The following is a 57,671-nucleotide window of genomic DNA, read 5'->3' on the forward strand; positions in this document are numbered from 1 at the left end:
GGTGCTCTGGGATGGTCGCCCCAACTACCGCAACCCGGAGACCGAGTTGCTGTCCCACATGGTGACCGCCAGCCGGCCCGCGCCGTGCGTTGTCGCTCGAAGGTGGGCAAACGCATCACCGTCCGAAGCGGGGACTGACGTGGCGCATGGGACCACAGCTATGACGGGCCCGCGTCGCCGGCTCAAGTAAGCTGGCACATCGTGCAAAAGCAGCTTCGCAGGTTGGGAGTGATGGGTGGGACGTTCGACCCCATCCATTACGGCCACCTGGTTGCCGCCAGCGAGGTCGCCGACCTGTTCGACCTCGACCAAGTCGTGTTCGTGCCCAGCGGGCAGCCCTGGCAGAAGGATCGGCACGTCTCCGCCGCCGAGGACCGGTATCTGATGACGGTGATCGCCACGGCGTCCAATCCCCGTTTCTCGGTCAGCCGGGTCGACATCGACCGCGCCGGCCCCACGTACACCATGGACACGCTGCGCGACCTGCACGCCCTCAATCCGGACTCCGAGCTGTACTTCATCACCGGCGCCGACGCGCTGGCCTCCATCCTGTCCTGGCAGGGCTGGGACACGCTGTTCGAGCTGGCGCACTTTATCGGGGTCAGCCGGCCCGGCTACGAGCTGCGCCGCGAACACATCACCGGTGTGCTGGGTGAGCTGCCCGACGACGCGCTGACCCTGGTCGAGATACCGGCGCTGGCGATCTCGTCGACCGATTGCCGTCGGCGCGCGGCACAGCGCCGGCCGCTGTGGTACCTGATGCCCGACGGTGTCGTGCAGTACGTCTCCAAGCGCCGGCTCTACCGCACCGACGCGGGACCGGCCGTGACCGTGAACGAAACAAGCCTGACCCCAGGGGATCACCCGTGAGCGCCACGCAGGAAGCCATCGACATGGCGACGGTGGCCGCCGGCGCCGCCGCGTCCAAGCTCGCCGACGATGTCCTCGTCATCGACGTCTCCGCCCAGCTCGCCATCACCGACTGCTTCGTGATCGCTTCGGCGTCCAATGAGCGACAGGTCAACGCCATCGTCGACGAGGTCGAGGAGAAAATGCGCAAGGCCGGCTACAAACCCGCGCGCCGCGAGGGCACCCGCGAAGGCCGCTGGACGCTGCTGGACTATCGCGACATCGTCGTTCACATTCAGCACCAGGACGACCGCGACTTCTATGCGCTGGACCGGCTGTGGAGTGACTGCCCGGTGGTGCCGGTGATCCTGGACGAGGACGGCGGGGGCTCCGAAGACTCGAGCGCGCAATGAAGATTCGTCGCCTGATCATGTTGCGGCACGGGCAAACTGAGTTCAACGCCGGCAGCCGGATGCAGGGGCAGCTTGATTCCGAACTCAGCGAACTCGGGCGGGCGCAGGCCATCGCGGCCGCCGAGGTGCTGGGCAAGTTGCAGCCGTTGCTGATCGTGTCGTCGGATCTGCACCGCGCCTACGACACCGCGGTCAGGTTGGGGGAGCGCACCGGCTCGGCGATCCGGGTGGATCAACGGCTGCGAGAAACCCATCTCGGCGACTGGCAGGGCATGACCCATAGCGAGGTCGATGCGCAGGCGCCGGGCGCGCGGCTGGCCTGGCGCGAAGACGCCACCTGGGCCCCGCATGGCGGTGAGAGCCGCGTGGACGTCGCGGCCCGCAGTGTGCCGCTGGTTGCCGAACTGGTGTCCGGCGAGCCGGAATGGGGTGACCCACACGGGCCGGATCGCCCGGTGGTGCTGGTCGCCCACGGAGGCCTGATTGCCGCACTCTCGGCCGCGCTGCTGAAGCTTCCCGTCGGCAGCTGGCCGATTTTGGGCGGCATGGGCAACGCCAGCTGGGTGCAGCTGTCCGGACATTCCGGCGATGACAGCGACGAGTTCGACAGCATCCGGTGGCGTCTGGATGTGTGGAATGCTTCGGCACAGGTGTCCAACGATGTCCTCTGAGCATCCCAGGCCCACGCTGCTGATTTTCGCGGACTCGCTGGCTTATTACGGGCCGACGGGCGGTCTACCCGCCGACGATCCCAGAATTTGGCCGAACATCGTTGCCGCCCAACTGGGTTGGGATGTGGAGCTGATCGGCCGCATCGGCTGGACGTGCCGGGACGTCTGGTGGGCGGCGACCCAGGATCCACGGGCCTGGGCGGCGCTACCGCGGGCGGGCGCCGTCATCTTCGCCACCGGCGGCATGGATTCGCTGCCGTCGGTGTTGCCCACTGCGTTGCGTGAGCTGATCCGCTACGTGCGGCCGCCCTGGCTGCGGCGCTGGGTCCGGGACGGTTACGGGTGGCTGCAGCCCAGGCTCTCCCCGGTGGCCAGGCCCGCCTTGCCGCCGCGCCTGAGCGCCGACTACCTCGAACAGACCCGTGGCGCAATCGATTTCAACCGCCCCGGGATCCCGATCGTGGCGTCGCTGCCGTCGGTGCACATCGCCGACACCTATGGCAGGGCCCACCACGGTCGCGCGGGGACCGTGGCCGCGATCACCGAATGGGCGCAAAGCCACGATGTGCCCCTGGTGGATCTCAAAGCCGCTGTCGCAGAACATGTGATGGACGGCGGGGGAAACCCCGACGGCATCCACTGGAATTTCGAGGCTCACCAGGCGGTGGCGGAGCTGATGCTCAAGGCGCTCGCCGAGGCCGGCGTGGCGACGATGCAGAGCGCGCAGCGCGATGAGGAGGAGCCGCGCAATCAGGCCGGCGTGGCGACGATGCAGAGCGCGCAGCGCGATGAGGAGGAGCCGCGCAATCAGGCCGGCGTGGCAAACGATAAGCCCCACTCGTGACCGTCGTGGTGGTGACCGACTCGTCGGCCCGGCTGCCGGCCGACCTACTCGAAAAGTGGGGGATACGCGTCGTTCCGCTGCACATCTTGCTCGACGGCACCGATCTGCGCGACGGTGTGGACGACGTCCCGGAGGACATCCACAAGCTTGCGGCGACCACCGCGGCCGCCACGCCGGCCGAACTCGCCGACGCTTACCAGCAGGCGTTGGCCGACAGCGGCGCCGATGGTGTGGTGGCGGTGCACATTTCGTCGGCACTGTCGGGAACCTGCCGGGCCGCCGAACGCACCGCGGCCGACCTCGATCCCAGCGTGCGCGTGATCGATTCCAAATCGGCGGCGATGGGCACCGGCTTCGTAGCCATGGCCGCCGCGCGGGCGGCGGCGGCGGGCGCTGACCTGGACGCCGTCGCGGACGCTGCGCGCTCGGCCGTGGCACGCGGACATGCGTTCATCGTCGTACACCGACTAGACAACCTGCGTCGCAGCGGACGCATCGGCGGTGCGGCGGCGTGGCTGGGCACCGCCCTGGCGCTCAAACCGTTGTTGCGGATTGACGACGGGAAACTCGTTCTGGCCCAACGAGTGCGCACCGTCACCCACGCCACGGAGGCGATGATCGACCGGGTCTGCCAGGTCGTCGGCGACGGCACCGCCGCCTTGGCGGTCCACCACGTCAACAACCCCGACGGTGCCGCCGAGGTGGCCACGGCGCTGGGCAAGCGGCTGCCGACCTGCGAGCCGGCGATCGTCACCGAGCTGGGGCCGGTGCTGGCGCTCCACGTCGGCGCGGGCGCGGTCGCGGTGAGTGTGGAACTCGCGCAGACCTAGCTGGGCGATGGCGCCGGAGCGCTGACCGGCCGTCGCGCATTGTCACCGCGCGGGTGTACAACCTGCGGCCACCAGAACCACCGTCCGAGCAACGTCGCGATCGACGGCATCAAAAGCGTGCGCACGATCAGCGTGTCGAGCAGCAGACCGATGCACACGGTCGACCCGAACTGTCCGAGCACCCGCAGATCGCTACCCAACATGGACGCCATGGTGAAGGCGAACACCAGACCCGCCGCCGTCACCACACCACCGGTGCCGGCCATCGATCGAATGATCCCCGTCTTGAGCCCGCGGTGGATCTCTTCGCGGAACCGGGACACCAGCAGCAGGTTGTAGTCGGATCCGACCGCCAACAAGATGATGACCGACAGCGCCATCACGATCCAGTGGATTCTGATGCCGAACAAATCCTGCCAAATCAGCACGGACAGACCGAAAGACGCCGCGATCGAGCTGGCCGCGGTGCCGACGATCACCAGCGCGGCCACCACACTTCGGGTCAGCAGCAGCATGATCATGAAGATCAGCGTCAGGGCCGACACCACGGCGATCATCAGGTCGTACTTCTCGCCGTCGGCCATGTCCTTGAACGTCGCGGCGGTCCCGCCGAGATACACCCTGGCATCCGACAGCGACGACTGCTTCAACGCCTCCTGCGCGGCGGTGCGCTCGGCATCGACCTGCGCAATGCCCTCCGGCGACATCGGATCGCCCTGGTGGGTGATGAAGAACCGCGCCGACTTACCGTCCGGCGACAAAAACATCCGAAGGCCCGTCTGGAAATCGGGGTTATCAAAGGCTTCCGGCGGGAGATAGAAGAAGTCGTCGTTCTTCGACGCGTCGAAGCTTTGGCCCATGACGATGCCGGTGTTGCTCATCGCCTCCATCTGGTCGATCATTGCCTTGAACGTCTGGTAGAGCGTCAGCGTGATGCCCCTGGTCGTCTTCAGCGTGGTGATCAGCGTGGGAAACAGCGCAGTCAGGTCGCGTGACGCTTTGGCGGTGTGCGCGATGTCGGTCGTCAAATAGTGGAACTGCTCGGCCAGTTGGTCGAACCCGTCGAACGTGTCGAACAGCGACCGTAGCCCGATGCACACGGGAATGTCGTAGCAGTGCTTCTCCCAGTAGAAGTACGTGCGGACCGGGCGGAAGGTGTCGTCGAAGTCCGCGATGTGGTCGCGCAGGGTGTCGGTGATTTGCGACGTGACCGCCGTGGTCTTTGCGCTGTCCTCGGCGGCGTTGGCCAAATCGAGCGACACCTCGTACTGGCGCTGCGTGGTGTCGATCTGGGTCTGCAGGTCATCGGCCAGTCTCAGGATGTCGGCCATGCGCTCCCTGAGGAACCCCATATTCTGCATCGTCGTCTGGCTTTGGACGCTGTTCTGGAACGGAATCGAGCTGTGCTGAATCGGAATGCCCAACGGCCTCGTGATGTCCTGGACCATCGCGATGCCGAGCGTGCGCATCTCGTTTTTGGCCACCCGGTCCAGCACCAGCATGTCGGCCGGGTTCCGCATGTCGTGGTTGGACTCGATCATCAACAGGTCGGGGTTCATGCGTGCCTCGGAGAAATGCCGATTCGCGGCCTCTTGCCCTTGATTGGACGGAGCCGACAACGGCAGGTAGTGGCGGTCGTTGTAGCTCGTGTGGAAGCTCGGCAGGGCAATCATGCCGACTAACACGACCGCGGCGCTGACGACCAAAACTGGTGCGGGCCAACGCACTACAGTGGTGCCCACGCGCCGCCACAGCCGCCCACCCTTGGCCGCCCGCTTGGTTTCGAACAGGTGGAAGCGACTGCCGACAAAAACAACCGCCGGGCCCAGCGTCAGACCGGCCGCCACCACCACCAGCATGCCGATCGCCACCGGCGCGCCCATGGTGTTGAACCAGGGTAGCCGCGCAAAACTCAGGCAGTAGGTCGCCCCGGCGATAGTCAGCCCGGACCCCAGGACGACGGGGGCCACCCCTTTAAAGGTGGTGTAGTACGCGGTTTCTCGATCCTCACCTTCGCGCAGCGCCTCTTGATAGCGGCCGACGAGGAAAATGCCGTAGTCCGTACCCGCGGCGATCGCCAGCATGGTGAGGATGTTGGCGGCAAACGTGGTGAGCCCAAATGCGTTGTGGTACGCGAGAACCGCGACGACGCCCCGCGAACAGGCCAGCGCGACAAAGGTCATGAACAGCTGGATCAACGTCGTGACGATGGACCGGTAAACCAGCAGCAGCATGATCGCGATGGCGCCCAGGGTGAACAGCGTGATCTTGGCCAGGCTGGCGTTACCGATGATGTGCATGTCGTCGGACAGCGCCGCCGGGCCGGTGACGTAGGCCTTCACACCGGGTGGCGCCTTGTTCTCCTCGATCACCTTGCGCACGGCGTCCACGGACTCGTTCGCCTGCGTCGTGCCCTGGTTACCGGCGAGGTTCACCTGCACATAGGCGGCCTTGGCGTCGGCGCTCTGAGCGCCCGCGGCCGTCAGCCGGTCGCCCCAGAAGTCCTGGATGTGCTGGATGTGCTTGGGGTCCTGGCGGAGTTGGCGAATCAGCTTGTCGTAGTACTGGTGCGCGTCCGGGCCAAGGGGGTGCTGACCCTCGAGCACGATCATCACAGTGCTGTTCGAGTCGAATTCGTGGAAGTTATGGCCGAGGCGCAGCATCGCCTTCATCGACGGCGCGTCCAGCGGCGCCATCGGCGCCGAATGCGCCTCACCGACGACTTCCAACGAGGGAACGATGACGTTCACCAGCACCGTGATGGCCAGCCAGCCCAAAATGATCGGTATCGCGAAGATGCGGATCGCATGGGGAAGGTAAGGCCGGTGGCCGCGGTCGGCCATGGACAGGCCTCGGGTTTTGATCGGGCCGGTGTCTGCCGCGCTCAGCTCGCGTTCGGTCTCGTTGTTCACATCGCTCATGCGGACTTCACCAGGCAGAAGGTCTGGGCGTTATGGCCGTCGGAATTCTGATTGTCGCGGACGACGCCGTCCACGGTGATCTTGCAACTGATCGTGCTGCCGTCGCTCTGCGCCATGATGTTGGCGCTCACCGAGGGCAGCGTGGTCGAGATCGTGGTCGACCAGGGCAGCGGCGCATTGTTCACCTGATGCGTGTCGGCGTTCTCGTCCCAGTAATTGATGTTCGCCGTCGTGCCCGGGGAGCCGGAGATTTCGTAGACGACGACCTTCGGGTTGAACTGCACGATTTCGATCCCCTTGCCGGCGTTTGCGTTGAGATCTTCCGAGCCGAAGATTTTGTGCAGCCGCGACACGATCAGCGCCGAGACCGCCAGAACGACCACCAGCAGCAGCGGTATCCACGCGTGCTTCACGACGCGGGTCAAGACGCCGTGGCGAGAACCTGAGTTTGGACTAGCCATCACCTGACCGCCTTTCGCCCACCGCTTCGGGCCCTGCCGCAAAGCTCACCAACCATCGCCGACGACACCACTGTCACGGAACGTTTACTCGGTTAGGCATCCTAACCTTAGTGCACGCAAGCGTTCCTCCGGGGGCCGCCGGGTGGGCGGGCGGCATCGCCGCTAGCGCGCCAGGCGGCCGGTGACCGGCGGCAAATCGGCCAGCGTCACGATTCCCGGCCTGGCCGCCACCACCGCCGGGACGGCATTGGTGACCGGCATCGCGGTGTAGATCATTCCCAACCCCATGAACCCGGGCTCCGTCCAGTCCTTGGGCGGCAGGCAGTGCAGGACGGTGCGCATGTTGGGCAGCCCGAACACCTGAATGACGTGCCCGTGCTCGAGCGGTTTGGGCGGTACGACGTGACTGCCCATGGTCCAGTTGAACCCGACGCTGACGACGTTGCGATCGCCGACCCAGCCGCGGTGGTAGCCGTAGACGCTGCCGACGGTTCCGGCGGGAATTTTCATGAAACCCAGATCGGAGTCACCGGTGGCCGCGGTGAACGTGACATCGAAGGTCATCTTGTCCAGCTTCGCCCCGATCGCGTCGGCCATCATGGCCGCCGACTCGGCGAAGACCTCGCTTTCCCGTCGCACGTTTTCGGCCAGGCCGGGGGTGTCGGGGTCTTGCGAGAACCCCATGGCGGTTTGCGTTTCCGCCGATTCGTAGGTCGAGCAGTCCACCGACTCGGTGATCCGGATCTCGTCGACGCGCTCGCACGAGGCGGACAGCACCATGCCGACCATGTTGGTCATGCCCGGATGCGCGCCGCTGCCGAAAATCGTCGAATTGCCCTTCTGGCAGGCGGCCTCGATGCGCTGCCGATCTTCGGGCGTCTGCTTACCACCGGTGATCCAGGCCGCACTGGTGCACACGTTGACTCCCGACTCCAGCAGCCGCACCAGCTCGTCGACGTTAGGCCACAACGGGTTGTAGCAACACGCGTCCGCGCCGAGGGCGAGCAGCGCGTCGATGTCGTTGGTCGCGGCCACCCCTGTCGGCTCCGGCCGGCCCGCCAGCTCGGCGGCGTCGACACCGACCTTTTCCTCGCCGTGCGCAAATACCCCGACCAGTTCCATGTCGGGCCTTCCGATGATGGCGTGCAGCGACCGCCGCCCGATGTTCCCGGTCGTCCACTGGATGACGCGTAAGGGACGGTCCGTGCTGGGTGTGCTCATCGTGGCTCCTTTGCCGCTGCGGGGGTGGAACCATTATGCGAAGCGCGCTACCCGTCGGCGCGCGCGCGTCCACCGCTTCGGCTCAGGCGTCCAAACGGGCGAATTGGTGCCGGCTGTACTGCTCCACACAGGCGGCGCGGCGGATCTTGCCACTCGTGGTGGTGGGTATCGACCCCGGCGGCACCAGAACGAGGTCCCCGACATTCACGCCGTGCGCATTGGAAATCGCCGAGGTGACGTCGGTTTTGACGGAGGTGAACCAGTGCGCCGCCTCCTCGTTGGAATCGCCTCGCTTCTTGAGCTCGATGACCGTGACCAACTTTTCGGTGCTGTTCACGGGGACCGATATCGCCGCGACCCGACCGCCGGTGATCTCTTGGACCGTCGCCTCGATGTCCTCGGGATAGTGGTTGCGCCCACGGATGATCAGCAGGTCCTTCATGCGCCCGACAATGAATAGGTCACCCTGGTGGATGAAACCCAGGTCGCCGGTTTTCAGCCAGGGTCCCTCGGGCGTCCCCGGCGACGGCTCGACGAGCTTGGCACCGAAGCAGCTCTGTTCGGCCGGCGGTCTGCGCCAGTAGCCGTCGGCGACGTTGGCGCCATGTACCCAGATTTCACCGATACTCCCCTGAGGGCACTCGCGGTTCGTGTTGGAGTCCACGATTCGCAACATGGGTGATTGCGGCACTGCGTATTTGACCAGCTCCGTGCCGGCCTTGGCCGAACACCGCTGAGCGCGACCGGCGGACAACTGCGCGACGTCGAAGTGAACCGCGCTCGATGATTCACTCCAGACGCCGGCCGTCACGAAGACCGTCGCCTCCGCCAAGCCATATGACGGGCGCACCATATGCTCCCGGAAATTGAAGTGAGCAAACCGGTCGACGAAGCGTTGCAAGGTGGCGGGTTCGACACGTTCGGCGCCACTGATGATGCCCAACACCCCCCCGAGGTCGAACCCGGCCAGGTCACTGTCGGTTGTTTTGCGGGCCGCCAGGTCGAAGGCGAAGTTGGGCGCCGCCGACCAGGCATGAGGATTTTCGGCCAGCGACTGTACCCATCTGGCCGGCCTCTCCAGGAACGCAATCGGACTCGTCAGCTCGCCGCGCCAGCCGCCCAGGATCGGTGCGCAGACGCCCAGCACCAGACCCATATCGTGGTAAAAGGGCAACCACGACACAATCGTGGTGTCTGGCGGGGCTTTGACATGCGAGTCCGCGAAGAAGCCGCGCATCAGCTGCTCGAAATTCACCTGGAGGTTGCGGTGCGAGATCATCACGCCGGTCGGCGTTCGGGTCGAACCCGAGCTGTACTGCAAATACGCGAGGCTGGGCAAATCGTCTGTCCGAAGGCTCGTCTCGCCGTCGACATCGAGGTTCATCGAATCGATTTCGACGATCTTCGGAACGTCCTCCAGGCGTGCTCGATCGACGTATTCGGCGACATCTTCCGCGACCGCCGACGTCGTCAGAACGACCGAAGGTGACGCATCGGCAAGGACCGAACTCACCCGTTCGTCATGCGATCCGTGATGCGGCAGCGGGAGCGGCACCGCGATGAGCCCAGCCTGCATGGATCCCAGGAATGCCGCAATGTAATCCAGGCCCTGCGGCGCCAGGATCACCGCCCTGTCTCCGACCGCCCCGTGCGGGTCGAGCTCGCGCGCCACGTTGAGTGTTCGCCGGGAAACCTGCGACCACGTCAGACTCTCGGGAACGCCCGCCCGGTCGTCCTCGTAGCTGGTGAATGTGTACGCCACATCGTCGGGCCGCAGGCTGGCACGCCCGTGCAGCATGGAGAGAATCGATGACTGAGACATAGGCGCGTTATCAGTCAGTGACTTCGCTTGCGCCATGCGAGAGCACGGACGTGGCACCGCTGAGGATCTGCGCGAGTGGGTCAGCGCCACCGCCGAATGTCGCCTGGTTGGCCGGCGCGGTGACCGCCGCGGGGTCGAAGCCGTGCACGGGGTCCACCTGAACCGGAGCGGTCGACGGATCGTCGTTTCGCGAATAGCCCGCGTTCACCCTGGGGAGCAGAATCGCGTCGAGCTTGTTCAGCGTGTCTTCTTCGATCCCGATGTAGGCCAGCGGCATGACAAGAGGTAGGTGCTTTTCCGGAACCATGATCGTCGTGTCTTTGGCGCCCCGGGAGTTGATGGTCGTCCTGATGTTCTGCGGCGGCACCATGCTCGGGTTGGTGAAGGCCACCGCGGTGTGGCCCGTGGCGAGACCCAGGAGCGTATTGGCGAGCGCGAACATGTTGTCCGGCCGGTCGGGGAAGTCCGCGATCGAGTCGTAGGCAGATACGAATCTGTTTGTGTCGTACTGGCTCTCATACGGCGGGGGCATGGTGTAGTCGAGTGCGGGAACAAAGCTGCCCACCGGGAACATGGCGGTCAGGAAGCTCTGTCCAAAGGCGTGACGCCCGATCGGGTCGCCGAATGTGGCGAAGTTGAGCTTGTCCGGCGGGGGAGCGGTCGGGTCATTCGCCAGCCGAGCCTGCACGCCGTCGACCACGAACGCGCCCTCGGACAAGCCGATCGCCGTTCCGGGGCGGCCGGTGCGGATCGCCGCATCGAGGTTGTCTATTCCCACGTCGACCGACTCGCCGACGCTGGGACCGTCCAGGCCCAGGCCCGGGAAGTTTTCGTCGAGCCGGCCTATGCCCGGGAAGAGTCGTTCCAGCACATGACCCTGAACCTGGCCCGCCGGGTAGCGAACGATTTCGCGCTTCTGACCGGGGAACCATTCGGCGCCCTCACGACGGATGTACTCGTCGTAGGGGATGCCGAGAACGTGAGCGCCTCCGAGGGCGAACGCGGTCTGGTCGCCCGGCGCCCCCGGGGTCTGCGGCCCGCCGATGGGCGTGTCGTCCGCCGACACGGTGCCAACGCCGAAACATCCAGCGGCACCGACCGTTACCACCGCCGTGACTCGTGCGAGTAGCTTCTTCATTCCTAATCCTGCCCGCTCGGATTCGCCTCGTAGTGTCACATACCTCATGGGCACGCGCTAATTGGGTCGCGGCTCGGCGCGTCCGATCAGCGACCGCGGGCGCATGCCCGCTTGTGACGGCCACCAGTTCGCCCGCCCGACCAGCGCGGCGATGGCGGGAACCGTGATGGTGCGCACCAAGAAGGTGTCCAGCAAAATTCCCACACCGATCACGAAACCGCCCTGGACCACCGTGCTGATGCTGGAGAACAACAGACCGCACATCGAGGCGGCGAAGATCAGACCCGCCGCAGTGATCACACCGCCTGTTGAACCCAGCGTCCGAATGATGCCGTAACGCATGCTGTGCGAAGACTCCTCCCGCATTCGCGAGACGAGCAACATGTTGTAGTCGGCTCCCACCGCGACCAACACCACGAAGGCCAGCGGCGGCACACTCCAATGCAATTGCTGACCCAGTAGGTATTGAAATACGAGCACGCCGATACCCACCGCCGACAAATACGAGACGACCACGGAAGCAACCAGATACAGCGGCGCGACAATCGCACGCAGCAGCGCGATCAAGGTGAACAGCACGACGAGGAGGGTTACCGCGATGATGAACCGGATATCGTGTTGGTAGTAGTCACGGGTGTCCTTCAGAGCGACGGTGTATCCCGCCATCGATATCGTGGCGTCCGCCAATACGGTATTCGGTTGGGCTCCCCGAGCGGCCGCGGTGATCGCGTTGATCTGATCCATGGCTTCGGTGCTGAACGGATTGAGTTTGGTTTGCACCAAATACCGCACCGAGTGGCCGTCCGGCGAGATGAATACCTTGGCCGCCTTCTGGAACTGCTCTAAACGCAGCAGCTGAGGCGGGATATTGAACCCGGCCATCGCCGGTTGTGCCGCGTCGCGTTTCAGAGACAACAGAAACGCCGCCGACTCATCGAGCCCGCTGCCGAGCTGTTTGAGTTGGTCGACGAGTTGAGCCACCGCGTCGGCCACCTGCCGGCTTCCACCGGCGAATCGGTTTGCGCCATCTTGCACAGTGTTCAGATTCGTCTGCAGGCCACCGGGTTTGTCCATCCCCATGGAGTGCAGCACCTTGGTGAGGTTCGCCAACGCAGCACGCAGGCGGTCTGCCGACGCTTTCAGGGCGCGTTTGTCCTGGTGATCCTGCAGTTGGTGGGCCAGCTCGTTGATCGCGTCGAGGTCTGCTTGATCGCGCGGCCCAACCAGCTGCTCAAATGCCCCGCGGGTGGCGCTGCACGACGGATCGATGTCGCATCTCGGGTTGCCCTGTAGCGCCGCCAGCACCGGCCCTATCCAGGCGAACACGTTCTTGGCGGCTGAGAAGTTCCAGCCCATGGAATTGCTGAGCGCGTTGACATGGTCGACGAGCTGGGCTGCGATGTCGACCTGTTTGACCAGCGCGTCACCGGTGTACTGGCTTTTCGTCGACGAGAAGGCTTTCTCCAGTTCCTGCACGCTGGCGGATAGCTGGATGACCTGGCCCCGCACACTGTTGAGGTTGTCGGCCAGCGTGCCCGCCCCGTCTACCAGCCGATTGAGGTCATTGGTGTGGTCCTTGATCAGGGTGGACCCGTCCGCCAGCAGGGTGCCGATAGCGCCGGCCTGATAGGTGGCCCGGAATTGTTCTGGGACATTTCCGGTGGGACGCGTGATGCCACTGACCGCAGCGATATTCGGGAGTTGGCTGACTCGGTCCGCCATTTGCTCCAAGTCCGCAAGGGCCTTCGGCGTGCGAAGGTCATGCGGTGATTGGACCAGGATGTATTGCGGGATGGACTGATTTACCGGGAAATGACGATCCAGCGCTGTGTACCCGATGGAGCTCGGAGCGGAAGACGGCAGGGCCTTGCGGTCGTCGTAGTTATAACGCACCAGGCCGGCGCAGCTGGCCAGGATGATCAGCACCAGTACGCTGGCAATCAGGTTGACCTTCGGTCGGCGCACGATGCGAATGCCCGAACGCCGCCAGAATCGCGCGGTCAGTTCGCGCCGCGGTGTGACCCAGCCGCGCCGCCCCGCAAGCACAAGAATCGCCGGCAGCAACGTCATCGCGGCGAGGAATGCCACGCCGATCCCGATCGCCGCCGACGCGCCCACCGTTTTGAACACGCCCATTCGGGCGAAGCTGATGAGGAGAAACGTGATTCCGACGGTGGCGGCGGATGCGGCAATCACTTTTCCGATCGAGAACATTGCGCGCTTGACGGCCTCGTCGGGATTCGCGCCCGACCGCAGATAGTCGTGATATCGGCTGATGAGAAAGACCGCGTAATCCGTTCCGGCGCCGGCCATTATGGCGCTCAAGAAAACGACGGACTGGTTTGAGACGCCCGAGCCGGTCAGTTGGGAGTAGCCCGCTACCACCGCCTGCGCGATAACCAGGGATACGCCGATCGTCAGCAACGGCAGCAGCATGGTAACCGCGCTGCGGTAGATCACCAGCAGGACGATGAGCACCAGCACAGCGATCGCCAGCTCGATGGGCATCCGATCCCGAGCGCCCGCGACCGTGAGGTCGGCAACGGTCGCCGCGGGGCCGGTGAGGTTGACCGTCAGCGGCGTGCCGGTGACGGTGCGTTTGACGATGTCGTCGATCCGGTTGAAAGCGGCGTACGAGCGGGGAGTGCCCAACTCGCCCGCAACGCCGACCGGCAGCACCCACGCTTTGTGGTCTTTGCTGGTCACGACCGAACGCAGAGCCGGCGTGCTGACGAAATCCTGCAGCATCACCACATCTCGCGTGTCCCGGCGCAGCGCGTCCACAAGTTTGCGGTAAGTGGCTTCGTCGGCGGGGCCGAGGCCCTTGTCGTTGGTCAGGACCACCAGCAGGAGGTTTTCCGAGCCCGATTCGTGAAACGCCTCGGTCATCTTCCGGGCGGTGACGCTCGAGGGCGCATCGCTGGGCAGGATGGCGAGCGGATGTTTTTCGGCCATCTCGCCGAGCGACGGGAAAGTCAGCGGCAGCGCGACCGCGATCGTGATCCAGATCCCGATCACTGCCCAGGGCCACCGCGCCACAAAATCGGCTAGCCGTCGCATACCGCCCTCACCCCCGGTCGGCGGCAACTCGGCCCACTCGACCGGATCCGGTCAAACCACGCGATTTCGCATCACGTGCCATCGAAGTGCTCCACGCTACGCGACGCGTCCCCAGCTCCCGCTTCCGGCGACCCGCACGCAGACCGACTTCATCGCTTCCATGTAGCGAACAACCGATTTCCGGGCGACCGGGTTGTCGGGATGCATGATCGCCATGACCGTGCCCTCCCCGTACCGGAAAATATAAATAGTCAATTGATGCGAATATCGGCCGTCCGGGTAGATCCCGATATTGTTCGCAAGTCCCAGGTCAGCGGCGGCAAGAATTGCATTGAGGGGGGCTGCGCCGCCGTGAAAGAAGTTCGACACCGGAAAGTTTGGTTGCGGCCAGCGCAGCCACGGCGCCAGTTCCAGCACGCGGTAGTAGGGCACCTTCGCCATGTCCAGGCTATTGTCGAAAGAAGCCTGCGCTGCCCATGCGGCATCGCCGAAAGAGGCAGCGGCTATCGGCACGGTGATCGGAATCAAGCCGGTGAACCAACCCTGCGTCATGAAATTGTCGGTGGCTTTGCGTGAATCTCGGGGAGTGAGGCCGTAATACGTCAGAGCCCCGGTAAATTCGTGCTCCACCAGGGCGAGGCAGGCGAATAGGCCGCCGACAAACCGGGCGCCGGCCGCCGCGCAGGCCGATTCGAATCGCTCCGTCTGTGCGACGTCCATCAGCAGTTCGGAGGTCATGGCACTGCTACTCGAATCCTGCGGGTTGCCCAGCGGCAGCGGGAATTCGGGAAAGCCCCCGTCATTATTCTCGGCGAAGTCAATCCACGCGCGCACCTCGGGCGAATCAAGGGTCAACGCGGACGTGTACTCGCGTTCGCGGGTGCAGAAATCGTCGAAGCTGCCGGCATCGGGCAGGGCAAGGCCCTCGCCGCCCCCCGTCAGCGCCGTGTACATGCCGTTGGCTTCCATCATCGTGGTGCCGATCAAGGTCGCGTCCCCGTGGACATGATCCATGGCGGCAAAGAAGGTGAAATGGCTTTCGCTTTGGATGATTCCGAAAGTGAAGCAGCCCCATTCCAGCGGATTCGGTATGGCCACCACGTGAGCGTGTATTTCGTCGGCTGACATCTCGCCGTGCTCGATCGGCGCGAATTCAATATCGCTATGATCGCTGATGGTGTGCCTGACGAATCCTCCGTCACCGGTGTCTTCGAACCAACTGCGGAACGTGTCGTGCCGACGCAGGTACGCGTTGACGGCGTGGTTCATGGCAGCAATGTCGCACGTCCCGGCCACCTCACAGGTGGCGATGATCTGCCGTGAGAAATTCAGTCCGGCGGCGGTCCGTTCACAGTAGTTCCGAAGATGTTGGCCCTGCATATAACTCACCGGCACCGAGCTCACCGGGGCTTGTCGGGCCTTCTCGGCGGCCGCGGCCGTCGGGTGCCACGAGGTGACCGAGCCTGGTGTCAGCGTCCAATCATCGAGTGAGCCGATCGTAATCTTCCCGATGCGCAAGACTTAGTCCTCCTCGATTTGAACGGCTGCGGCCAGGCCGGCGGCGAGACCAAGATAACCCTCCGGGTGATCGCCGTCGCAGGCGTGCGCGGGCCACCGCCTACACTCGCTCACGGATCCGACCGGCCTTGGGCGATCGAGTTGTGGCGATCGACTTGTGGCGATCGACTTGTGGCGATCGAACGGCCGGGCGGGGACGCAGGGCGGCAGCGGCACTGGCTGTCGCTGCGCGTGCGGGCGCCGCAGATTGCGGTGTTGGCCTCCGGAAATGATTCTCCGAGCGCGACCGGCCTCCCGCGGGATCGATCTTGACCGGCCAAGAGAGGACAGCATGGCATCCGTCGAGGGTCTGGGGGAGTCGGCGTCGCGTTTTGCGATCGTCGGCTATGCGGCGCGGTTTCCGGGAGCCGCTGATGCGGATGAGTTCTGGGATGTGTTGCGGCAAGGCCGGGATGCGATATCTGACGTGCCGCGCGACCGGTGGGATGTCGATGAGTTCTTCGACCCGGAACCGGGTGCGCCCGGCAAGGTCGTCACCCGTCGTGCGGGTTTCGTCGACGACGTAACGGGGTTCGACGCGCCGTTCTTCGGAATGTCGACGCGCGAGGTCAGGTTGATGGACCCGCAGCACCGGATCCTGCTGGAGACGGCGTGGCGCGCGGTGGAGCATTCGGGCACCGCGCCAACCGCCCTGGCTGACAGCAACACTGGCGTCTTCGTCGGCTTGGCCACCCACGACTACCTGGGAATGGCATCCGACGAGCTGACCTACCCCGAGATCGAGGCCTACATGGCCATCGGGACGTCGAACGCCGCCGCGGCGGGCCGGATCAGCTATCGCTTGGGGCTGCAGGGTCCGGCGGTCGCCGTCGACACGGCGTGCAGCTCGTCGCTGGTGGCCATCCATCAGGCGTGCCAAGCGCTGCGCTTAAAAGAATGTGACCTCGCGCTGGCCGGCGGCGCGAACGCCCTACTCACCCCGGCGACCATGATCACGTTCTCCAGCGCGCACATGCTCGCGCCCGACGGTCGGTGCAAGACATTCGACGCGGCCGCCGATGGCTACGTGCGCGGCGAGGGATGCGGCGTCATCGTGATCAAGCGCCTCGAGGACGCGGTCCGCGATGGGGACCGGATTCGGGCCGTGATCCGCGGCAGCGCGGTCAACCAGGACGGCGCTTCGGGTGGATTGACGGTGCCGAACGGCGTTGCCCAGCAACGGGTCATCGCCGACGCGCTGAAGCGCGCCGCCCTCGAACCCCGCGACGTCGGGTACCTGGAAGCGCACGGCACCGGGACATCGCTGGGCGATCCCATCGAGGCTCAGGCCGCGGGCGCGGTGCTCGGGGCAGGGCGCGAACCCAACCAGCCGCTGCTGATGGGCTCGGTGAAGACGAATATCGGGCACCTGGAAGCAGCCGCGGGCATCGCGGGCGTGATCAAAGTGATTTTGTCGCTCGAGAACGAGCTGTTGCCTCAGCACCTCCACTTTCAAAACCCATCGCCGCACATTCCCTGGGAACGGCTGGCGGTGGAAGTCGTCACAGAAGCCACGCCCTGGAAACGCAACGCGCAACCGCGCATTGCGGGAATCAGCTCATTCGGGTTCGCCGGGACAAACGCTCACGTCATTCTCGAGGAAGCCCCCGAGCAACCGGTATCGACCCTCGCGGCCCCGGTTCCGGTCGAGCACCCCGGGGATCGGCGGTTCAGCATCCTCCCGCTCTCGGCGCGAACACCCGCCGCGTTGACGCGCCTCGCCGATGAATACCGCGCCTGGCTGAGCGCGCACCCGGAAGCCACCCTGGCCGACGTGTGCTTTACCGCCGGGGCCGGGCGGGCGCACCTGGAGCAGCGGGCCGCGTTGGTGGTCAATACCCGAGAATCTGCCATGGAGCTGCTCGGAGCGCTCACGGAGGAGCGCCCCGCGCCGGGTTTGTTTCGCGGAGAATCCCATGACACACCGAAGACGGCGTGGCTGTTCACCGGTCAGGGCAGCCAGTACCCGGGCATGGCTCGGGAGTTGTTCGACACCGAGCCGGTGTTCGCCGAGACGCTGAATCGTTGCGCTGCCGCGGTCGCTGAGATTCTCGAAAAGCCGTTGCTTGACCTCATTTTCGATGTGGACAGCCCGGATAGCGAAGCGGCGTTGCGGCAGACCTCTTACGCGCAACCCGCGTTGTTCGCGGTGGAAATGGGCCTGGCCCGGCTCTGGCAGTCGTGGGGCTTCGAGCCGGACGTGGTGCTGGGCCACAGCGTCGGCCAGTATTCGGCGGCCTGCGTCGCGGGCGTCCTCAGTCTCGAGGATGGCGCGCTGTTGATGGCCGAACGTGGTCGTCTGTTCGGCAGTTTGCCCGCGGGTGGGCGGATGGTCGCGGTATTCGCCGCCGCCGAGCGGGTCGAACGGTTGACGGACGAGTTCCCCAGCCTGTCGGTCGCCGCCTACAACGGGGCCAACACCGTATTGTCCGGACGGGCAGCCGATTTGGAACATGCGGTGGCCGGATTGGCCGCCGATGGTGTCCGGTGTGACTGGCTGGACACCAGCCACGCGTTCCACTCAGCGCTGTTGGACCCGATCCTCGACGCCTTCGAATCGTATGCGGGGCGGTTCAACTTCGCTACGCCACAACGGATTTTGATCGACAACCGCACCGGAGCCGCGCTCGGCCGGAGTGTGAAGATCGATGGTGCCTACTGGCGCCGGCATGCGCGCCAGCCGGTGGAATTTGCCAAGAGCGTGCGCACTCTTGCCGAGCTGAACTGCAAATTGCTGCTGGAGATCGGCCCACGACCGGTGCTCACCGCCGCGGCCCTAAACGCATGGCCCGACCCGGCCACCGCGCCCCGGGTGATCACGTCGCTGCGCCGGAATACGGCCGACCATCGCCAGATCACCGAAGCGGTCGCCGACGCGTACGTTCTGGGCCACCTGCCCGATTTCACCGCCTTTCGGCCGGTGCACGCGCGCAAGCTCGACCTGCCCACCTACCCGTTCGAGCACCGTCAATACTGGTTCCGGGATGATCGCGAGCGCCCGGACCAACGCCACGACGATCGGGGACCGCGCACCGAAGCCGTCCGCCTTCTCGAGGACGGCCGGATCGAGGAACTCGCCGCCCTGCTCGGCGGTGCCGGCGACGATCTGCAGACCCTGCAGGTGTTGACCAAGCTTGCGGCACAACACAATCAACAACGCACGACTCGGTCCATCGGGGACGACCGCTACGAGATCCGCTGGGACACGTCAACGTCTTTACCCTCGGCCGCAGACGCGGACGAGGGATCCAGCTGGATCGTCGTCGCCGACGACACCGATGCAGTCGCGCCGTTGGTCGACCTGCTGACTGCACATGAGCGACGGCACCGGGTGATCGGGTTACCGGCCTCCGACGCGGACGAAAAGCGGCTCGCGGACGCGTTACGCGCCGCGGCGACAGACGATTCGACCCTGCGCATCGTGCACGCGGCGGCCCTCGAGCCCGGGACCGCACCGTCGATGCGCTCACTGTTGCGGATGCAACACCGTATCCTCGGCGGAACGCGGCGGCTCTTTCGCGCGGCGGCGGCCGCGGAACTACGCAGCCCCATCTGGATTGTGACCCGCGGTGCACAGCGCGTCACCGGCGCGGACACAGTGGCGCCGCAGCAGAGTTGTCTGTGGGGGTTCGGTCGTGCCGCGTCGCTGGAGCTTCCGCACGTGTGGGGTGGGCTCGCAGATCTGTCGGAAGGCGAGGACAACGCGGCCGAGGAATGGTCTCAGCTCGTCGACCGGATCGCCGCGCCGCACGGCTCGGCCGTCCGCGAGGACCAACTCGCACTGCGGGGCCGGACGGTCTACGTACCGCGGTTGGCTCGCCGCACTGGGCCGCCGAGTGGCACGCCGCTGCAACTGCGCGACGACGCAACGTATTTGGTGACCGGAGGACTGGGCGCAATCGGGCTCGAGATCGCCGACCACCTGGCCGCGAATGGCGCCGGGCACCTGGTGCTGACCAGCCGGCGCGCGCCCAGCGATGCCGCGCAACAGCGCATCGACGCGCTAGGCGAACAGCACGGTTGCGACATCCGCGTCGTGGGCGCCGACGTCGCCGATGCGCACGACGTCGCACGCCTGCTGGCAAGCGTGCAGGCCGATCTGCCGCCGTTGGCCGGCATCGTGCACGCCGCAGGCGAGATCGGCACCACCCCGCTGAGCGCCCTGGAGGACGCTGAAGTCGATCGCGTCTTCGCCGGCAAGGTGTGGGGTGCGTGGCATTTGAGCGAAGCCGTGGCCGACCTGAAGCTCGACTTTTTCATCAGCACTTCCTCGATCGCCTCGGTGTGGGGTGGATTCGGCCAAACCGCCTACGGCGCGGCGAATGCCTTCCTCGATGGCTTGGCCTACCGGCTGCGCGAGCAGGGCATCCTCGGCGTCAGCGTCAACTTCGGGCCGTGGTCGGCCGGTATGGCCGACGCGGAATCCCGTGCGCGACTGGATCAGCGCGGAGTCCGGACCTTATCCCCTGCCGATGCGCTCGCGGGTCTGGCGGACGCCGTAGCGGCTGCTCCGGCGCACGGCCTCGTACAGGGAGTGGTGGCCCGCATCGACTGGGCCCGCTTCTTGCCGCTCTATCAGCAAGCGGGTAGGCGGGCGTTCCTCGCGGAGCTGGAACGTGAGGTGCCCAGCCCGATGAATGCCGCGGGGCCTTCCGCAACGCCCGCTGGGAAGACCCCGTTGGTGGAGCGGCTCACCGGCGCTCCGGCACAGCAGCGCAGGAAGCTTCTGACCGACTACCTGCGTGACGCGGTAGCGGAGGTGACGCGCGTCGATGCCGCGGAGATCCGTGAGGACGCGGGGTTTTTCGACCTCGGCATGGATTCGCTGATGGCCGTCGAATTGCGGCGCCGCATCGAACAGGGGGTAGGTAAGGAGATCCCGGCCACCCTGGCGATGGACCACCCGCGGCTGTCCGACGTGGCCGACTACCTACTCAGCGACGTGCTCGAACTGGGCGATCAGGCATCCGCAAAACCACGGCCTCAGCCGGCATCGGTGGCGACGACGCGCACGGATGAACCGATCGCGATCGTCGCGGTGTCCTGCCGTTTCCCCGGTGCGTCCGACCCGGAAGCGTTCTGGGAGGTGCTGTCTGGAGCTGTCGATGCGATCAGGGAGGTCCCCGAGGACCGATTCGACATCGACGAGTTCTACGACCCGGATCCGGACGTTCCGGGCAAGACCTACACGCGCTTCGGCGGATTCCTCGAGAACATCGATGGGTTCGATCCCGAATTCTTCGGCATCTCACCCCGCGAGGCCGTCTGGATCGAGCCGCAGCAGCGGCTGATGCTCGAAACCGTATGGGAGGGCCTCGAAAGGGCGGGGTACGCGCCCGCCGCATTGCGCGGCAGCCGGACCGGAGTCTTCGTGGGCGTTGCGGCCAACGAGTATGCGCATCTGTTGTCATCGGAGTCGATCGACAAGATCGAACCCCACTTCATCACCGGCAACGCGCTCAACGCCATCTCCGGTCGGGTCGCCTTCGCGCTGGGATTCGAAGGACCGGCGGTGGCGATCGACACAGCATGCAGCTCGGCGTTGGTCGCCGTCCATCAGGCCTGCCAGGCATTGCACTCCGGTGACTGCGACATGGCGTTGGCCGGCGGCGTGAACGTCTTGCTCAGTCCGGTGACGGTGGTCGCCGCCTCCCGCGCGAGGATGCTTTCTCCCGTCGGACGATGCAAGACTTTCGACGCCTCCGCCGACGGTTACGTGCGCAGTGAAGGCTGCGGAATTCTCGTCCTCAAGAGGCTGAGCGACGCGGAGCGCGATGGCGATCGGATCTGCGCGGTCATTCCCAGCAGCGCGGTCAACCAGGATGGGGCGTCCAGCGGTTTGACGGTTCCCAATGGTGGTGCGCAGCAACGGCTTATCGCGGCGGCGCTGGCTCGCGCCGGCCTGTCAGGCGGGGATGTCGACTACCTCGAGGCGCACGGGACGGGCACGCCGCTGGGGGATCCGATCGAGGTGCAGGCGGCCGCGGCCGCCTACGGCGTCTCTCGCGACGCGGACCGGCCGCTGCTGATGGGCTCGGTGAAGACCAATATCGGGCACACCGAATCGGCATCGGGCGCAGCAGGTCTGATCAAAGTCGTGTTGTCGCTGCAGCACGAGGTTCTGCCGCAGAGCCTGCACTTCGAGAAGCCGTCGCCGCACATCCCGTGGGATTCGCTGGCGGTACGGGTCGTGGACAAGGCGATGCCGTGGCAGGCCAACGGCAGACCGCGACGCGCCGGCGTGAGCTCCTTCGGGTTCACCGGGACCAACGCGCACGTGCTGGTCGAGGAGGCGCCGGCGCGGGCTGCCTCCGCCGACGCTCAGCTCGCCGACGACGTCGCCACGAAGTCGGCGTCGGAGGCTCAGACCGAACAGGCGAGCGTGCTGGCGCTGTCCGCGCGGTCACCGGAAGCGCTGGTGGCGTTGACGCAGCGTTACCAGGCCTGGCTGACCGCCCACCCGGATGTCGACCTCGCCGCGCTATGCCACACCGCCGGAACGGGCCGGTCGCACTTCGAACATCGCGCCGCCCTGGTCGTGGATTCGGTCGAGGACGCGCGTCATGCCCTGGCCGAATTGGCCGAGAACCGTCTGCGCCCAGGTGTCGTTCGGGGCGAGCACACACACCACCCGACGACGGCATGGTTGTTCACCGGCCAGGGCAGTCAGCATTCGGGGATGGCCCGTGAGTTGTTCGACACCGAGCCGGTTTTCGCCGAAACCGTGACGCGTTGTGCGGACGCGGTCAATGACATATTGCCGCATCCGTTGCTGGAGGTGCTGTTCGCCACCGATCGCGAAACCGGTGGCGAAGCCGGAGAAAGGCTGCGGCACACGTCGTTTGCGCAGCCGGCGCTTTTCGCCGTCGAGATGGGCCTGGCCCGGCTGTGGCAGTCGTGGGGGATCCAACCCGATGTGGTGCTGGGGCATAGCGTGGGCCAGTACGCGGCGGCATGTGTGGCAGGCGTGTTCAGCCTCGAGGACGGCGCCCGGCTGATGGCCGAGCGTGGCAGGATGTTCGGCAGCCTGCCCGAAGGCGGGCGCATGGTGGCGGTGTTCGCCGACCCCAAGCACGTCGAAGCGGTCTCCGGCGAATTCCCGCGAGTGTCGGTCGCGGCGTACAACGGGCCGAACACCGTGCTGTCGGGGCCGGGCGAGGATCTCGAGCAGATAGTCGCCAAGTTCGGTGACGAGGGGACCCGTTGCACGTGGCTGCAGACCAGCCACGCCTTCCACTCGGAACTACTGGATCCGGTGCTCGACGAATTCGAGTCGTACGCAGCGCAATTGCGGTTCGCCGCGCCGACGATGCCGCTGGTCTGCAACCGCACCGGCGCGGTGCTCACGGCGCAGACGCCGCTCGACGCACAGTACTGGCGGAGACATTCCCGGCAGCCGGTGCAGTTCGCCGAAAGTGTGCGCACCGTGGCGGCGCTGGGCTGCTCGGTGCTGATGGAGATCGGTCCGCAACCGGTGCTGACCGGTGCTGCGGTGCAGGTCTGGCCTGAGCACCTGTCCGCGCCGCGGGCGATCGTCTCGCTGCGCAAGGGTGTTGGCGATCGGCGCCAAATCGCCGATGCGCTGGCCGCGGCCTACGTCGGCGGGCTTCGTCCCGATTTCGCTGCGCTGCATGGTCAGCCGCGTCGCCGGGTCGAGTTGCCCACCTATCCGTTCCAGCGCCGCCGCTTCTGGCCCAAGACGTCCGGCATCGCCGTCGACGGCGGGGCCGGCCCGTCCTCGGGCATCCTGGGCAGCGCGAAAGACCTCGCCTCCGGCGACTCGGTCTACACCAGCAGGTTGTCGGTGAAATCGCAGCCGTGGTTGTCCGACCACGTCATCTACGGGACCGTCGTCGTCCCCGGGGCGACGTATGCGGCGATGGCGCTGGCCGCGGTCGGCGCCCCGGCGCGAGTGCAGGACGTCTTCTTCTACGAGCCGATCATCTTGCCCGAGAAAAGCTCTCGCGAGGTACAGCTGACCTTGCATCCGCTGCAGGACGGCGCTGGGTCCACGTTCCAAGTGCACAGCCGCCCGTACGGTGAGCGCGGCGCCGAATGGTCGTTGAACGCCGAAGGCGCTGTCGGCACCGGCACCGTTGATGAGCCAGTCGCCGAGGATGATCCGGTCGACGAAGCGATCGAGCGGTTGAACCGCATGCGTCCGCAGGAGTTGTTCGAGACCTTCGCCGACTTGGAGCTGGCGTGGGGGCCGACCTGGTCCGGCTCCCTGAAGTCACTCTGGCTCGGCGACGGTGAGGCGATCGGCGACATCCTCGTCGGCGAAGAGCTCGCCGAACAACTCGGCAGCGAGCCGATGCATCCGGTGCTGATGGACCTGTGCACCGGCGTCGCATTCCCGGCCTTCCCGGCGCTTCTCGCGGCCGAACAGGGCGTCAACGACCTGTTCCTGCCGCTGCGTTACGGGCAAGTGGCGTTGCGGGAGAAGATGCCTCGGCGGTTCTACTGCCGCGCGAAGTGGCATCGCAGCGAACTCAACAGCGAAACCCAGGTGTTCGACCTCGATTTCGTCGATCGGGATGGCCGTCACCTGGGTGGGATTCGCGAGTTCACGGTCAAACGCGCACCGCGCGAGGCATTGCTGCGAGGCCTCGGCGGCGACGCCACCCGGCTGCTCTACACCCTTGGCTGGCACGAGGTGCCGCCGCCGTCAAGCGACGAAGCCGGAGAGGCCGCCGGTACCTGGCTGATCGCCGGATTCGGCGAACTGGCCGCCGAGGTGCCGGGCTGCATCCCGCTCGACCGCGGCGTCGATCCGGAACCGTTGGGACAGGTGCTGACTCAAGCCCACGAGCGCGGGTTGCCGTTCTCCGGTGTCGTCTGGCGCAGCGAGGCGCCGAACGGGGAAGAGTCGAGCGCCGACGTCACCGCGCGCCTCGAGACGGAAATCGGCAATCTGCTCAGCGCCGTGCACACCGTGCAACGCGGCGAGGTGAAACTGCCCGGCGGGTTGTGGATCGTCACCGAGCGTGCCGTGGCCACCGAATCCGGCGAGCCGGTCGACCCGGTGCAGGCGGCGCTGTGGGGCTTCGGCCGCACCACGATCAACGAGGAACCGGCGCTGCGCGCCAAACTCGTTGATTGCGACGGGTCACCCGAAGCCGTGCACGCCCTGGCCGCCCTGCTGGCCACCCCGTGCGACGAGCCGGAACTTGCCGTGCGACAAGGAAAGCTGTTGGCCTCCCGGCTGTTGCCGTGGGCGCGCAGCGGTCATCTCACGGTGCCGCGCGGATGCGACTACGTCCTGGCGCCCACCGAACGCGGCGCGATTGACAACCTACGGCTGACCGAAGCGGACGTGCCTGTGCCGGACGAGGGTTACGTGCAGGTCCGGGTCGAGGCAGCAGGCCTCAACTTCCGGGATGTGCTCAACGTTCTCGGCCTCTACCCGGGCGACCCGGGACCGATCGGCGGTGACTTCGCCGGTGTCGTCACTCAATTGGGCGACGGCGTCACCGGAGTCGCAGTGGGGCAACGCGTTTACGGCTCCATGCAGGGCGCGTTCTCCAGCCGGTTCAACGTGCCTGCCCAGTTCCTGGCGCCGATCCCCTCTGGTGTGAGCGCGGTCGAGGCGGCCACCATTCCCGCCGCGGCACTGACGGTGCGGCTGTCCTTCGACTGGGCGCAGCTGAAGCCCGGTGACAAGGTCCTCATCCACGCCGCCAGCGGCGGTGTGGGCCTGGCGGCGGTCCAGATGGCCCAGCAGTTCGGTGCCGAAGTGTTCGCCACGGCCAGCACCTTCAAGCGCGCGACGCTGCGCAAGCTGGGTGTGAAGCACGTCTACGACTCGCGCACAACGGATTTCGCTGATCAGATCCTGGCGGACACCGATGGTGCCGGGGTCGACGTGGTCCTCAACTCCCTGACCAGCGAAGGATTCATCGAGGCGACGCTGAAGGCCACCGCCGAGAACGGCCGCTTCGCCGAGATCGCCAAGCGCGACATCTGGACACCCGAGCAGATGGCCGAGGCGCGTCCCGATATCGACTACGAGATCGTGGCTCTGGACACGGTGATGTTCACCGAACCCGATCGCATTCGCGACTTGCTCACCGAGGTGTCGCAAGGTTTGGCCGATGGTGAGTGGACGCCGCTGCCCGCCGAGATCTATCCGCTGACCGAGGCGAGGGCGGCGTTCCGCCGCATGCAGCAGGCGCGGCACATCGGGAAGATCGTGGTCCAGATACCGAATCCGCTGCAGCCGCGGCCTGATCGGAGCTACCTGATCACCGGCGGACTCGGTGCGATCGGTCTGCACACGGCGTCGTATCTGGCCCAACTCGGTGCCGGTGACATCGTGCTGACCAGCCGGCGCGAGCCCGGTGCGGACGCGCAACAGGCAATCGACGAGATCACCGACCGCTACAAGTGCCGCGTCCACGTCTTCGCCGCCGATGTCGGCGACGAGGCCGAGGTGGCGAAGCTGCTGGAGCGCATCCGCGCCGAGTTGCCTCCGCTCGCCGGGGTGGCACATTTGGCGGGCGTGCTCGACGATGCCCTGCTGTCGCAGCAGACCCTGGAGCGATTCCGAACAACGGTGTCCCCCAAGGCGCTCGGCGCCTGCCACCTGGACAGGCTGACCAAGGACGACGAGCTGGACTTCTTCATCGTGTCCTCGTCGGTGTCGAGCTTGTTCGGTTCGCCCGGTCAGTCCAACTACGCGACCGCCAACGCGCTGCTCGACGGCCTGGTCGCGCAGCGCAGGACGCAAGGCTTGCCGGCCACCGGTGTCAACTTCGGCCCCTGGGCCCAAGGGGGTATGGCCTCATCGGACGCCGCGACCGCCAATATCAGTGCGCAGGGCCTGATTCCGCTGGAACCGTCGGCCGCGCTCGGTGCCCTCGCCGAGGTCGTCGCGAACGGGACCGGCCAGGCCACCGTCATCAAGGCCAACTGGCAGCGCGCCGCGAAGGTGCTGGGCAGTTCGCGTCCGCCGATCCTCGACCTGGTGTTGCCCAGTGCCGCTGGAGAGGTGACCGGCGACAGCGAGTTGCTCAAGCAGCTGATGGAGATCCCGGTGCCGCAGCGTGCGGGCTTCGTGACCGAATTCCTTCAGCGGGAGGTGCAGAACTTCCTGCGGCTCGCGTCGCCGCCTGCCGCAAGCAGTCGGTTCCTGGACCTGGGTACGGATTCGCTGATGGCGATCGAGCTCCGCAACCGGCTGCACAGCCAGTTCGGCGGCAAGTTCACGATCAACGCGACGGCAGTCTTCGACTACCCGACCATCGGGGGGCTCGCCGAATATCTCGTGGGTCAGCTGCCGGACGCCGACGCAAGGCCGGCCGAGGCGGAGTCGGTCGGGACGGAATCGGTTGCAGCGCCGGAGCCGTCGTGATGTCCTCGAGTGTGGGCGCGCGAACGTCGATTTGTGGGGTGGAAGGTCGGCGTGTCGGCGCAGCAGCTCGACGTTCGGGGCGTCAAACGCTTAGTCGCTGATGTCGAATCCTGCGTTGACCTTGGTGGGTCGCAGCCGCACCACCAATTCGCCGGGAACGGCGTTGCGGCGGCCGAATTCATCGGCGCGCTCGGCGCCCATGTACCGGGCGCCGGTGCGGGTCGCGATATCGAGCACGTCCGCGAGGTCTTCGCTGACCGTCACGACGCCTTGTACTTGGACAAAGGAATACGGCGGATGGGGATCGTCGACGCAGATCACCAGGCGCGAATCACGCGCTATCGCATGGCCTTTCGACGTGTCCCGGCCGGTGGTGAACGCCAACTGGCCATGGTCGACGACGAACCACACCGGGGTGACCAGCGGCCGGCCGTCGGCGGCGACGTACCCCAGCATCCCGGTGCGGGTACCGGCCGACAGGAACTCGATTACCCGGTCGGACAGCTCGGCCATGCTTTAGAGGCGGACCAGGTCGTAGTCGCCGAGCTGGTCGATCAGGTTGTGCAGGTGCTCACCCGAGGTGCCCAGGGTGTGTTCGATCGCCGTGAGCCGCGCCGCGTAGTGGCTGATCGGGTATTCCGCGGTTACCCCGATGCCGCCGTGCATCTGGATCGACTCCTGCGCGATGTGCCGGCCCGAACGGCCGATCTGCAGCTTCGCGCGCGAGGCGATCACCGGGTCGACGTTGCCGTCGGCGATCGACATCGCCGCGTACAGGCTCATGCTGCGTGCCAATTCCAGCGAGACGTACATGTCGGCGGCGCGTTGCGTGAGCGCCTGGAACTTGTTGAGCGTGACACCGAACTGCTTGCGGGTCTTGAGGTAATCGGTGGTCAGGCGCAGCGATTCCTCCATCGCCCCGAGCGCTTCGGCACACAGCGCCGACTGGATGCGGACGATGGCGGTGCTGATGGTCCCCGACGCGTCGGTCGCCTCACCCAGGGGCTCGGCGGCGGCGCCGTCGAGGTCGACCTGCGCGCCGCGCTGTCCGTCGAACGTCCGGTACGGGTGCCTGGTGACGGTTTTGTCGGAGCCCGCGTCGACCAAGAACAGTCCGGTGCCGCCGTTCGGCAGGGCGGCGCTGACCACCAGGGTGTCAACGCAGTCCCCGGCGAGCACCGGGTTCTTGCGGCCGCTCACGGTCCACGAATCACCTTGTTGCGCAGCCTTGGTGGCCACCTCGGCAGACGGGTTTCGCTGCCCCGGTTCGAGGTGGGCGAAGGCCAGCAGTCGTTGCCCGGACGCGACCTCGTCGAGCAGCTGCTTCTGTTCCTGACTGCCCAACTCGGCGATCAGCGCGCCGGGGCCCAGCGCGGCGTGCAGGACAGGTTCGGGGGCCAGCCGCCGCCCGATCTCGGTGAGCACCACCGCGATCTCGATCTGGCCGGACTCGTCGGGCTCGAACCCGAGGCCGAGGATCCCGGTGTCGGCGAGCTGGCTCCAGACCTCGCGGCTCCAGCCCAGATCGGACCCGATCACCTTGTTGCGGCTTTCCGGGTCATAGGCGCGCGCCAGCAGGTCGCGGGTGGTGTCGCGGAGCAGGGACTGCTCGTCGCTCAACTGAAAGTCCATGGCTGCCTCACAATCCCAGAATGGTGGACGCGATGATGTTGCGTTGCACTTCGCTGCTGCCGCCGTAGATCGACGTCTTGCGGTAGTTGAGGTAGTGCGGCGCACTGTGTTGCGCCCAGGACGGCGACGAGATGTCTTCGCCGTTGGCCGGCAGCGCATCCGGCCCGGCAACCTCGACGAGCAGTTCGGTGGCGATCTGCTGCAATTGGCTGCCGCGCAGCTTGAGCACTGACGACGCCGGATTGGGCTGCCCGTTCGCGGAGTCGGTGACCACTCGTGACTGCGTGAGTTCCAGTGCGAGCAGCTCGTTTTCGGCCTCGGCCAGCCGCGCCGCGAACAATGGATCTTCGAGCACCCCGGCGGCCGCGGCGTGCTTCTTCACCTCGGCGAGGCGCACCTTGGTCCGGCCCACGCCGGCGATGCCGGTGCGCTCGTTGCCCAGCAGGAATTTCGCGTACGTCCAGCCCTTGTTCTCTTCTCCGACAAGCTGATTAGCCGGTACGCGGACGTCTTCGAAAAAAACCTCGTTGACTTCGTGGCCGCCGTCGATCGTCTTGATGGGCCGCAGGGTGGTACCCGGTGTGTTCATGTCGAAGAGCAGGAAGGAGATGCCCGCCTGACGCTTGGGCGCCTGCGGGTCGGTGCGGACCAGGCAGAAGATCCAGTCCGCGTACTGGCCGAGCGTGGTCCACGTCTTCTGGCCGTTGACGACATAACTGTCGCCGTCGCGGACCGCGGTGGTGCGCAGCGACGCCAGATCCGACCCGGCCTCGGGCTCGGAGAACCCTTGGCACCACCAGATGTCGAGGTTGGCCGTCGGGGGCAGGAAGCGTTGTTTGACCTCCTCCGAACCGAATTCGGCGATCACCGGGCCCACCATCTTGGTGTTGAAGTTCAGCGGCTCTGGGACGCACGCCAGCTGCATCTCGTCGGCCCAGATCTGGTGCTGGGTCGGCGTCCAGTTCTTGCCGCCCCATTCGACCGGCCAGTTCGGTACCGCCAAACCGTGCTCGTGCAAAATCTTGTGGCTGGTGACGATGTCGTCGCGGTTCACTTCCGCCGAGCCCTGGCGCACCCGGTCGCGCAACTCCTGCGGAATCTTGGTCGTGTAGACGCTGCGGAGTTCGTCGCGGAACGCGGCTTCCTCGGGTGTGAGCGCCAGTTGCATGGCAGCCTCCTGTCGTTTCGGGGTGAACGGCGACCCGTCGCTAAGAGCCGATTTCTGGCGATGCCGGTCGTTGCTCAACCTCCATCTTGGCCCATCCCGTGCGGGCCCTGTGCACAGCCTCGGGTTAATCCACAGATCGGCCCGCGAGCGTCCTTCGCCGGGGCGGTTGGGACGGTCGGCGGACCTACGGTCGGCGCATGCGAACAGAACTTCCGGCCGAGCGCCTGCAGCGACGGCTCCGCGCCGAACCGGATACCGATGCGCACGCCGAGCCCGAGCCCATCGGGTCGGCCTCCAACGACGACGCCCCGGACGACGACCAGAATTCGCTGCTGCCGCGGTGGTTACCCGACTCGTCTCAGAACGGGAGCTGGGTGGCGAAAGTGCGTGCCGACCCGGGACGCGCCGGGGCCATCGGGTTGGCGATCGTGGCGGCCCTGGCCGTGTTGGTCACGGTGTTCACGTTGTTGCGCGACCGGCCGGCGCCGGTGATGTCGGCCAAGCTGCCACCGGTGGAGAAGGTGTCGACGGCGAGCCTCCGCTCCTCGGCGAGCCCCACCGCCGGGCCGGATCACCCCGTGGTCGTCAGCGTCGTCGGCCTGGTGCACACCCCTGGCCTCGTGACGCTCGCACCGGGCGCCCGCATCGCCGACGCGCTGCAGGCCGCAGGCGGCGCGGTGAACGGCGCGGACACCATCGGACTGAACATGGCCCGACCGCTCGGCGACGGTGAGCAGATCGTGGTCGGTCTCGCTCCGGTGTCGGGGCAGCCGACGGCGCTGGGCAGTTCGGTGGCGTCTGGATCGGCACCCACGTCGAAAGCGCCGCCCCCGCGGCCGGGGTCGGCCACGCCGAAAACGGGCGAGGCGGTCGACCTCAACACCGCGACCGTGCAGCAACTCGATGCGTTACCGGGTGTCGGGCCGGTCACCGCGGCCGCCATCGTGGCGTGGCGGCAAGCCAACGGCAAGTTCACCAGCGTCGACCAAATCGCCGAGGTCGACGGCATCGGACCGGCGCGGCTGGAGAAGCTCCGCGCCCTGGTCCGTGTCTGACCCGGGTGCACCATCCCGGGTCGGGTGCCCCGCCCGCGGGGCGCGTCGACGTGCGCCTGGTGCCGGCGGCCCTGACCTGCTGGGCGGTGACCGCCGGCGGGATCTGGTGGCCGATCGGGCGCACCCTCGCCTGGTGCTGCGTCGTGTTGATCGGCGCCTCCGGAGCGCTGGCGTGGCACGCGCTGCACCGGCCCGGCCACGGTGCGCGGTTACGGGCGATCAGCGCCGCGCTTGCGGCCGTCGGTGTCGTGGGGGCGGGATTCGGGTTCGCCATCGCGCTGCGCGCCGACGCGGTCGGTCGCCACCCGATCACCGCTGCCTACGGCACGACCGCTCCGGTGACGGTCACCCCGAGCGAAAGCCCGGTGTCGTCCAGCGGCGGCCGGTTGATGTTCCGGGCCACTCTGCAACGCCTGCGCGCCGACGAGATATCCGGCCGGGTCGTCGTTTTCGCGCGCACCGCAGATTTCGGTGGGCTGATGGTGGGCCAGCCGTTGCGATTCAGCGCCCGCATCAACCGCCCGACGCGGCGCGACCTGACGGTCGCGGTGCTCAACGCGTCGGGCCGGCCGACCATGGGTACCGCGGGCGCCACGCAACGGGCGGCGCACGGCGTGCGCAGTCGATTCGCTGCGGCGGTCCGTGACACGTTGCCCGGCGAGCAGGCGGCGCTGCTGCCCGCGCTGGTGCTCGGTGACACCTCCGCGGTGGCCGGCGACACCGGCCGCGACTTTCGCGCGGCCGGTATGACGCACCTGATGGCGGTGTCGGGGGCCAACGTGACGATCGTGTGCGCCGCCGTGCTGTTCTCGGCCCGATGGATCGGACCCCGGACGGCCGTCGTGCTTGCCGCACTGGCGTTGGTGGCCTTCGTGATCGTCGTGCAGCCGACGGCGAGCGTGTTGCGGGCCGCCGTGATGGGCGCCATCGCGTTGGGGGGAATGCTGTCTTCGCGTCGGCGGCAAGCCATTCCGGCGCTTGCCGCGACGGTGCTGGTGTTGTTGGCCGTCGCCCCGCAGCTGGCCGTCGACGTCGGCTTCGCGTTGTCGGCGCTCGCCACCGCCGCGCTGATCGTCATCGCACCGGTCTGGTCGCGGCGGCTGACGGCCCGGGGCTGCCCCAAGCCGCTGGCCGATGCGCTGGCCGTCGCCTGGGCCGCGCAGATCGTGACCGCCCCTCTGGTCGCCGCGATTTCCGGCCGGTTCAGCCTGGTCGCCGCCGCCGCCAACCTTGCGGTCGCGGCCATGATCGCGCCGATCACGGTGTTGGGTACCGCGGCGGCCGCGCTCTGCACGGCATGGCCGGGGGCCGCGCGGCTGCTGATTCGCTTCACCGGCCCCGAATTGTGGTGGGTGGGCGGCGTGGCCCGCTGGGCGTCCGGCATGCCCTCCGCAACGGCGCCCGTCCCCGACGGCGTGCCCGGCGTGCTGCTCGTCGGCGGCGTGACGGTGCTGGTGATCGTGCTGTGGCGGTGGCGCCCGTTCCGCCTCGTTTCGGGGGCGGCGGTGCTGGCAGGGCTGGCCTGGGCGCTGTCCGGGCTGGGATAGTGCCGATCGCAAGCGCGGCGCATGCGCCGGGCGCAGCGGGTCGGCACCATCGGGCCTAGGACGTCCCGGCGCCCACCCCCGCGGCCGCCGGATCCGCAGGCGAGATCGTCGGTCGGTCGTGACACCATCGTGGGGTGAGCGAGGTTTCGCCGTTGCACCTGGTGCTCGGAGACGAGGAACTGCTGGTCGAGCGGGCGGTGGCCGACGTGCTGCGGTCGGCGCGCAATAGGGCCGGCGCCCCCAAGGACGAGGACATCCCGGTCAACCGGATGCGGGCCGGCGACGTCAGCACCTATGAGCTCGCCGAGCTGCTGAGCCCCTCGCTGTTCGCCGACGAGCGCATCGTCGTGCTGGAGGCCGCCGGCGAAGCGGGCAAAGACGCTGCCGCGGTGATTGTTTCGGCCGCAACCGACATGCCGGCGGGTGTCGTGCTGGTGGTGGTGCACTCGGGCGGCGGCCGGGCCAAGGCGCTGGCCACCGACCTCGAGAAGCTCGGCGCCGAGGTGCACCCCTGCGCGCGGATCACCAAACTCAGCGAACGCATCGACTTCGTCCGCAAGGAGTTCCGGGCTCTGCGGGTCAAGGCCGACGAGCGGACGGTGACGGCGATGCTGGACGCGGTCGGCTCCGACCTGCGGGAGTTGGCGTCCGCCTGCTCCCAACTGGTCGCCGACACCGGCGGAGCGGTCGACGCCGCCGCGGTGCGCCGCTATCACAGCGGCAAGGCCGAGGTGAAGGGCTTCGACATCGCCGACAAGGCGGTGGCCGGCGATATCGAGGGAGCGGCCGAGGCGCTGCGGTGGGCGATGATGCGGGGGGAGCCCCTGGTGGTGCTGGCGGACGCGCTGGCCGAGGCGATTCACACCATCGGCCGGGTCGGCCCGCTGTCGGGCGATCCCTACCGGATGGCGTCACAACTGGGGATGCCGCCGTGGCGGGTGCAAAAGGCCCAGAAACAAGCCCGGCATTGGTCGCGCGACACGGTGGCCACCGCGATGAAGGTTGTCGCCGCGCTCAACGCGAACGTCAAGGGGGCGGTGGCGGACGCCGATTACGCCCTGGAATCCGCGGTCAGAAAGGTTGCCGAGCTAGCTTCGCAGCGCGGCCGCTGACGCTTGAGGCCTCAGAGCTTGTTGAGGGCCTGCGCCAGCGCCGACTTCTTGTTTGCCGCCTGGTTCTTGTGGATCACGCCCTTGCTGGCGGCCTTGTCCAGCTTGCGGTTGGTCGACACCAGCAGCTCGGCGGCCTTCTCTTTGTCGCCGGCGTGGGTAGCCTCGCGGAACGCGCGGACAGCGGTGCGCAGCGACGACTTCACCGACTTGTTGCGCAGGCGAGCGCGCTCGTTCGTCTTGTTGCGCTTCTGCTGCGACTTGATGTTGGCCACGCTCGAGTTCCTTCTTCGATCAGACGTTTGGTTGGGCGCCGGAAATCACCACAGCGATTGCCCAGGTTAGCAGTGAGTTACGTTTTCTCCCAAAACGGGAACACGTGGGCTGCCATAACGTCGATTTGAGGCAGCATCTGAACAGTGAGTCTGACGAACCAGCTTGATCAGACCAGGCGGGGTTTTCGCGCTGCGCGATCTGAGCGCATTTTCGGCGGATACAACACGTCCTCGGACGCCTACGACATAGCGTTCGATGAGATGTTCGACGCCCAGGGCGCTGTTCGCGGCCCCTACCGCGGCATTTATGCCGAGCTTGCGCCGTCGGACGCCTCGGAGCTCGAAGCCCGCGCCGAAGCGCTCTCCCGCGCGTTCCTCGACCAGGGCATCACCTTCTCGTTGTCGGGCCAGGAGCGGCCCTTTCCGCTGGACCTGGTGCCGCGGGTCATCTCGGCGGCCGAGTGGACGCGGCTGGAGCGCGGCATCATCCAGCGGGTCAAAGCGCTCGAGCTCTACCTCGACGACATCTACGGTGACCAGGAAATCCTCAACGACGGGGTGATCCCTCGTCGCTTGATCACCTCCTGCGAGCATTTTCACCGCGAGGCGATGGGCATCGTCCCGCCCAACGGGGTGCGGATCCACGTCGCCGGCATCGATTTGATTCGCGACGAAAAGGGCGATTTCCGGGTCCTCGAGGACAACCTGCGCTCGCCCTCGGGCGTCTCCTACGTCATGGAGAACCGGCGCACCATGGCGCGCGTCTTCCCCAACCTGTTCGCCACCCATCGCGTGCGTTCGGTGGACGATTACGCCGCCCACCTGCTGCGGTCGCTGCGCAACTCCGCGGCCACCAACGAGGCCGACCCGACGGTGGTGGTGCTCACCCCGGGTGTGTACAACTCGGCGTATTTCGAGCATTCGCTGCTGGCCCGTCAGATGGGGGTCGAGCTGGTCGAAGGGCGCGACCTGTTCTGCCGCGACAACCAGGTGTACATGCGCACCACCGAAGGGGAGCGCCAGGTCGACGTCATCTATCGGCGCATCGACGACGCCTTCCTGGATCCGCTGCAGTTCCGCGCCGACTCGGTGCTGGGGGTGGCCGGCCTGGTCAATGCCGCCCGCGCCGGAAACGTCGTCATCTCCAGCGCGATCGGCAACGGCGTCGGCGACGACAAACTCGTCTACACCTACGTGCCCACCATGATCGAGTACTACCTGGGTGAGAAACCGTTGCTGGCCAACGTGGAAACGCTGCGCTGCTGGCTCGACGACGAACGCGAAGAGGTGCTCGACCGGCTCGACGAGCTGGTTCTCAAGCCGGTCGAGGGGTCCGGCGGCTACGGGATCGTGTTCGGCCCGGAGGCCTCCGAGAAGGAGTTGGCTACCGTCGCCAAGAAGGTTCGCGACGATCCACGGAGCTGGATCGCCCAGCCGATGATGGAGCTGTCGACCGTGCCGACCCAGGTCGGCAGTGCGCTGGCGCCCCGCTACGTCGACCTGCGGCCCTTCGCGGTCAACGACGGCAACGACGTGTGGGTGTTGCCCGGCGGGCTGACCCGGGTGGCCCTGGTCGAGGGGTCGCGGGTGGTCAATTCCAGCCAGGGCGGCGGCTCGAAGGACACCTGGGTGTTGGCGTCGCGGGCATCGGCCGGCGACCACGAACTCGAGGCGGCGGAGGTGGTGCGTGCGTTGCCGGATTCCATGGCGGACGCGGCCGTGGACGGTCAGGCCGATGCGGCGCAGGACGGCCAACCCCCGCAACAGCAGCAGCAGCAGATCGTGATCCGCTGATGCTGGCGCGCAACGCCGAGGCGCTCTACTGGATCGGCCGCTACGTCGAACGCGCCGATGACACGGCGCGAATTCTGGACGTGGCGCTGCACCAATTGCTCGAGGATTCCAGCGTCGACCCGGATCAGGCTTCGCGCCTGCTGCTGCGGGTGCTCGGCATCGACCCGCCGGATCATGCCCTGGACGTGTGGTCGCTGACCGATCTGGTGGCCTATAGCACCAACGCCCAGGGTGGCTCCTCGATCGTCGACGCCATCACCGCGGCGCGGGAAAACGCGAAGTCGGCGCGGGAGGTGACGTCCAGCGAGATCTGGGAGTGCCTCAACACCACCTACCACGCCCTGCCTGAGCGCGAACGTGCCGCCAAACGCCTTGGGCCACATGACTTTTTGTCGTTCGTCGAGCGGCGGGCGGCGATGTTCGCCGGCTTGGCCGACTCGACGTTGTCGCGCGACGACGGATATCGCTTCATGGTGCTGGGCCGCGCGATCGAGCGGGTGGACATGACGGTGCGGCTGTTGCTGTCGCGGGTCGGAGACAGCGCCTCGTCCCCGGCGTGGGTGACGCTGCTGCGCTCGGCGGGCGCGCATGACACCTATCTGCGCACCTATCGCGGTGTGCTCGATGCGGGCCGAGTCGTCGAGTTTATGTTGCTCGACCGGCTTTTTCCGCGTTCGGTGTTCTACTCGCTGCGCCTGGCCGAACACAACCTCGACGAACTCGTCCACAACCGGCAGAGCCGGATCGGGGCCACCGCCGAGACCCAGCGGTTGCTCGGGCAGGCCCGCAGTGAATTGGAGTTCGTCCAGCCCGGTGTACTGCTGGAGACATTGGAAATCCGGCTGGCGGGCCTGCAGCGCACCTGCCGCGATGTCGGAGAAGCCTTGGCGTTGCAGTACTTTCACGTCACGCCGTGGGTGGCGTGGTCGGACGCCGGCCAGCGCACCCGACTGGTCAGCAGGAAGGAGGACGGCTGATGTGGCGGCTGCGGGTGGTGCACACCACGGGCTACGCCTACCAGTCCCCGGTGACCGCCTCCTACAACGAAGCGCGGCTGACCCCGCGGTCGAACAACCGCCAGAACGTCATCCTCAACCGGGTCGAAACCATCCCGGCAACCCGGTCCTACCGCTACATCGACTATTGGGGCACCGCGGTGACGGCGTTCGACCTGCACGCGCCGCACACCGATCTCACGGTGATGTCCTCCTCGGTCGTCGAGACCGAACGCGCCGAGGGGCCGAACACCGAGGTGGGCTGGGACGACCTGCACTCGGATGGGGTGATCGACCGCTTCGACGAGCTGCTCCGTCCCACCGAGCACACCCCGGCCAGCAAGCGGGTGGCGTCGGTGGGCAAGAAGATCAGCAAAACCCACGGGCCGGCCGAAGCCGTTGTCGCCGCGGCCAATTGGGTGCGCGACCAACTGGGCTACCTTCCGGGGACCACCAGCGTGCACTCGTCCGGGCTGGACGCCCTCAAAGAGGGCAAGGGCGTCTGCCAGGATTTCGTGCACTTGTCGCTGATGTTGTTGCGCGGCATGGGGATTCCGGCGCACTACGTGTCGGGATATTTGCATCCCAAACGCGACGCCGTCGTTGGGGACACCGTGGACGGGCGAAGTCACGCCTGGATCGAGGCGTGGACGGGCGCGTGGTGGAGCTATGACCCCACCAACGACGCCGAGATCACCGAGCAGTACGTCGGCGTGGGTGCGGGCCGCGACTACGCCGATGTTTCCCCGCTGAGAGGCATCTACTCCGGGCAGGGCGCCACCGACCTCGACGTCATCGTCGAGGTCACCCGGCTGGCCTAGCCGGGAATACCGTTGCGTAATGACCGATTCCCCCGACGGCGCGGCCCGGCGCGACGCCAACCATCGCGAGCCGCCCCTGACCGCGCTGTCCCTGCTCTGCATCGGGCTGCTCTTCGGCGGGATCGCCATCGGAGTCACGATGGGTGGCGTCATGCCGTTGCCGTACGGCCCCGTCGGTGCGGTGGCCGCGTACGTGCGTACCCAGCCGGCGGCCGTGCGCGTCATCGCCGTCGCGATGTTCGCGTCGTCGGTGCCGCTGGCGCTCTACGCGGCGACGGCCGCCGCGCGGCTGAGACAACTGGGCGCCGGCCCCGGCCGCGCCGCGATCGCGCTCACAGGGGGCATCTTGGCCGCCGGGGCACTCGGGTTCGCCGGCCTGTTGGGTTGGACGCTGTCGTGGCCGGAAGTCAGTGCCGACACCGGGTTGGTCAGAGCGCTCTACATGCTGGTCTTCCTCACCGGCGGCCCGGGCCACATCGTGGCGTTGGGGCTGTTGGTCGCCGCGATGGCGGCGTCCGGGCGGACCGGGGGAGTGCTGCGCGGACCGCTCGCCCGGTTCGGCCTGGCCACAGCCGTCCTCGCCGAATCGGCGGCGTGGGTGTTGATCTGGCCCCCGCTGGGTGTCCTGTTGCCGATCGCGCGGGTGTCGGCGTTGACCTGGCTGGTGGCAGCAGGTGTCGTCATTAGCCGTGCGGCGCACCGGGATTCGTCATCCCGGTGAGCTCCGTTGCGTCAGGACGGCGCGTCGACCTGAACCCGGTGCAGGTCGTCGCCGAGCTCGATGCGCCCACCGAACTCCCCGGCGGCCAGCGCCCGCCACTGCTCTTCCTGGCCGGGCACCAGCGCCGGCACATAGTGCGTCATGACGAGGGTGCCCACGCCCGCGCGGGCCGCGGTGGCGGCCGCCTCTTGTACCGACGAGTGGTAGTCGCAGATGTCGACGAGCCGCTGCTGCGGGATGGTGGCGACGATGTCCTTGCGGATCACCGTGTGCACCAGGGCGCCGGCACCGGCCGCCAGGTTGTCCAGGCCCGCGCACGGCACGGTGTCGCCGGCGAGCACCACCGAGGCACCCTCGTATTCGATGCGAAAGCCGATCGTCGGGGCCACCGGCCGGTGATCGGTGGGCCCCACCCGAATCGATACGCCGTCGCGCTCCCACACGGGACCGTCGGTGTATTCGTGGACCTCCACGGCCGGCGGCGCATTCAGGTCGGCGTGGTGGGCGATCCGGTAGCCGATGTCGTGGTGGAACGCCTTGAGCGTCGCCTGCACCAGTTCGGCGGTGCCGGGCGGCCCGATGATCGGCAGCGGCGCGGGATCGGGGGCGAAGGTGCTGATCCACCGCGTGATGAGGACGTCGCCCAGATCGCCGACGTGATCGCTGTGCAGGTGGGTGAGCAGCAACGCCGACAATCCGGCCGCGCCCACCCCGACCGCGGCCGCGCGCTGGAGCACGCCACGCCCGCAGTCCACCAGGAACACCTGCCCGCCGGCCCGCACCAGGGTCGACGGCCCGGCGCGGTTCGGGTCGGGGATCGGACTTCCGGTGCCCAGCAGGGTGACCTCGATCATGGCCCCATCTTGCAGGCCCCGGCCGCGAACAGTGGCCCAATCGAGCGATCCGGGGCCGGGACACAATCTGAGTGCAGGTTCTCTCGGCGCCTTTTCCACCGCGCGAGTTAGCCGTAGCCTGATGTGAAGCGGATCACAAACCCGGCTGGAGGCCTTGATGCGGATTGCGGACGTCTTGCGGAATAAGGGCGCGGCGGTGGTGACGATCAACCCGGACGCGACGGTTCGTGAGCTGCTTGCGGGCCTCACCGAGCAGAACATCGGCGCCATGGTGGTGGTCGGCGCCGAGGGCGTCGTCGGAATCGTGTCGGAGCGCGATGTCGTGCGCCAGCTACACACTCATGGCGCCAGCGTGCTGTCTCGCCCGGTTTCCAAGATCATGACCAGCATGCTGGCCACGTGCACAAAGACCGACGAGGTCGACGCGATCAGCGTGCTGATGACCAAGAACCGGGTGCGGCACGTGCCGGTGCTGGACGGCAAGAAGCTGATCGGCATCGTCAGCATCGGTGACGTGGTGAAGACCCGGATGGAAGAACTCGAGGCCGAGCAGCAGCAGCTGCAGTCCTACATCACCCAAGGCTGATCGCCCGGCTGATCGGCCGGCGTCAGCTTTCGCTCGCCGAACGTGCACTCAGGGCGAGAATTCTGTCGTTTTCTCGCCGTGGTTGCACGCTCGGCGAAGGCTCAGCGCCAGGAGTAGTCGGCGCGCAGCCGGGCCGCCACCGCGTCGAAGATCTCCCGATCCAGGATCGCGCCCTCGCGACGAATGCCCTCTTCGGGTACGTCGAGCACCCGGTCCAGCCGGACCCAGCTCTTCCTGCCCTCGTAATCCCAAGGGCCGGAACCGATTCCGACCCAGTCGGGGTTCACGGAATGGCGCTCCTGGCTGGACACCATCAACCCCAGCAGGATGCCGCGGTCGCGCCCCACGACCAGCACGGGTCGGTCCTTTCCCCGGGTGGGATCGTCCTCGTAGACCACCCACGTCCAGACGATCTCGCCGGGATCGGCCCTGCCGTCCAGGCTCGGCGCGTACACCAGCCTGCGGGCCCGCTGCGCGGTCGGGAGGCTGCCGCTGGTCACCGGCCGACCGGGGGCGGGCGCGTCGGAAGGCGGCGGCGCGACCGCGGCGATGACGTTGGCGGTGATCCTCACCGCTTGCTGCAGCTCGCGCAGCACGGTCTGGGAGTTCTGCACCTGCCGGACCAGGCGCGGGGCGCCGTTGAACACCAAATTCTCGGCGAACCGCTGAAACGTCTTCCACTGGGATTTCCGGGGAGACGCCATAGTCGCAGCATAGACGCGAGCGGTCGGCTGCGACTGTGTCCAAGTAGGTCCCGGCGGCAAGTCTGGATACGCTGGACATACCCGCGAACCGCGCTAGAAACGGCCGCGAAGCACCGCATCAAGCTTGCACGCACCAGGAGATTCCCATCAGCAGTTTCGCCGACAAGACCTTCACCGCGCCGGCGCAGATTCGGAATTTCTGCATCATCGCCCACATCGACCACGGCAAGTCCACGCTGGCCGACCGGATGCTCCAGCTCACCGGCGTCGTCGACGAGCGGTCGATGCGCGCCCAGTACCTGGACCGGATGGACATCGAGCGTGAGCGCGGGATCACCATCAAGGCCCAGAACGTGCGCCTGCCGTGGAAAGTCTCCGGCGGCCCCGATGCCGGAAAAGAATTCGTGCTGCACCTGATCGACACCCCGGGCCACGTCGACTTCACCTATGAGGTGTCGCGCGCGCTGGAGGCGTGCGAGGGCGCGGTGCTGCTGGTCGACGCCGCGCAGGGCATCGAGGCGCAGACCCTGGCCAACCTCTACCTGGCGCTGGATCGCGACCTGCACATCATCCCGGTGCTGAACAAGATCGACCTGCCCGCCGCCGACCCCGACCGCTACGCCGCCGAGATCGCCCACATCATCGGCTGCGAGCCGGGCGACGTGCTGCGCGTCTCCGGCAAGACCGGCGACGGCGTCGCCGACCTGCTCGACCATGTGGTGCGCGAGGTGCCGCCCCCGCAGGGCAACGCCGACGCGCCGCTGCGGGCGATGATCTTCGACTCGGTCTACGACATCTACCGCGGCGTGGTGACCTACGTCCGGGTGGTCGACGGCAAGATCACCCCGCGCGAACGCATCGCGATGATGTCCACCGGCGCCACGCACGAACTGCTCGAGGTAGGCATCGTCTCGCCCGAGCCGAAGGCCAGCGGCGGCCTGGGCGTGGGGGAGGTGGGCTACCTGATCACCGGCGTCAAGGACGTCCGCCAATCCAAGGTCGGTGACACCGTGACGGCGGCCCGCCACGGCGCCACCGAGGCGCTGACCGGATACCGCGAACCCAGGCCGATGGTCTACTCGGGTTTGTATCCGGTGGACGGCTCCGATTACCCGAACCTGCGCGACGCGCTGGACAGGCTGCAACTCAACGACGCGGCCCTGACCTACGAGCCGGAGACGTCGGTGGCACTGGGGTTCGGATTCCGTTGCGGCTTCCTGGGTCTGCTGCACATGGAGATCACCCGGGAGCGCCTGGAGCGAGAGTTCAACCTCGACCTGATTTCGACGTCACCCAACGTCGTCTATCGCGTGGTCAAGGACGACAACACCGAGATCGTGGTGACCAACCCGTCGGACTGGCCGGAAGGCAAGGTTCGCGAGGTCTACGAGCCGGTGGTCAAGACCACGATCATCGCGCCGAGCGAATTCATCGGCACCATCATGGAACTGTGCCAGTCGCGTCGCGGCGAGCTCGGCGGGATGGATTACCTGTCGCCTGAACGCGTGGAGCTGCGCTACACCATGCCGCTGGGCGAGATCATCTTCGATTTCTTCGATTCCTTGAAGTCACGCACCCGCGGCTACGCCAGCCTCGACTACGAGGAGGCCGGCGAGCAGGAGGCCCAGCTGGTCAAGGTCGACATCCTGTTGCAGGGCGAGGCGGTCGACGCGTTCAGCGCGATCGTGCACAAGGACGGCGCCTCGGCCTACGGCAACAAGATGACCACCAAGCTCAAAGAGCTGATCCCGCGCCAGCAGTTCGAAGTGCCGGTCCAGGCGGCCATCGGATCGAAAATCATTGCGCGCGAAAACATCCGAGCCATCCGCAAGGATGTGCTGTCCAAGTGCTACGGCGGCGACATCACCCGTAAGCGCAAACTTCTGGAGAAGCAGAAGGAAGGCAAGAAGCGGATGAAGACCATCGGGCGGGTCGACGTGCCGCAGGAAGCGTTCGTCGCGGCGCTGTCCGCGGACGCGGCGGGGGACAAGGGCAAGAAGTAACCATGCGGATACTCAAAGCGGCGGCGACGCTCGCGGCGCTCGCCGCGCTGGTGACGGGTTGTGGTGCGGTCGTGGACGGCACGGCGAAGCCGGCGCCGAACCTGAAGCTGCGGCCGCTGAGCGGTCCGACGGTCAGCAAGGTGCTGCTCGACGGCGCGGCCCTGTCGCGGATGCTCGACCAGACCTTGATCTCCCGGGATCCGGCCCAAGTCGGCGGCCCCGAGAAGCTCTATCAGGTCAGGCGGTCGACGTCGCAGGCGGGTTGCCTGGGCGTGACGGCGATGCTGCAGAAGAGCGTGTACCGGTCCGCTGACGTGCAGGACGTCGCGTCGGAGTCGTGGTGGAACAACGGCGAACCGGCCCAGGTGATCACCGTGATGGAGGGCGTGGTCACGCTGCCGTCGGCCGCGCAGGCTCAAGCGCTGTTCGCGCAATTCTCCCAGCAGTGGCAACAATGCAACGGCATGACGACATCGGAACAGACGGGCCCGATCAGCACCACGAACGTCATCAGCGATGTCCGCGGCACCGCTACCACCATCGCGGCGACCAAGACCGCGACCTCGGTGCTGCCCAACATGCCGGCCCTGCGGCCCACCCCGCAGGCGCGGGCCATTGCTATCCGGTCGAACTGCCTCGTCGAAGTCGAGGTGGTTTTCTTCGGCGGGCGACGATCCACCGACCCGGGATCGGCCGACATCAACAGCAGCGCACTCGACATCGCGCACGCCATGATGGACAAGGTCAACGCGCTGAGCTGACGCAGCGCCGAAACCGAGGGGACGGCGAGGGGTGAAGAGCCGCTGGTGCTCACTGGCCGCGATGGTCGCCGTGCTGCTGGTGAGCGGCTGCACCGAAACCACCGCTGGCACAGGAAGTCTGGCACCGAACGTGGGGCGGGTACCAGCCATCAAACGCGCGTTGTTCGACGGAACCGCGCTGGCAAAGATGCTCGATCAGCCGTTCCAACCGTACCCGCACTATTCGGAGTTCGGGGGCGGCGACAAATTGGGAACCACTTGGGATGACGCGCAGCCCGCCGACTGCATCGGTGTGGTCCATTGGATGCAGCGGGGCCAGTACGGCTCCGCGCCGATGCAAGAAACGGCGGCCGAAATGTGGGTGCACAAAGGTGATTCCGTGAAGGTCGACAGTGTCGAGGAAGGCATCGTCGCGTTGCGGACGCCCGCGGACGCCGACGCGCTATTCGCCAGGTTCGCCGCGCAGTGGCAGAAGTGCGACGGGACCACGCTGACCGTGAAGCCCGTCGATGTGTACGGTTCGGACGCCATCTCCGACGTACGCGTCCTGGATTCGGTTGTCGCGGCTACGGTTTCGATGGGGTCCGGCCCGCACTCGGTTTTGAACCCAATCCCCATGGCCCGGGCCCTTGGCGTCAAGGGACCTTACTTGGTCGACGTGACGGTCGACTTCATTCCCATCTTTGGTCCAGGAGATGAGGGCAACGGCGACATCAACACCACCGCCATCGACCTCACCCACGCGCTCATGGACAGACTCAGCGCCCGCAGTTGACGTGGGCGCCCGGCTCACCTGATGTGGCGACCCGCTTCGCGCGGCTCCGCGCTCGCGATCGCCACGGCCGCCCTTGCGATCGCCACGTCACATCGGCGCGTTGGCGGGCTGGAACATTCCGGAGCCGTCGGCCTCCTCCTCGGCCCGGATGACGTGCACCACCGCGTTGATCAGCGCCAGGTGGGTGAACGCCTGCGGGAAGTTACCCAGCTGCCGGCCGGTGCGCGGCTCGATTTCCTCGGCGTAGAGGTGCAGCGGGCTGGCGTAGGACAGCAATCGCTCACACAGGCGTTTGGCGCGCCGGACCTCCCCAATTTCGACCAGCGCCGATACCAGCCAGAACGAGCAGATTGTGAAGGTGCCCTCCTCGCCGGACAGGCCGTCGTCGGTCTCCTCGACCCGGTAGCGCAGCACCAGGCCTTCCTGGGTGAGTTCGTCGGCGATCGCCAGCACGGTGTTGCGTATCCGCGGGTCGTCCGGCGGCAGGAACCGCGTCAGCACCACCAACAGCAGCGAGGCGTCCAGGGCATCGCTGCCGTAGCGCTGGGTGAATACCCCGCGCGAATCCACGCCGTGCGCCAGGATGTCGGCCTTGATCTCCTCAGCGATGGCCCGCCACTGCTGGGCGTAGCTCTTCTCGCCCTGGCGCTCGGCCAGCTTCGCCCCGCGGTCGAGCGCCACCCAGCACATCACCTTCGACGACGTGAAGTGCTGCGGTTCCCCGCGCACCTCCCAGATCCCGCGGTCGGGCTCGCGCCAGTGCTTGATCGCCTCTTCCACTTGCTTTTTCAGCACCGGCCACAACGTCTCCGGGACCTGCTCGCGCGACTTGGCGTGCAGGTAGAAGGAATCGAGGATGGAGCCCCAGATGTCGTGCTGGACCTGGTCGAAGGCCCCGTTACCGATGCGCACCGGCCGGGCCTGGTCGTAGCCGGACAGGTGATGCAGCTCTTCTTCGACCAGGCTGCGCTCGCCGCCCACGCCGTACATGACCTGCAGCGGGTGCCGCTCGTTGTGGTTGGCCCCCGAGACATCGGCGATGAAGGCGAAGAAATCGTCGGCCTCGCGGTCGAGCCCGAGGGTGTAGAGGCCCCACAGCGCGAACGTGGAGTCACGCACCCAGGCGTAGCGGTAGTCCCAGTTGCGTTCGCCCTGCGGTGTTTCCGGCAGCGACGTGGTGCTGGCCGCCAGCAGCGCGCCCGTGGGCGAGTACGTCAGCCCCTTCAGCGTGAGCGCGCTACGTTGCAGGTATGCCCGCCAGGGGTGGTCGGGGAAGTTACCGATGTTGATCCACTGCCGCCAGCACTCGGTCGTCTGCCACATCTTGTCGGCGGCTTCTTCGTAGGTCTGCGGCGCAGGGTGTTTGGTCCAGCTCAGCGCGACGAACACGTCGTCGCCCTCTTTCATCCGGGTGCGTGCGCGCGCTTCCCGGCCTTCCAGGCCGATCCGCAAGTTGGTGGTGAGCCGCAGCGTCGGGTGGGCATCGGGTTGCTTGGCGGCGCGCGCGATCGCCTCGCCGTACGCGTTGGCGGAGTATTCCCAGGTGGCCCCCACCCGGTGGTAGTCGAACGCCGGCTCGCAGCTCATCATCAGCTCGACGGTGCCGCTGACGCAGCGCACCGTGCGCAGCAGGATGTGCTCGGCGTCCCAGTCCATCGGGGTGCGACGGTGCGTCCGCGATCGCCGGTCGAGGTCGTGCCAGGGGCCCATCACCAGCGCGTCGCGCACGATCAGCCACCCGGTGTGCGTCTGCCAGGTGGTCTCCATGATGAGGCTGCCCGGAAGATACCGGCGGGCCGACGGCACCGAGACGCCGTAAGGGCCCAACCGGAAATGGCCGGCGCTGCGGTCCAGGATCGCCCCGAACACGCTCGGCGAGTCCGGCCGCGGCACACACAGCCACTCCACCGACCCGGCCGGGGAGATCAGGCAGGTGTTTTCCCAGTCCGACAGGAACGCGTAATCGGCGATCGGCGGAAACGGGTTACGCAGCGCTGCACTGGGGGCAAGGGGTCCGGGTGTGCGCAGGTCGATGGAGGAAGACATCGACGTTGCGGATGCCGTTTGAAACGCTGCGTCGGGCATGGTGTCGGCCGGTTGGTCATCGGGCTGAACATGCAGAACCATCTGGATATCATCGACCGCGCGGCGGCCCTGCGTCCAACGTTTCGCCGCGGCGGCGTGGCGCGCAGCTACTCAGGCGCTGATCTCCGCGCATTGGTTTTGTGCCGCACCCCCGAATAGGGTGAGCTCCGTGAACGCGTTCCTCAATTGGTGGGACGGCAACGAGCTGTGGCTTTCGGGGCTCCCGTTCGTACTGCAGGCCGCGGTGGTGATGCCGGTCGTGCTGGCGGTGGCCTACGTGACGGCAGCCCTGCTTGACGGCCTGCTCGGCAAGGGCATCGAGTTGATGGGCCGCGCCCGCGATGCCGGCGAGACACCCGGGTAAACGCGCATGCCTCGGTCGCACGTGACGCTCGTTCTCCTCATCTTGATGGCGCTGGTGATCGGCACGTGGCTGGTAACCCATTTGATGCACCGGTAAGGCCCCTGGACGCCTTTGCTAGGCGCCGGCCTGCGGTGGCGGCACCGTCAATTCCTGTTAGGCTTCCCGCCATGCGCGTGACGTTGGGCATTCCCGGGTGCTATGCCCTCGTGCACTGTTGTCGCTGACTCCCAAACCCGTGTGCGGTCTGGTTCTGGAGTTCTCGGATTCTCCTGAAGTTCTAGTTGCCTTTCCGCTGAGACGGGACCGAAATCCGATCAGCTCCGCACCGGAAGGCCTTCGATGGATATCAGGACCGCATTGCGTTGGCGGCCTGTCTTCGCCCTGGTTTCGATAGCGGGCCTCGTCGCCGGGTGTCATGGCGGTCCCAGCGATGCCGTCGGCGGCGGCGGACTGGCCGGGGCGCGCACCAGCATCACGCTGGTTGCCTACTCGGTCCCAGAACCCGGATGGAGCAAGGTGATTCCGGCGTTCAATGCCTCCGACGAAGGCAAGGGCGTGCAGGTGGTGACCTCCTATGGGGCCTCCGGCGACCAATCCCGCGGTGTCGCCGACGGCAAGCCGGCCGACGTCGTGAACTTCTCCGTCGAACCCGACATCGCCCGATTGGTCAAGGCCGGCAAGGTTTCCAAGGACTGGAACACCGACGCCACCAAGGGAACCCCGTTTGGCTCGGTGGTCACGCTGGTGGTGCGCAAGGGCAATCCGAAAAACATCAAGGACTGGGATGACCTATTGCGGCCCGGCATTGAGGTCATCACACCCAGCCCGCTCAGTTCGGGGTCGGCCAAGTGGAATCTGCTCGCGCCGTACGCCGTCAAGAGCGAAGGGGGCGCTAACAGCGCGGCCGGTGTGGATTTCATCAAGAAGCTGGTGACCGAGCACGTCAAACTCCGTCCCGGATCGGGGCGCGAGGCCACCGACGTCTTCGTCCAGGGCAGCGGTGACGTGCTCATCAGCTACGAGAACGAGGCCATCGCCACCGAGCGGGCCGGCAAAGCGGTCGACCACGTCAACGTGCCGCAGACCTTCAAAATCGACAACCCGGTCGCCGTCGTCAACACCAGCCCTCATCTGGAGGCCGCGGTCGCCTTCAAGAACTTCCAGTACACGGCCGCGGCCCAAAAGGTATGGGCGCAGGCCGGTTTCCGGCCGGTCGACCCCTCAGTCGCCGCCGACTTCCGCACCCAATATCCGGTGCCGACCAAACTGTGGACCATCGCCGACCTCGGCGGCTGGAGCACCGCGGATCCGCAGCTGTTCGACAAGAACACCGGCAGTATCACCAAGATCTACACGCAGGCCACCGGATGACGGCCATCACGCCGGACCCGCTGGCAATCCGGCCCGAACTCAGCGGTGATGCCGGGCACGGGCCGCTGCCCGGGCGGGACCGTGGCACCACCGGCCTGCGGGTCGGGGTGGCCACGGTGTGGCTGTCGGTGATCGTGCTGCTGCCGCTGGCGGCGATCGCCTGGCAGTCCGCAGGCGGCGGCTGGCACGCGTTCTGGCTCGCGGTCACCTCGAACGCCGCGCTGGAGTCGTTCCGGGTGACCCTGACGATCTCGGCCGGGGTGACTGTGCTCAACCTGATTTTTGGCCTGGTGATCGCCTGGGTGCTGGTACGCGACGACTTCGTCGGGAAGCGACTCGTCGACGCGATCATCGACCTACCGTTCGCGCTGCCCACCATCGTCGCCAGCCTGGTCATGCTGGCTCTGTACGGCAACAACAGCCCGGTGGGGCTGCACCTGCAGCACACCGCGTGGGGTGTGGCGGTGGCGTTGGCTTTCGTCACGCTGCCGTTCGTGGTCCGCGCGGTCCAGCCCGTGCTGTTGGAGTTGGACCGCGACGTCGAGGAGGCGGCGGCCTCGCTGGGCGCCAGCGGCCCGAAGGTCTTCACCTCCGTGGTGCTGCCGGCCCTCCTGCCGGCGTTGTTGTCCGGTGCGGGCCTGGCGTTTTCACGCGCGATCGGCGAGTTCGGGTCGGTGGTACTGATCGGCGGCGCGGTGCCGGGCAAGACCGAAGTGTCATCGCAGTGGATACGGACCTTGATCGAGAACGACGACCGCACCGGTGCCGCCGCGATATCCATTGTGTTGTTGGCGATTTCGTTCGTCGTCCTGCTCGTCTTGCGGGTCGTGGGTGGGCGCGCGGCCAAACGCGAGGAGCTGGCCGGGTGACGTCGTCGGCGGGAGTCCGTTATTCGCTGCGCTTCGTGGCGCTCGGCTACATCTTCGTGTTGCTGGTCGTGCCGGTGACGTTGATCCTGTGGCGGACATTTCGCCCCGGGTTCGGTCAGTTCTACGCCTGGGTGAGCACCCCCGCGGCGATCTCGGCACTGAACTTGACGCTGTTGGTGGTGGCGATCGTGGTGCCGCTCAACGTGGTTTTCGGAATCCCGACGGCATTGGTGCTCGCGCGCAACAGGTTTCGCGGTAAGGGCGTGCTCCAGGCGATCATCGATCTGCCGTTCGCGGTTTCGCCTGTCATCGTGGGCGTGGCGTTGATCGTGTTGTGGGGTTCGGGCGGTGCGCTGGGGTTCGTCGAAAAAGACCTCGGGTTCAAGATCATCTTCGGCCTGCCGGGCATCGTGCTCGCCAGCATCTTCGTCACCCTGCCGTTCGTGGTGCGTGAAGTGGAGCCGGTGCTGCATGAGCTGGGAACCGACCAGGAGGAGGCGGCGGCGACGCTGGGTTCGGGCTGGTGGCAGACGTTTTGGCAGATCACGCTGCCGTCCATCCGGTGGGGCCTGACCTACGGCATCGTGTTGACAATCGCACGTACCCTGGGGGAATACGGTGCGGTGCTCATCGTGTCGTCGAACCTGCCGGGGAAGTCGCAAACACTGACATTGCTTGTTTCGGACCGATACAACCGCGGTGTCGAGTACGGCGCCTACGCGCTGTCGACCCTGTTGATGGGGGTTGCGGTGCTGGTGCTGATTTTCCAGGTGGTGCTCGACGCCCGCCGCGCACGAGCGGCGAGACAGGCCTGACGAGGAGGATGACGTGACAGACGCCGGTACCGGCCGGGGCGACCTCGCCATCATCGTGCGCGACGCCTACAAGCACTACGGCGATTTCGTCGCACTGGACCACGTGGACTTCGTCGTGCCGACCGGGTCGCTGACAGCGTTGTTGGGTCCCAGCGGTTCGGGCAAATCGACCCTGCTGCGTACCATCGCCGGCCTCGACCAACCCGACTCGGGAACCGTCACGATCTACGGCCGCGACGTGACCCGGGTGCCCCCGCAGCGCCGCGGCATCGGGTTCGTCTTCCAGCATTACGCGGCCTTCAAGCACCTGACGGTCCGCGACAACGTGGCGTTCGGGCTCAAGGTCCGCAAGCGGCCCAAGGCGGAGATCAAGGATAAGGTCGACAACCTGCTGGAAGTGGTGGGGCTGAGCGGGTTTCAGGGTCGCTATCCCAATCAGCTCTCCGGTGGTCAGCGGCAGCGGATGGCGCTGGCGCGAGCCCTGGCGGTCGACCCGCAGGTGCTGCTGCTCGATGAGCCGTTCGGTGCGCTGGATGCCAAGGTGCGTGAGGATCTGCGGGCCTGGCTGCGCCGCCTGCACGACGAGGTGCACGTGACCACGGTGCTGGTCACCCACGATCAGGCCGAGGCGTTGGACGTCGCCGACCGGATCGCGGTGCTCAATCACGGTCGTATCGAGCAGATCGGATCCCCGACCGACGTCTATGACGCCCCGGCGAACGCGTTCGTGATGTCGTTCCTGGGCGCGGTCTCCACACTGAACGGCGCCCTGGTGCGACCGCACGACATCCGGGTGGGTCGCAACCCCGAGATGGCGATCGCCGGCGGGGACGGCACCGCCGAGTCCATCGGGGTGGTGCGGGCCACCGTCGACCGGGTGGTGGCGCTGGGTTTCGAGGTGCGGGTCGAGTTGACCAGCGCGGCCACCGGCGGATTCTTCACCGCGCAGATCACGCGCGGCGACGCCGAGGCCCTGGCCTTGCGCGACGGCGACACCGTCTACGTGCGTGCCACCAGGGTTCCACCGATCGCCCCCACGGCGACGGACGGCGCGGACGAGGCCGACGAGGACGAGAACACGCTGACGTCGGCGTGATTTCTCACGAGGCGTGCAGGCCGCATTCCGTTTTGGACATTCCCTGCCAGCGCCCACTGCGTGGGTCGGCGCCCGCCAGCGGCTTGGCCGTGCACGGAGCGCAACCGATCGACGAATAGCCTTCGTACATAAGCGGATTGACCAGCACACTGTGCTCGTCGATGTAATTCTGCACGTCGTCGTCGGTCCAGGCCGCCATCGGGTTGACCTTCACCAGCTTGAAGCCTTCGTCGAAGCCGACCACCGGGGCGTTGGCGCGCGCGGCGGTTTCGCCCCGGCGCAGCCCGGTCACCCACGCCGAGTATCCGCGCAGCGTCTTGCCCAGCGGGGCGACCTTGCGCAGCCGGCAGCATTCGCCGGGATCACGCGCGAACAGGTCCTTGCCCAGCAGTTTGTCCTGCTCGGCGACCGTGTGCTCGGGTGTGACGTTGAGCACCCGGATGTCGTAAACGGACTCGATCGCGTCCCGCGTACCGATGGTCTCCACGAAGTGGTAGCCAGTGTCCAAGAACACCACCGGCACACCCGGGCGCACCTTGGCGGCCAGATCGATCAACACGGCCTCCTGCATGCTGGAGGCCACCACGTAGTTGCAGGTGGCCCACCCGCGTGGCCCGTTGATGCCACCGAATGTCTCGTCGGTCCAACGCAATACGTCGCTGGCGCTGGCGCCCTCGAGCTCGGCAGCGCCGCGCGCGGCGAGCCCGCGCAGTTCGGCCTCGGAATGCCTGGTTGTTCGTTCGCTCATCGCAAATCGTCCTCGTCTGCCCTCATTGCCCACTGTGCGAAACGTTCACCCTCGCCGCGATATTTCAGGAAGTTGCGTGCCAGCCGCTCGATGTAGTCGACGAGCTCATCGCTGGTGACCTTGTGCTGACGCAGCTTTCGGCCGAAGCCGCTGTCCTGGCCCAGGCTGCCGCCCAGATGCACCTGGAATCCCTCGACCGAGCCGCCGTCCCCGTCGTCGACCATCTGGCCTTTCAGGCCGATGTCGGCGACCTGAATGCGCGCACACGAATTCGGGCAGCCGTTGATGTTGACGGTGATCGGAACATCGAGCTGCAGGTTGATGTCCGCGAGGCGGCTCTCCAGCTCGGGTACCAAACTCTGCGCTTTGACCCGCGTTTCGGCGAAGGACAACTTGCAGAACTCAATCCCCGTGCACGCCATCACATTCCGGCGCCAGTGTGACGGCTGGGATTGCAGGCCGAGCGCCTCCAGGCCGACGATCAGCTCGTCGAGCTTGTCGTCGGGTACGTCGAGGACCACCAGCTTTTGGTAGGGGGTCAACCGGATCCGGTTCGAGCCGGCCCGCTCGGCCAGGTCGGCCACCGCGGTGAGGATGGTGCCCGATACCCGGCCCGCGATCGAAGCGACGCCCACCGCGTTGAGCCCGTTCTTGAGCCGTTGCACTCCGACGTGGTCGATCGGATGCGGGACCGGCTCGGGCGCCGGGCCGTCGATCAGCGGACGCTTGAGGTACTCGGTTTCGAGAACTTCACGGAACTTCTCTACGCCCCAGTCCTTGATCAGGAACTTCAGCCGCGCCTTGGAGCGCAGCCGCCGGTAGCCGTAGTCGCGGAAGATCGAGGTCACCGCGTGCCACACCTCGGGCACTTCCTCGAGGGGCACCCAGGCGCCGACCCGTTGGGCCAGCATCGGGTTGGTCGACAGTCCGCCACCCACCCACAGGTCCAGCCCGGGGCCGTGCTCGGGGTGGTTGACGCCGATGAACGCGATGTCATTGACCTCGTGCACCACGTCTTGCAGGCCCGAGATGGCGGTCTTGTACTTGCGCGGCAGGTCGGCGAAGTCGGGCTGGCCGATGTAGCGGCGGGCGATCTCGTCGATCGCCCAGCTCGGGTCGAGCACCTCGTCGAGCGACTCGCCGGCCAGCGGTGAGCCCAGGATCACGCGGGGGCAGTCGCCGCACGCCTCGGCGGTCTGCAGTCCGACCTCGGCCAGCCGCCGCCAGATTTCGGGGACGTTCTCCACCTCGATCCAGTGGTACTGGATGTTTTCCCGGTCGGTGATGTCGGCGGTGTCGCGGCCGAATTCGGTGGAAATCTGGCCCACCGTGCGTAACGCGGCCGCCGACAGCGCGCCGCCGTCGCAGCGCACCCGCATCATGAAGTACCTGGCTTCGAGCAACTCGGCATTGTCGTCGCCGGTGAACGAGCCGTCGTAGCCCTGCTCACGTTGCGTGTACAGGCCCCACCAGCGGAAGCGCCCACGCAGGTCGCTCTTGTCGATGCTGTCGAAACCGTTCTTGGCGTAGATGGTCTCGATGCGCTCGCGCACGTCGAGCGGGGCGCCGGCCTGCTTCATCTCTTCGTTCGGGTTCAGCGGCTCACGATTCCCCAGTGCCCATTGGCCCTCGTTACGGGCCTTCGCGGGTCGGGCGGTGGTCATCGGAAGTTCTCCTTCAAAAGGATCGCCAGCGCGGCCAGCACCGTTCACCGGCACTGATGGGCGGCACGAAACCGTCAGCCAGCTGGAGACACAGGGGGGCTGGGTCTACCACGTCAAGGTAGACAGATACAGCTGCAAACGCGCTTGAGATCGATGTGCCGTCGCGCCACAAGCACAATGTGCGGGCTGGGCTGGGCGACAGTCACGTCGACCATTGTGCCACGGATGCTGAGGGGCCGCGCGAGCAGGTCAAATCTTGGCTCACGATGATTAAAAGTCCCGGGTAAGTCGGTGGCCGGTCCACAGAGCATGGCAACACCGAACGTGCACTCACTGCGAGAAGACGGCCCGAATCTCGCACTGAGTGCACGCTCGGCGAACAGGGACTTAGCGGTGTCGGCTCGTTCCGGGCGGGATCGACGGCCACGGGCCCCCTGTCGGCCGTGGGATCATTTGGCATGGCCATTCGCGAGGCGCCGGTCGACCTGCCCGACGTGCGGGTGACCGCCGGGCAGCCGTTTGGCATCTATGTGCATGTGCCGTTTTGCGTAACACGTTGCGGCTATTGCGATTTCAACACCTACACCCCGGCGGAGCTGGGGGGCGTCAATCCCGACGCCTGGCTGAGCGCGCTGGGGACGGAGCTGAAACTGGCGTCCACGCGGCTGCAAGCGCCGCCGGTGAACACCGTGTTCGTCGGCGGTGGGACGCCCTCGCTGCTCGGCGGCGCCCGCCTGGTGACGCTGCTGGACATGGTGCGCGAGCACTTTCCGCTGGCAGCAGATGCCGAGATCACCACCGAGGCCAACCCCGAGTCGGCCTGGCCGGACCTCTTCGACGCCATCCGGGCGGCCGGCTACACCCGCGTGTCACTGGGGATGCAATCGGTGGCACCACGGGTGTTGGGAATCCTCGACCGCATTCACACACCGAACCGATCGGCTGCCGCCGCCCGCGAGGCGCTGGCCGCGGGATTCGAGCACGTCAGCCTTGATCTGATTTATGGAACTCCGGGGGAGTCCGACGACGACCTGCTGCGGTCGGTCGACACGGCCATCGCCACCGGCGTCGATCACGTCTCCGCGTATGCGCTGGTGGTCGAGGAAGGAACCGCCCTGGCCCGGCGAGTGCGGCGCGGTGAACTGGCCGCTCCCGACGACGACGTGCTGGCGCACCGCTACGAATTGGTCGACGCGCGACTCTCCGAGGCGGGCATGTCCTGGTACGAAGTTTCAAACTGGTCGCGACCGGGTGGTGAATGCCGGCACAACCTGGGCTACTGGGATGGCGGGCAGTGGTGGGGCGCTGGGCCGGGCGCGCACGGATACGCCGGCAGCACGCGCTGGTGGAATGTCAAGCATCCCAACGCATATGGCGAGCGGCTGTCCGCCGGTGCGCTGCCGGTGGCGGGATTCGAGCAGCTCGACGCCGCCACGTTGCACACCGAAGACGTGCTATTGAAAGTCCGTCTGCGCAAAGGGCTTCCGGTTGACGTGTTGAGTGCCGAAGAGCGGGTACGCGCCACGGGTGTCGTCGCCGACGGGTTGCTGGTGTCGGCCGGCGACCGGCTCGTGCTCACGCCGCGCGGACGGCTGTTGGCCGACGCGGTCGTGCGGACGCTACTGGGTTAGGTCACTGGGAACCATTGCCCGACCATGCGGACGATCTCGATATAGAGCGGGATTCCGATGGTGACGTTGTAGGAGAACGTCAGACCCAGTGAGGCGGCCAGCGGCAGGGTCGGGCTGGCTTCCGGGATTGCCAGACGCTGGACCGCCGGGACCGCGATGTAGGACGACGCACCGCACAGCACCGCGAACAGCACGTACGTTCCTGTCTGGAAGTGGGTGTGGGTGAGGGAGGCGTAGATGTGCGCGACAATAATCCCCAGCGTCGCGAAGATGTTCGGCGCCAGCAGACCGAAGACGATGAAGCCGGGACCCGCGGTGCGCAAGTCCCTCAGCTTGCGGGCCGCCGTCATGCCCATCTCGAGCAGGAACAGACAGAGCACACCCTGGAATGCCACCACGAAGAACTTGTCGTCGGCGGCGACGACCTTGTTGCCCTGCAGCCCACTGACGAGGCCGATGATGATTCCGCCGAAAAGGAGGACCAGCCCGGGGTTGAGGAAAACCTCTTGGAAGAGCTCACGGGAGAAAAAGGGCCGCTTGTTGTCCCCCTGGGATCCGTCGGACTCCCAGTCCGGATGGTCCAGCCTTTCCAACGAGAGTTCCAACTCCGGTTCGAGGCCCCGCTCGTACTCCGTATCGAGGCCCTGGCCCTGTGGGGGCTTTGCCGCGGCGCCCGGTCCGACCCCGACCCTGGCCGATGGCGTGTAGCCGGCCTCTTGGGGCATGTACCCCGCCGGGTCCATGCCCCGATGCCGCAGTCGCGCCACCAGGTACAGCGCCACCAGGCAGCCGGGAACCTCCATGACGGCCAGCATGACCGGCATGTAGGCGTCGAACGTGATGTTGACGGTGGCCAGGACGGCCACACAGGTGGCGAAGGTTCCGGCCGAATCCGAGCCGTAATACCCGGCGACCGTCGCTCGATCGACACCTCGAAGCGAGGTCAGCAAAGTCAGCAGCAGGTAGGCGATGCAGCCGATGACGAAGTTCAGCACGAAGCCCAGCACGATGAATCCGACGATGGCACCCACGCTGGAGGCGCTGACGTTGGCGAGTTCCTCGCCACCGTGCCAGCCGATGGCCAGCAGCAGGTACAGCGTCAAGCCCTGGTAGATCACGTAAGGAAATTCGAAGCGGACCTTCAGGATCGGGATTAGGAACCCGAAGTAGAAAAAGAGTAGAAGCGGCTTGAACAGGTTGTGCGTGAAGTTGTGCCAGAACTCTTGCAGCATCGGGTGCCTCTCGCTTGAAGCGTGTGATCAGGGGAAGCACCGCCCACAACCTGGGCAACCACAACCATCCCGAGACCGTGCAAAAACGTAACTCCGCCGCTGGGGGTCCGCCACTCGGACACGCCGCCGAAAAGCCCCCGCTCAGCCCCGGCGCATCGGACTGTCCGATTTTGCTGAAGCTAGTGGTCACAGCTTCGCTGGTCGAACAACCCCGTGCGCCTTAAGCGTGAATTCGCTGTGACTTTTCTGGAGATTCACTGGGTGGACAACGGAGATCGACGCGCAGAAGAATCGCGGATGACTAGGTGCCAAATTCTTGGTAACAGCGTCATCGAGGCCGAAGGCGAGTGATGCGTGGCGATTTCGCGCCGAGCCGTTTGGGCGGGAGCCTGGCGGCGGCCCGGTCTCGGTGACGCCGGCGTGTCGCCCCCCGCGGTGTGTACTGCTCGAAAGCTGGCAAGCCGAGGTGACGGACCGGGTCGATATTGTTATCTGCCGATCACGGGCCGGCGTCGATCGAGGTTAGCTGGTGGGAGCAAAAGTGGCGTCCTTATGGTCTTGGTCTTGTTAAGGCCGCCCGGTCGGCGCGTCGTGCGGCGGCCACGCACCTCCGGATAGTTCGCTGAAAGCCCCCGAGGGCGGCCATGCGAGGAGTGTGCGCCGATCGACGGGCAATTCGATGGGAGCGGTTGCGCACAGCTACATAGGTTAGGCTACATTTACTAACCGTGACCGAGGTCAGCGTCGAGACAAGTCCCGCCGGCTCTGCGGCGCCGTCGATCCCGCTTCCCGTGCATATCGATCCGGCGGACCTCGCGGCCGAGCTGGCCGTGGTGCTGTCCGAGCGCGTCGGGGAAGAGTATCTGCTCTACGAGCACGACGGTGAATGGGTGCTGGCCACCGGTGTGCGCGCCATGATCGAGCTGGACAGCGACGAGCTGCGGGTGATCCGCGATGGTGCGACTCAGCGACAACGGTGGTCGGGGAGACCTGGACCGGCGCTGGCCGAAGCCATTGACCGGATGTTGTTGGAAACAGAACAACTCTTCGGCTGGATCGCCTTCGAATTCGGGGTCTATCGCTACGGGCTGCAGCAGCGCCTGGCGCAGGGGACCCCGTTGGCCCGGGTGTTTTGGCCGCACGGTCGTATCGTGGTGTCCCGGGAAGCTATCCGTCTGTTCGACGCGTCGGCCGACCACCGTGACGTGGTGCTGGGCGTGCTCGGCGACGGCGTGCCCGGCCTGCGCGACGCCTCGGCGGTCGACGTCGTCGCCGACCCCTCCGGCTACCGCGATCGGGTGGCGTCGGCTGTGGGAGAGATCGCGGCGGGCCGCTACCACAAGGTGATCCTTTCACGTTCTCTCGAAGTGCCTTTCGCGCTCGATTTCCCGTCCACCTACCGGCTGGCCCGCCGCCACAACACCCCGGTGCGGTCGTTCCTGCTGCGGCTGGGCGGAATTCGCGCCGTGGGCTACAGCCCCGAACTGGTCGCGGCCGTGCGTCGCGACGGCGTCGTGGTGACCGAACCGCTGGCGGGCACGCGCGCGCTCGGTCGTGGCGAGGTGCGTGACCGCCAGGCCCGCGACGATCTGGAATCGAATTCCAAAGAGATTGTCGAGCACGCGATTTCGGTGCGAAGCTCGTTGCAGGAGATGACCGAGATCGCCGAGCCCGGCACCGCGGTCGTCACCGATTTCATGACGGTGCGGGAACGGGGAAGTGTGCAGCACCTCGGATCCACGGTCAGCGGCCGCTTGGGCACGTCGAACGACCGGATGGATGCGCTCGAGGCGCTGTTCCCGGCGGTCACGGCATCGGGCATCCCGAAGGCGGGCGGTGTCGAAGCGATCATGCGC

The 57,671-nt window shown here is 66.7% G+C and carries 43 protein-coding genes (1 of these 43 running past the window's edge); 25 read left to right on the plus strand and 18 right to left on the minus strand.

All coding sequences use genetic code 11. From position 1 onward, the window contains the following. From A5775_RS25770 to A5775_RS00665, 6 genes are all read left to right on the plus strand, one after another. Positions 1 to 190 (plus strand): hypothetical protein (locus A5775_RS25770; RefSeq protein ID WP_231995095.1); only part of this gene is annotated, 190 nt, incomplete at its 5' end. Between the two features lie 11 nt (positions 191 to 201). Then, entirely contained in the window at positions 202 to 870 is a 669-nt protein-coding gene (gene nadD / locus A5775_RS00645) for a nicotinate-nucleotide adenylyltransferase (RefSeq protein ID WP_082952823.1), read from the plus strand. Continuing rightward, the gene (gene rsfS, locus A5775_RS00650; protein ID WP_067245733.1) at positions 867 to 1,262 is read left to right on the plus strand and encodes a ribosome silencing factor; all 396 of its coding nucleotides are present in this window, start codon (positions 867 to 869) and stop codon (positions 1,260 to 1,262) included. The genes nadD and rsfS overlap by 4 nt, the downstream gene beginning before the upstream one ends. Beyond that, positions 1,259 to 1,933, plus strand: coding sequence for a glucosyl-3-phosphoglycerate phosphatase (gene gpgP / locus A5775_RS00655; RefSeq protein WP_067245736.1), 675 nt, complete (start codon positions 1,259 to 1,261; stop codon positions 1,931 to 1,933). Before rsfS ends, gpgP begins: the two co-directional genes overlap by 4 nt. Further along, complete coding sequence (gene octT, locus A5775_RS00660; protein WP_067245739.1) at positions 1,923 to 2,777, plus strand: diglucosylglycerate octanoyltransferase; 855 nt, start codon at positions 1,923 to 1,925, stop codon at positions 2,775 to 2,777. Before gpgP ends, octT begins: the two co-directional genes overlap by 11 nt. Further along, positions 2,774 to 3,607, plus strand: a complete 834-nt coding sequence (locus A5775_RS00665; RefSeq protein WP_067245742.1) for a DegV family protein — start codon at positions 2,774 to 2,776, stop codon at positions 3,605 to 3,607. The genes octT and A5775_RS00665 overlap by 4 nt, the downstream gene beginning before the upstream one ends. Here the strand turns inward: A5775_RS00665 and A5775_RS00670 are convergent. The 7 genes from A5775_RS00670 to A5775_RS00700 all read right to left on the minus strand — a co-directional run bounded on the left by A5775_RS00670 (position 3,604) and on the right by A5775_RS00700 (position 15,748). Further along, entirely contained in the window at positions 3,604 to 6,528 is a 2,925-nt protein-coding gene (locus A5775_RS00670; RefSeq protein WP_067245746.1) for an RND family transporter, read from the minus strand. The two genes, A5775_RS00665 and A5775_RS00670, sit on opposite strands and share 4 nt — an antisense overlap. Then, on the minus strand, positions 6,525 to 6,989 hold the full coding sequence (locus A5775_RS00675; RefSeq protein ID WP_197512292.1) for an MmpS family transport accessory protein: 465 nt from the start codon (positions 6,987 to 6,989) through the stop codon (positions 6,525 to 6,527). The genes A5775_RS00670 and A5775_RS00675 overlap by 4 nt, the downstream gene beginning before the upstream one ends. A gap of 162 nt (positions 6,990 to 7,151) precedes the next feature. After that, positions 7,152 to 8,210 carry a dihydrodipicolinate reductase gene (locus A5775_RS00680; protein WP_067245750.1) on the minus strand — a complete coding sequence of 353 codons (1,059 nt, stop codon included), beginning with the start codon at positions 8,208 to 8,210 and terminating at the stop codon, positions 7,152 to 7,154. Between the two features lie 82 nt (positions 8,211 to 8,292). Then, positions 8,293 to 10,032 carry an AMP-binding protein gene (locus A5775_RS00685; RefSeq protein WP_082952825.1) on the minus strand — a complete coding sequence of 580 codons (1,740 nt, stop codon included), beginning with the start codon at positions 10,030 to 10,032 and terminating at the stop codon, positions 8,293 to 8,295. Between the two features lie 10 nt (positions 10,033 to 10,042). Then, on the minus strand, positions 10,043 to 11,170 hold the full coding sequence (gene pe / locus A5775_RS00690) for an acyltransferase PE (protein ID WP_067245757.1): 1,128 nt from the start codon (positions 11,168 to 11,170) through the stop codon (positions 10,043 to 10,045). Between the two features lie 57 nt (positions 11,171 to 11,227). Further along, positions 11,228 to 14,230, minus strand: coding sequence for an RND family transporter (locus A5775_RS00695; RefSeq protein WP_082952826.1), 3,003 nt, complete (start codon positions 14,228 to 14,230; stop codon positions 11,228 to 11,230). A gap of 96 nt (positions 14,231 to 14,326) precedes the next feature. Continuing rightward, on the minus strand, positions 14,327 to 15,748 hold the full coding sequence (locus A5775_RS00700) for a condensation domain-containing protein (RefSeq protein ID WP_067245763.1): 1,422 nt from the start codon (positions 15,746 to 15,748) through the stop codon (positions 14,327 to 14,329). Positions 15,749 to 16,079: 331 nt separating this feature from the next. Here A5775_RS00700 and A5775_RS00705 point away from each other — a divergent pair, with 331 nt between their 5' ends. After that, on the plus strand, positions 16,080 to 27,140 hold the full coding sequence (locus A5775_RS00705) for a type I polyketide synthase (RefSeq protein ID WP_067245766.1): 11,061 nt from the start codon (positions 16,080 to 16,082) through the stop codon (positions 27,138 to 27,140). 90 nt (positions 27,141 to 27,230) lie between these two features. Here A5775_RS00705 and A5775_RS00710 read toward each other — a convergent pair whose 3' ends face one another. Genes A5775_RS00710 through A5775_RS00720 form a run of 3 tightly spaced genes read right to left on the minus strand, consistent with a single transcriptional unit; the run spans position 27,231 to position 29,940 of the window. Beyond that, on the minus strand, positions 27,231 to 27,653 hold the full coding sequence (locus A5775_RS00710) for a PPOX class F420-dependent oxidoreductase (RefSeq protein ID WP_067245769.1): 423 nt from the start codon (positions 27,651 to 27,653) through the stop codon (positions 27,231 to 27,233). Between the two features lie 3 nt (positions 27,654 to 27,656). Further along, positions 27,657 to 28,772, minus strand: coding sequence for an acyl-CoA dehydrogenase family protein (locus A5775_RS00715; RefSeq protein WP_067245772.1), 1,116 nt, complete (start codon positions 28,770 to 28,772; stop codon positions 27,657 to 27,659). A 7-nt stretch (positions 28,773 to 28,779) separates the two neighbouring features. Next, positions 28,780 to 29,940, minus strand: a complete 1,161-nt coding sequence (locus A5775_RS00720; protein WP_067245775.1) for an acyl-CoA dehydrogenase family protein — start codon at positions 29,938 to 29,940, stop codon at positions 28,780 to 28,782. A 197-nt stretch (positions 29,941 to 30,137) separates the two neighbouring features. Here A5775_RS00720 and A5775_RS00725 point away from each other — a divergent pair, with 197 nt between their 5' ends. The 3 genes from A5775_RS00725 to holA all read left to right on the plus strand — a co-directional run bounded on the left by A5775_RS00725 (position 30,138) and on the right by holA (position 33,654). After that, positions 30,138 to 30,995 carry a ComEA family DNA-binding protein gene (locus tag A5775_RS00725; RefSeq protein WP_067245779.1) on the plus strand — a complete coding sequence of 286 codons (858 nt, stop codon included), beginning with the start codon at positions 30,138 to 30,140 and terminating at the stop codon, positions 30,993 to 30,995. A 50-nt stretch (positions 30,996 to 31,045) separates the two neighbouring features. Next, entirely contained in the window at positions 31,046 to 32,542 is a 1,497-nt protein-coding gene (locus tag A5775_RS00730) for a ComEC/Rec2 family competence protein (RefSeq protein WP_067245782.1), read from the plus strand. Positions 32,543 to 32,676: 134 nt separating this feature from the next. Next, complete coding sequence (gene holA, locus A5775_RS00735; RefSeq protein WP_067245785.1) at positions 32,677 to 33,654, plus strand: DNA polymerase III subunit delta; 978 nt, start codon at positions 32,677 to 32,679, stop codon at positions 33,652 to 33,654. A gap of 11 nt (positions 33,655 to 33,665) precedes the next feature. On the opposite strand, the gene rpsT is transcribed toward holA, so the two are convergent. Then, positions 33,666 to 33,926, minus strand: a complete 261-nt coding sequence (rpsT, locus tag A5775_RS00740; protein WP_067171559.1) for a 30S ribosomal protein S20 — start codon at positions 33,924 to 33,926, stop codon at positions 33,666 to 33,668. A 144-nt stretch (positions 33,927 to 34,070) separates the two neighbouring features. Between rpsT and A5775_RS00745 the strand changes: the two genes are divergently transcribed. From A5775_RS00745 to A5775_RS00760, 4 genes are read left to right on the plus strand one after another with little or no spacing between them, the layout of a single operon-like run. Continuing rightward, on the plus strand, positions 34,071 to 35,720 hold the full coding sequence (locus tag A5775_RS00745; protein ID WP_067245788.1) for a circularly permuted type 2 ATP-grasp protein: 1,650 nt from the start codon (positions 34,071 to 34,073) through the stop codon (positions 35,718 to 35,720). Next, positions 35,720 to 36,697 (plus strand): alpha-E domain-containing protein, encoded by a 978-nt coding sequence (locus A5775_RS00750; protein ID WP_067245791.1) that lies wholly within the window; start codon positions 35,720 to 35,722, stop codon positions 36,695 to 36,697. Before A5775_RS00745 ends, A5775_RS00750 begins: the two co-directional genes overlap by 1 nt. Next, complete coding sequence (locus tag A5775_RS00755) at positions 36,697 to 37,536, plus strand: transglutaminase family protein (protein ID WP_067245794.1); 840 nt, start codon at positions 36,697 to 36,699, stop codon at positions 37,534 to 37,536. The genes A5775_RS00750 and A5775_RS00755 overlap by 1 nt, the downstream gene beginning before the upstream one ends. A 19-nt stretch (positions 37,537 to 37,555) precedes the next feature. Continuing rightward, a complete protein-coding gene (locus A5775_RS00760) occupies positions 37,556 to 38,257 on the plus strand; it encodes a hypothetical protein (protein ID WP_067245797.1) in 702 nt (233 codons plus the stop codon). 11 nt (positions 38,258 to 38,268) lie between these two features. On the opposite strand, the gene A5775_RS00765 is transcribed toward A5775_RS00760, so the two are convergent. Continuing rightward, the gene (locus A5775_RS00765; RefSeq protein ID WP_067245801.1) at positions 38,269 to 39,111 is read right to left on the minus strand and encodes a ribonuclease Z; all 843 of its coding nucleotides are present in this window, start codon (positions 39,109 to 39,111) and stop codon (positions 38,269 to 38,271) included. A gap of 157 nt (positions 39,112 to 39,268) precedes the next feature. Between A5775_RS00765 and A5775_RS00770 the strand changes: the two genes are divergently transcribed. Further along, on the plus strand, positions 39,269 to 39,697 hold the full coding sequence (locus A5775_RS00770) for a CBS domain-containing protein (protein ID WP_067245806.1): 429 nt from the start codon (positions 39,269 to 39,271) through the stop codon (positions 39,695 to 39,697). Between the two features lie 101 nt (positions 39,698 to 39,798). Here the strand turns inward: A5775_RS00770 and A5775_RS00775 are convergent, their stop codons facing one another. Next, the gene (locus tag A5775_RS00775) at positions 39,799 to 40,401 is read right to left on the minus strand and encodes a type II toxin-antitoxin system PemK/MazF family toxin (RefSeq protein WP_067245809.1); all 603 of its coding nucleotides are present in this window, start codon (positions 40,399 to 40,401) and stop codon (positions 39,799 to 39,801) included. 62 nt (positions 40,402 to 40,463) lie between these two features. On the opposite strand from A5775_RS00775, the gene lepA reads away from it, so the two are divergent. From lepA to A5775_RS00790, 3 genes are read left to right on the plus strand one after another with little or no spacing between them, the layout of a single operon-like run. Further along, the gene (gene lepA, locus A5775_RS00780) at positions 40,464 to 42,404 is read left to right on the plus strand and encodes a translation elongation factor 4 (RefSeq protein WP_369827755.1); all 1,941 of its coding nucleotides are present in this window, start codon (positions 40,464 to 40,466) and stop codon (positions 42,402 to 42,404) included. 2 nt (positions 42,405 to 42,406) lie between these two features. Beyond that, positions 42,407 to 43,165 carry a sensor domain-containing protein gene (locus A5775_RS00785; protein WP_067245817.1) on the plus strand — a complete coding sequence of 253 codons (759 nt, stop codon included), beginning with the start codon at positions 42,407 to 42,409 and terminating at the stop codon, positions 43,163 to 43,165. 31 nt (positions 43,166 to 43,196) lie between these two features. Beyond that, complete coding sequence (locus A5775_RS00790) at positions 43,197 to 43,940, plus strand: sensor domain-containing protein (RefSeq protein ID WP_067245820.1); 744 nt, start codon at positions 43,197 to 43,199, stop codon at positions 43,938 to 43,940. An 87-nt stretch (positions 43,941 to 44,027) separates the two neighbouring features. On the opposite strand, the gene A5775_RS00795 is transcribed toward A5775_RS00790, so the two are convergent. After that, positions 44,028 to 46,067, minus strand: a complete 2,040-nt coding sequence (locus A5775_RS00795) for a glycoside hydrolase family 15 protein (protein WP_067245823.1) — start codon at positions 46,065 to 46,067, stop codon at positions 44,028 to 44,030. Between the two features lie 127 nt (positions 46,068 to 46,194). Between A5775_RS00795 and A5775_RS00800 the strand changes: the two genes are divergently transcribed. The 5 genes from A5775_RS00800 to A5775_RS00820 all read left to right on the plus strand — a co-directional run bounded on the left by A5775_RS00800 (position 46,195) and on the right by A5775_RS00820 (position 50,540). Further along, positions 46,195 to 46,389: a hypothetical protein gene (locus A5775_RS00800; RefSeq protein WP_067245827.1), complete on the plus strand. Its 195-nt coding sequence runs from the start codon at positions 46,195 to 46,197 to the stop codon at positions 46,387 to 46,389. A 339-nt stretch (positions 46,390 to 46,728) separates the two neighbouring features. Then, positions 46,729 to 47,760: a sulfate ABC transporter substrate-binding protein gene (locus A5775_RS00805; RefSeq protein WP_067245830.1), complete on the plus strand. Its 1,032-nt coding sequence runs from the start codon at positions 46,729 to 46,731 to the stop codon at positions 47,758 to 47,760. Then, complete coding sequence (cysT, locus tag A5775_RS00810; protein WP_067245834.1) at positions 47,757 to 48,629, plus strand: sulfate ABC transporter permease subunit CysT; 873 nt, start codon at positions 47,757 to 47,759, stop codon at positions 48,627 to 48,629. The genes A5775_RS00805 and cysT overlap by 4 nt, the downstream gene beginning before the upstream one ends. Then, a complete protein-coding gene (gene cysW / locus A5775_RS00815) occupies positions 48,626 to 49,444 on the plus strand; it encodes a sulfate ABC transporter permease subunit CysW (protein WP_067245837.1) in 819 nt (272 codons plus the stop codon). The genes cysT and cysW overlap by 4 nt, the downstream gene beginning before the upstream one ends. A gap of 13 nt (positions 49,445 to 49,457) precedes the next feature. Further along, positions 49,458 to 50,540, plus strand: a complete 1,083-nt coding sequence (locus A5775_RS00820) for a sulfate/molybdate ABC transporter ATP-binding protein (protein ID WP_067245841.1) — start codon at positions 49,458 to 49,460, stop codon at positions 50,538 to 50,540. Positions 50,541 to 50,544: 4 nt separating this feature from the next. Here the strand turns inward: A5775_RS00820 and A5775_RS00825 are convergent, their stop codons facing one another. The 3 genes from A5775_RS00825 to A5775_RS26145 all read right to left on the minus strand — a co-directional run bounded on the left by A5775_RS00825 (position 50,545) and on the right by A5775_RS26145 (position 53,263). Beyond that, entirely contained in the window at positions 50,545 to 51,288 is a 744-nt protein-coding gene (locus A5775_RS00825) for a phosphoadenylyl-sulfate reductase (RefSeq protein WP_067245844.1), read from the minus strand. After that, positions 51,285 to 52,952: a nitrite/sulfite reductase gene (locus tag A5775_RS00830; protein ID WP_067245847.1), complete on the minus strand. Its 1,668-nt coding sequence runs from the start codon at positions 52,950 to 52,952 to the stop codon at positions 51,285 to 51,287. Before A5775_RS00830 ends, A5775_RS00825 begins: the two co-directional genes overlap by 4 nt. Before the next feature lie 113 nt (positions 52,953 to 53,065). Beyond that, complete coding sequence (locus A5775_RS26145; protein ID WP_369827752.1) at positions 53,066 to 53,263, minus strand: Ms4527A family Cys-rich leader peptide; 198 nt, start codon at positions 53,261 to 53,263, stop codon at positions 53,066 to 53,068. A 147-nt stretch (positions 53,264 to 53,410) separates the two neighbouring features. On the opposite strand from A5775_RS26145, the gene hemW reads away from it, so the two are divergent. Then, positions 53,411 to 54,583: a radical SAM family heme chaperone HemW gene (gene hemW / locus A5775_RS00835; protein WP_067245851.1), complete on the plus strand. Its 1,173-nt coding sequence runs from the start codon at positions 53,411 to 53,413 to the stop codon at positions 54,581 to 54,583. On the opposite strand, the gene A5775_RS00840 is transcribed toward hemW, so the two are convergent. Beyond that, positions 54,580 to 55,815 carry a sodium-dependent bicarbonate transport family permease gene (locus tag A5775_RS00840; protein WP_067245855.1) on the minus strand — a complete coding sequence of 412 codons (1,236 nt, stop codon included), beginning with the start codon at positions 55,813 to 55,815 and terminating at the stop codon, positions 54,580 to 54,582. The two genes, hemW and A5775_RS00840, sit on opposite strands and share 4 nt — an antisense overlap. Before the next feature lie 728 nt (positions 55,816 to 56,543). Here A5775_RS00840 and A5775_RS00845 point away from each other — a divergent pair. Then, a protein-coding gene (locus A5775_RS00845; RefSeq protein WP_067245858.1) for a salicylate synthase crosses the window boundary here: on the plus strand, positions 56,544 to 57,671 show its 5' portion. Its footprint extends 225 nt past the window's final position; 1,128 of the gene's 1,353 nt are visible here — the first part of the coding sequence; it begins with the start codon at positions 56,544 to 56,546; the stop codon falls past the right edge of the window.

The organism is Mycobacterium sp. 852002-10029_SCH5224772 (genome assembly GCF_001667315.1).
Lineage (GTDB): Bacteria > Actinomycetota > Actinomycetes > Mycobacteriales > Mycobacteriaceae > Mycobacterium.

Coding starts and splice junctions, on each gene's coding strand:
- A5775_RS00710 (WP_067245769.1), bottom strand. CDS start 27,653: ATGGCCGAGCTGTCCGACCGGGTAATCGAGTTCCTGTCGGCCGGTACC.
- gpgP (WP_067245736.1), top strand. CDS start 1,259: ATGAAGATTCGTCGCCTGATCATGTTGCGGCACGGGCAAACTGAGTTC.
- A5775_RS00840 (WP_067245855.1), bottom strand. CDS start 55,815: ATGCTGCAAGAGTTCTGGCACAACTTCACGCACAACCTGTTCAAGCCG.
- A5775_RS00705 (WP_067245766.1), top strand. CDS start 16,080: ATGGCATCCGTCGAGGGTCTGGGGGAGTCGGCGTCGCGTTTTGCGATC.
- A5775_RS00760 (WP_067245797.1), top strand. CDS start 37,556: ATGACCGATTCCCCCGACGGCGCGGCCCGGCGCGACGCCAACCATCGC.
- A5775_RS00695 (WP_082952826.1), bottom strand. CDS start 14,230: ATGCGACGGCTAGCCGATTTTGTGGCGCGGTGGCCCTGGGCAGTGATC.
- A5775_RS00755 (WP_067245794.1), top strand. CDS start 36,697: ATGTGGCGGCTGCGGGTGGTGCACACCACGGGCTACGCCTACCAGTCC.
- cysT (WP_067245834.1), top strand. CDS start 47,757: ATGACGGCCATCACGCCGGACCCGCTGGCAATCCGGCCCGAACTCAGC.
- A5775_RS00670 (WP_067245746.1), bottom strand. CDS start 6,528: ATGAGCGATGTGAACAACGAGACCGAACGCGAGCTGAGCGCGGCAGAC.
- A5775_RS00680 (WP_067245750.1), bottom strand. CDS start 8,210: ATGAGCACACCCAGCACGGACCGTCCCTTACGCGTCATCCAGTGGACG.
- A5775_RS00765 (WP_067245801.1), bottom strand. CDS start 39,111: ATGATCGAGGTCACCCTGCTGGGCACCGGAAGTCCGATCCCCGACCCG.
- hemW (WP_067245851.1), top strand. CDS start 53,411: ATGGCCATTCGCGAGGCGCCGGTCGACCTGCCCGACGTGCGGGTGACC.
- A5775_RS00685 (WP_082952825.1), bottom strand. CDS start 10,032: ATGTCTCAGTCATCGATTCTCTCCATGCTGCACGGGCGTGCCAGCCTG.
- A5775_RS00770 (WP_067245806.1), top strand. CDS start 39,269: ATGCGGATTGCGGACGTCTTGCGGAATAAGGGCGCGGCGGTGGTGACG.
- A5775_RS00785 (WP_067245817.1), top strand. CDS start 42,407: ATGCGGATACTCAAAGCGGCGGCGACGCTCGCGGCGCTCGCCGCGCTG.
- A5775_RS00775 (WP_067245809.1), bottom strand. CDS start 40,401: ATGGCGTCTCCCCGGAAATCCCAGTGGAAGACGTTTCAGCGGTTCGCC.
- octT (WP_067245739.1), top strand. CDS start 1,923: ATGTCCTCTGAGCATCCCAGGCCCACGCTGCTGATTTTCGCGGACTCG.
- A5775_RS00830 (WP_067245847.1), bottom strand. CDS start 52,952: ATGACCACCGCCCGACCCGCGAAGGCCCGTAACGAGGGCCAATGGGCA.
- A5775_RS00825 (WP_067245844.1), bottom strand. CDS start 51,288: ATGAGCGAACGAACAACCAGGCATTCCGAGGCCGAACTGCGCGGGCTC.
- A5775_RS00675 (WP_197512292.1), bottom strand. CDS start 6,989: ATGGCTAGTCCAAACTCAGGTTCTCGCCACGGCGTCTTGACCCGCGTC.
- A5775_RS00805 (WP_067245830.1), top strand. CDS start 46,729: ATGGATATCAGGACCGCATTGCGTTGGCGGCCTGTCTTCGCCCTGGTT.
- A5775_RS00750 (WP_067245791.1), top strand. CDS start 35,720: ATGCTGGCGCGCAACGCCGAGGCGCTCTACTGGATCGGCCGCTACGTC.
- A5775_RS00715 (WP_067245772.1), bottom strand. CDS start 28,772: ATGGACTTTCAGTTGAGCGACGAGCAGTCCCTGCTCCGCGACACCACC.
- A5775_RS00795 (WP_067245823.1), bottom strand. CDS start 46,067: ATGGTTCTGCATGTTCAGCCCGATGACCAACCGGCCGACACCATGCCC.
- A5775_RS00720 (WP_067245775.1), bottom strand. CDS start 29,940: ATGCAACTGGCGCTCACACCCGAGGAAGCCGCGTTCCGCGACGAACTC.
- pe (WP_067245757.1), bottom strand. CDS start 11,170: ATGAAGAAGCTACTCGCACGAGTCACGGCGGTGGTAACGGTCGGTGCC.
- A5775_RS26145 (WP_369827752.1), bottom strand. CDS start 53,263: ATGCTCTGTGGACCGGCCACCGACTTACCCGGGACTTTTAATCATCGT.
- A5775_RS00725 (WP_067245779.1), top strand. CDS start 30,138: ATGCGAACAGAACTTCCGGCCGAGCGCCTGCAGCGACGGCTCCGCGCC.